The sequence below is a fragment of the Pseudomonas sp. MWU12-2037 genome, assembly GCF_023242345.1.
GTDB classification, from domain to species: Bacteria; Pseudomonadota; Gammaproteobacteria; order Pseudomonadales; family Pseudomonadaceae; genus Aquipseudomonas; species Aquipseudomonas gingeri_D.
Map to the genome: position 1 here is coordinate 287,870 of NZ_JALLIZ010000004.1, position 55,444 is coordinate 343,313.

The following is a 55,444-nucleotide window of genomic DNA, read 5'->3' on the forward strand; positions in this document are numbered from 1 at the left end:
GAAAAAAGGGAGATTTATTTATCTCGAAATATCGCTGTACGCCTCTCTATGGCGGGCTTTGCGGATAATCGAGGGAAGGTTTGCCTCTGGCTCACCTTGCCGGGCGGGCCTGGCGACTTAAACGGTTCACTCGTCGGGAATATGTCCGCCAGGATTGCTCAAGCGTTCGGCGATCTCCAGAACACGGCAAAACCTGTAGGAGCCGGGCTTGCCCGCGAAGGCGTCCTTGAGGGCGCCAAAAGCTTCGCGGGCAAGCCCTGCTCCTACAGGTCGGTGTCGTTCTTCAGATTTTCGCGGCAAACAGCGCCTGATGCGCACGACACTGCTCGGCGGTCAGCATGAACACGCCATGCCCGCCCCGCTCGAAGTCCAGCCAGGCAAAGTCCACCTCGGGGTACAACGTCTCGACATGCACCTGGCTGTTGCCGACCTCGACAATTAGCAGGCCCTTCTCGGTCAGATGATCCGCCGCCTCGGCCAGCATCCGTCGCACCAGGTTCAGGCCGTCTTCGCCGCAGGCCAGGCCCAGCTCGGGCTCGTGCTGGTATTCCTCCGGCATGTCGGCAAAGTCCTCGGCATCCACATAAGGAGGATTGGAGACGATCAGGTCGAAACGCTGACCGGGCAGACCATCGAAGCCATCGCCCTGGACCGTGAACACCCGCTCATCGACACCATGGCGCTCGATATTCTGGTTGGCCACTTCCAGCGCTTCGAAAGACAGGTCGGCCAACACCACTTCCGCCTGCTGGAACTCATAGGCACAGGCGATGCCGATGCAGCCGGAGCCGGTGCACAGGTCGAGAATCCGCGCCGGCTCATTCGCCAGCCAGGGAGCGAAGTGGCCTTCGATCAACTCGCCGATCGGCGAACGCGGAATCAACACCCGCTCATCGACGATAAACGACATGCCGCAGAACCACGCCTCACCCAACAGGTAAGCAGTGGGCACACGGTCTTCGATGCGGCGCTTGAGCAAGTGCTGCAAACGGCTCAGTTCGTCGTCTTCCAGGCGGCAGTCGAGATAGCTGTCGGCAATTTCCCAAGGCAGGTGCAAGGCCCCCAGCACCAATTGACGCGCCTCGTCCCAGGCATTGTCGGTGCCATGGCCGAAAAACAGATCCGCGCCATGAAAGCGGCTGACAGCCCAACGAATATGGTCGCGCAGCGTGCGCAGGCGGGAATTGATCACGGGGAGGCTCCTGAAAAAAACGACGGGGGATTCTAACAGTCAAACCAGCACCGGGTGAAAATAAGGCAAAAAGACATCATCGAGCGCCGTTTCGCACGCCGGCAAACAACCCTTGACACGGCTACAGCCCAATAACCACGCCGCCTGCACGGGTTGCGATTCACATACGCGCTCAGCCGGAGGACAATGCGGTAAAAGCCCCACTCAAAGGAGCCCCGAATGTCCGTTCCAAAGACGATGTTTCAACTCAGCGGTCGTGGTTATGCAGCCGCCAATCTGAGCCATGCCAGCCTGTTGATCATCGACGCCCAGAAAGAATATCTCAGTGGCCCGCTGGCCTTGTCCGGCATGGACGCTGCCGTCGACAATATCAAGCAGCTGGTTGCCGCCGCCCGCCAGGCCGGACGGCCTATCGTGCATATCCGTCACCTGGGCACCGTGGGCGGTCTGTTCGATCCCCAGGGCGAGCGCGGTGAGTTCATTCCGGGGCTGGAACCCCAGGGCGACGAAACCCTGATCGGCAAGCTGCTGCCCAGCGCCTTTCACGGCACGGGCCTGGAGAAGCACCTGCAGGAACTCGGCTCCCTGGACCTGATCGTCTGCGGCTTCATGAGCCACTCCAGCGTCAGCACCACGGTGCGCGCGGCCAAGAACCTGGGCTTCCGCTGCACCCTGGTGGAAGATGCCTGCGCGACCCGCGACCTGCCCTACAAGGATGAAATCATCAGCGCCGCCCAGGTCCAGCGCACCGAGATGGCGATCATGGCGGACAATTTCGCCACCCTGGCGCAGACCAAAGACCTGATCGGCTAGCGGCGGCGATGGGTTGTCCTGGCGACCGCCCATCCATTAGTCCTGTCAATTGCGTCTCATTTTCCGATTTCCCGGACACATCAGGAACAAGCCGACCATCTCCCGGTCGAAGGGCCGATACTCATAGAGGAAATCGGAATGAAGATATCCGATGGTTTTGACGCTCGCCGCCTGCGTCCCCGGGGCCAGAGCACCTGGGGCTCGCGTTTGAGCGCTGCCATTGCGGCGCTGTTGGCCACCTTCGGGGTGTTGCTGGTGATGGCCGGGGCGGCCAGCCTGCTCGGCCATGCGCCGGCACTCGGGGATTTGAATGCCACGCCGACCGGTTCGGCGGTGGCCTTGGGCGTGGGCGTGCTGACGCTCTGGTTCGGGGTCTGGCTGTGGCGCCGCAGCCGTCGTCGGATGCGCAGCCGCCATGGACTGAACATCGCCCCCCACCTGATGAAAAAGCACGACTGATCAAGCACCTGCGCGCAATCGACTGTGACGACACCCGGGGGACTTGGGTAAACTGCCAGGCCCTGCGGAGGCTGACATGCAAGACGACGACTTTTCCCTGTTCAAAAGCGAGATCCGTGGCGTCAAGCCGATCAAGCATGACCGTGCCGACACCGGCAAGCCCAAGTCCGACCGTGCGCAACTGGCCAAGCTGCGCCAGGCGGCCACGGTGCGGGTGCAGGACACCGCGGTGGACGGGCTGTCCGACCAGTTCGTCATCGACGTCGGTCCCGAAGACGACCTGCACTGGGCCCGTGACGGGGTCCAGGAAAGCCAGATGCGCAAGCTCAAGATCGGCCAGATCCCCTTCGAAGGCAGTCTCGACCTGCACGGCATGAGTGTGGAAAAAGCCCGGGAAACCCTCTGGGCGTTTCTTGCCGAGGCGACCAAATTCGAAATCCGCTGCGTGCGCGTCACCCACGGCAAGGCCGTACGCCTGGACGGCAAGCGCCCGATGATCAAGAGCCACGTCAACACCTGGCTCCGTCAGCACGCCCAGGTCCTGGGGTTCACCTCCTGCCAGCCCAAGCATGGCGGCGCGGGCGCGGTGTATGTGATGCTGAAACGAACCATGATGGAAGGTCGCGACGAGTAACCGAACCGTCATCGAATTTGCAGGCGGCTGCCAGCCGCCGTATCCTTGCTCTTTGCGTAAACTCCCACAGGTAGCTTCATGTCCCTGGAACAGAATTACACCGCGATCCTCGGCCAACTCGGCGAGGACGTCTCCCGCGAGGGTCTGCTCGACACGCCCAAGCGCGCCGCCAAAGCCATGCAGTACCTTTGCCGCGGTTACGAACAGACCCTGGAAGAAGTCACCAACGGTGCCTTGTTCAGCTCCGACAACAGCGAAATGGTGCTGGTCAAGGACATCGAGCTCTACTCGTTGTGCGAACACCACCTGCTGCCCTTTATCGGCAAGGCCCACGTGGCCTACATCCCGAGCGGCAAGGTGCTGGGCCTGTCCAAGGTCGCGCGTATCGTCGACATGTACGCCCGGCGCCTGCAGATCCAGGAAAACCTCAGCCGCCAGATCGCCGACGCGGTCCAGCAGGTGACCGGGGCCCTGGGTGTCGCGGTGGTGATCGAAGCCAAGCACATGTGCATGATGATGCGCGGTGTGGAGAAACAGAATTCGTCGATGATCACCTCGGTGATGCTCGGCGAGTTCCGCGAAAACGCCGCGACCCGCAGCGAGTTCCTGGCGCTGATCAAGTAAGATCGGGCGACATGAAAAAACCGGCACTCATCGCCGGTTTTTTTTCGCCTGAAGAAAATCAGGTAAGCTGCGCTCCTTCTCCACCGCCCGCGAGGCTATCCCGTGTTCGTCAAAGCACTTCGAGTCGGCCTGGGCCAACTCATCATCTTCATCGATTTCCTCACCCGCCCCAGCAAGCAAAAGCGTTCCGCGCCAGACCAGGCTAAGGTCGATGCCGCGGCCAGGGACCTGACCCTGTATCAGTTCCACGCCTGCCCGTTCTGCGTGAAGACCCGTCGTACCCTGCGCCGCCTCAACGTGCCGGTGGAGCTGCGTGATGCGAAGAACAACGAACAGGATCGCCAGACCCTGCTCGAGCAAGGCGGCAAGATCAAGGTGCCGTGCCTGCGTATCGAAGAAAACGGCCAGACCACCTGGATGTACGAGTCCAAGGTGATCATCGATTACCTGGACAAGCGCTTTGCCGCGGCCTGAGTACAGTCGCCGTCAGTTGCGGCAGCCGTTGGTTTCATCGCGACACTCGGTATAAGCCTTCAACTGCGCCGCCCGCTGCCTGGTCAACTCGGTCTTGCACTGCAGATCCAGCAGTGGCCAGATCGAACCACCGTCCGCCGGTTTGCCATTCTGATACAGGCAATCGGCGTCGCGGAAAGCCAGCCACTTGCGCTGGGCATCCTGGAGCGCGGCCTTGTTGGCCGGGTTCTTCAGGTAATCCATCTGGATCTTGTAGTAGGTGTTCAGGTCGTTGTCGGCCTGCTTGAACGCCTTGCCCGCACATTCATTCATCGACGCCTGGTTGGCATCGCAGTTATCGGCCGCTTGTGCGCCCGTGGCCAGGCCGAGAACACCCAGCGCAAAAAAAGCCAACATGGGATAACTCATGCGGTATTCCTTATTCGGTGAATAAACAGATGACATACCTCCTGTAGGAGCCGGCTTGCTGGCGATTGCGGTTTGTCAGACGACAGAGATGTCGACTGTCAGAATGCAATCGCCAGCAAGCCGGCTCCTACAGGGAGGGTTTTCGTCATCCAGAAACTCGCGCGATACGCCAGATCGTCAGTCGAGCATACCGACATGCTTCGGATGACTGGCCACCCGCAGCAACCAGGCCTGGATGCCCGGGTAGTCGTTCAGGTCGAAGCCGCCCTGATGGGCCACATGGGTATAGGCATACAGCGCGATATCAGCAATCGAATAGTGCTCGCCCACCAGGTACGGGGTTTGCTGAAGCTGCTTTTCCATCACTTTCAACGCCTTGTGCCCGCGTTTCTGCAGCTTGAGGTATTCCTCGCGACGCTCTTCCGGCAAGCCCAGGTAGAACTCGATAAACCGCGCTACCGCGATATAGGGTTCGTGGCTGTACTGCTCGAAGAACTGCCATTGCAGCACCTGGGTACGCAGACGCGGCTCGGTGGGCAGGAATTCGCTGCCATCGGCCAGGAAGTTGAGAATCGCATTGGACTCCCACAGGCAGGTGCCGTCTTCCAGCTCCAGCACCGGCACCTTGCCGTTGGGGTTCTTCGCCAGGAATTCCGGGGTCTCGGTGTCACCCTTGAGGATGTCCACCGGGTGCCAGCGATATTCCTGCCCCAGCAGGTGCAGCATCAGCTTGATCTTGTAGCAATTGCCCGACTGGTAATCGCCATAAACCTTGTACATGGCCCTCCCCTTAAGCCGCTTGTGCAGCCTGTGCGTGACGGATGACAGCAGCCAGGCGCTTGAGACCTTCGTCCAGACGCTCCGGTGCGATGTGACTGAAATTGAGACGAAGATTACCCGGATTACGCTCCGGTTCGGCAAAAAAAGGTTCGCCGGGCATGAATGCGACATCCCGACTCAACGCGTCGGCGAGCAAGGTGCGGGTATCCAGCGGCTGTTTGAGGGTCAGCCAGAAGAACAAACCGCCCTGCGGCACCTGCCAATCGGCCAGGTCAGCGAAGTGGCGCTCCAATGCCTGTTGAAAGGCATCCCGTCGGACCCGGTAAAAGTCCCGGAGTTGCACCAGGTGCTGGCGATATTTTTCCGTACCGATCCACTGCAACGCCTGCCACTGGCCGACGCGGTTGGTGTGCAGGTCCGCCGACTGCTTGAGCTTGAGCAGATGGGGGAACAGGTCCGGGCTGGCAATCAGGTAACCGACCCGCAACCCGGGGGCCAGGGTCTTGGACACCGTGCCGGTATAGATCCAGCTGCTGCGCTTCAAACGGCTGACAATCGGCCGGGCGCTGCCGCCGTCATAGGTCAGCTCGCGATAGGGTTCGTCTTCGATCAGGGTTACGCCGAATTCGTCGAGCAAGGCGGCGACGGCCTCGCGCTTGGCTTCGCTGTAGCGCACGGCGGACGGGTTCTGGAACGTCGGAATCAGATAGACGAAGGCCGGCTGGTGGTTTTCCAGGCGCGCACGCAGTTGGAGCAGGTCGGGGCCGTCCTGTTCCTGGGGGATCGTCAGGCAATCGGCGCCGAACAGCTGGAAGATCTGCAAGGCGGCGAGGTAGGTCGGCCCTTCGAGGAGGATCTCGGTGCCCTTGTCGATATGCAGCTTGGCCACCAGGTCCAGGGTCTGCTGGGAACCGCTGACCACCAGCACCTGGCTGGCCTGGCAGTCGATCCCCAGCGCCCGCGCCTCGGCGGCCAGCACCTCGCGCAGCGCCGGTTCGCCCTCACTCATGCCGTATTGGCCGAAGGCGACCGGCAGGCCCTCCCAGTCCAGCGTCGGCAACATGGCTTCGGATGGCAGTCCGCCGGCAAAGGACATCACTTCCGGGCGTTGAGCGGCGGCGAGGATTTCGCGAATCAGAGAGCTTTTCAGACGGGTCACGCGTTCGGAGAAGGCCATGGCAGGTCACCGGTAGCTAAGTAAGCGGAAAGTACGTCAAACTGCTTGACCGAAATTACGCCGCCACGAGCCGATACGTCAATATGCTTGACCTTAAAAATTCAAACGCGCAGCAAGACGCCATGCAGGCCTTCTTTTTCGGCTACCAGGCGTTCACCGCCAAGGCCGACGAAATGCTCGAGCGTCGTGGCTTGAGCCGGGTGCACCAGCGCATTGTGTTTTTTATCGCCCGTTATCCGGACGTGAGCGTCAAGGAGTTGCTGACCTTGCTCGGCGTCAGCAAGCAGGCGCTGAACATGCCGTTGCGCCAGTTGACCGAGATGGACCTGGTGCGCAGCGTTGCGTCCGAGGCCGACAAGCGCAAGCGCCTGCTGCGCCTGACGGCGGACGGGGCGAGCCTGGAAGAGTCGTTGCGCCGTGAGCAGGTCAAGTTGTTGCAGAAGGCTTTCGCCCAGGCTGGTGAGGCCGCGGTGGAGGGCTGGCTGGCGGTGAACCTCGCGCTGGGAGAAAACCGCCCTTCCTGATACGCCCCCTTGTAGGCGCCGGCTTGCTGGCGATAGCGGTTTAACAGGCGATACAGATGTCGATCTGCCAGATTGCAATCGCCAGCAAGCCGGCCCCTACAGGTTTCGCGACTACTCCCGCCAACAAGATCCTACCTTCCGACGTATCGCACACAAATCCAAAAACATTATTTGCTTTATTTGTATACAAAAGCATAATTCGCTTCGTGCGAGTTCCTGACTTTACAGTCAACAAACCCGTGCTGCCTCAAAGAGCCGTTGCCCGCCCCTGCGCCCGGCTCTGGAAATAACAATAAAACTCTTGAGGAGTACTCGCTGTGGAAAGCCGCAAATCCGAAGCCCCCCTGCTGGACCTGTCGCCACCGTCAAGTTCCGGCCTGCTGGAACGCCTGTTCAAGCTCAGGTTGCATGGCACCACGGTGAAAACCGAACTGATCGCCGGGGTAACCACCTTCATCACCATGGCCTACATCATCTTCGTCAACCCGAACATCATGGCCGACGCCGGCATCGACCATGGCGCCGCCTTTGTCGCCACCTGCATCGCCGCCGCCCTCGGCTGCCTGCTGATGGGCCTCTACGCCAACTGGCCGGTGGGCCTCGCACCGGGCATGGGCCTGAACGCGTTCTTCACCTACACCGTGGTCGGCACCATGGGCTACCACTGGGAAACCGCCCTCGGTGCGGTCTTCATCTCCGGCGTGCTGTTCATGGCCCTGACCCTGTCGAGGATCCGCGAATGGCTGCTCAACAGCATTCCCGTCAGCCTGCGCCATGCGATGGGTGCCGGCGTCGGGCTGTTTCTCGGGGTGATCGGCCTGAAAACCGCCGGGATCATCGTTGCCAGCCCCGCCACCCTGATCAGGCTCGGCGCCCTGCATGAACCCGGCCCATTGCTGGCCGCCATCTGTTTCCTGATGATCGCAATCCTCAGCTACCACCGGGTCTTCGGCGCCATCCTCATCAGCATCATCACCGTGACCCTGGCCGGCTGGGGCCTGGGCCTGGTGGAATACCACGGCATCTTCTCCACCCCACCGAGCCTGGCCCCGACCTGGATGGCCATGGACCTGAAGGGCGCATTCAACGTCAGCATGATCAGCGTGGTCCTGGCCTTTCTCTTCGTGCACATGTTCGACACCGCCGGCACCCTGATGGGCGTCGCCCAGCGCGCCGGCCTGGTCAACCCCGACGGCCGTATCGAGAACCTGTCCCGGGCAATGAAAGCCGACAGCGTCTCCAGCGTATTCGGTGCCGTGGTCGGTGTGCCACCCGTTACCAGCTACGTGGAAAGTGCCGCGGGTGTTGCCGCTGGTGGTCGGACTGGTCTGACCGCTGTTACTGTAGGTATCCTGTTTGTGGCGGCCATGTTCTTTGCCCCGCTGGCTGGCATGATCCCTGCGTACGCGACCGCCGGCGCGCTGATTTATGTAGCGATGCTGATGATGAGTGGCATGGCGCATATCGAGTGGGACGACGCGACGGACAGTATTCCGGCGATTGTGACCGCGATCATGATGCCGCTGACTTTTTCGGTCGCCGACGGCATCGCCCTGGGTTTTATCACCTATGTGGCACTGAAGGCCGGGACCGGCAAGTTCAAGGATATTTCCGTCAGCCTGTGGGTGCTGTGCGCCATTTTTATCGCCAAGTTCATCTTCCTGTAAGAGAGCCCATGCGGTAGTAACCAGCCTCACTTCGGTGGGGCTTTTGTACGAAGGGAGAAACCTGATGAGTCTGGAAACCTGGTTGTTGTTCAGCAGTGCCGCCCTGGTGGTGATCCTGATCCCCGGGCCGCTGTCGCTGCTGATGATCAGCAACAGCCTGAATTATGGATTGCGTCGTTCATACCCGGCCTTTCTCGGCGGTGTCAGCGCCTCGATCTGCTTGTTGAGCGCTTCGGCCCTGGGCCTGGGTGCGTTGCTGCTGGCCTCGGAGCAGTTGTTCAGCGCCCTGAAGATTGTCGGCGCGCTGTACCTGTTCTATCTCGCCTGGCAGAGCTGGCAGCAATCGCGACAGCCGGCACGGGCGGCGAATGTGCCCGAAACCGCGCCGGCCCCACGCTTTCGTGCCCTGTTTGGGCGCGCCTTTGTGCTCGGTGCCAGCAACCCGAAGGACATCCTGTTCTTCGCGGCCTTCCTGCCGCAGTTTCTCAAGGCCGACCAAGCGTTTCTCGGCCAGTTGCTGGTGATGATCGCCACCTGGACCGTGCTGGACCTGCTGTGCAAGCTGGCCTATGGCCTTGGCGCCCATGGCGCGGCGAGTTATCTGCGAAGCGGTAAAGGGCAGAGCTGGTTCAACCGGATCAGCGCCGGGTTGTTTGGTGGGGCGGGGGCGATATCTTTGTTGAGCCGTTAGATATGCAGTGCCAGTACTGGCCTCTTCGCGGGCAAGCTCTGCTCCCACAATGTCCGAGTCAACCTCGGTATTGTGTACAGACACAAAACTGTGGGAGCGGAGCTTGCCCGCGAAGAGGCCCTCACATTCACCATCACAACCTCTGCCAACCCAATCGCCAGACATAAAAAAAGCCCGCAGTGAACGCGGGCAAATAACCAAGGAAGCTTTGGCGCAGATGCTTGGGGAATCTAGCTGCCTCGGTAGGTCGAATAGCTGTAGGGCGAAATCAGCAACGGCACGTGGTAGTGCTCCTGCTCGGCACTGATCCCGAAACGCAGCACCACCACGTCGAGGAACGCCGGCTCCGGCAGCGCCACGCCACGAGCCCGATAGTAGTCACCGGCATGGAACTGCAACTGATAGACCCCGGAGCGGTAGTCGGTCCCTTGCAGCAACGGTGCATCGCAGCGCCCGTCGCTGTTGGTCAGGGCGCTGGCGACCAGCTCCAACTGTGCGCCTTCGAGCCGATACAGCTCGACCTTGATCGAACTGCCGGGGCAGCCATGCGCGGCATCCAAAACATGCGTAGTCAAACGTCCCATTGCTTCTGCGGGCCGCCCTGCCCTTCAGGCAGATCAGGCCTCGCGCCTCCCGGAGTCAGTGGATAAAGGAGAGGCCATGCCCCAGAGGGGCGGCCCGGAAATAATTAAGACACTTTTACAAAAAATTGTACACAATAAATTCAAGCTTTTTTCTGACAACCCCGGCTCGGCCCAGCCAGCCACGAATAGAGCGCAATCACTTGCCCGCAGAAGACCTCAGAACCACTAGCTGACCGATCAGGCAGGTTTCTTGCAGTGTTCCCCGAGGTGAAACCTGCGGTCATCAAACGGAAAGAAATGCAAAAATACGGGCTTACAAAATGATTATAAAGTTGTATACAATCATTCCATCGCCGTGACGCCATCCGGTTTTGACGGGGCACCACGCAACCGTCACCACGAACAAGAAGGAAGACTGCAGTGAGCGCCGACTACCCACGCGACCTGATCGGTTACGGCAGCAACCCGCCTCACCCCCACTGGCCGGGCAATGCCCGCATCGCCTTGTCCTTCGTGCTCAACTACGAAGAAGGCGGCGAACGCAACATCCTCCATGGCGACCCGGAATCCGAGTCCTTCCTCTCGGAGATGGTCGCGGCGCAGCCTCTGCAGGGCGCGCGCAACATGAGCATGGAGTCGCTCTACGAGTATGGCAGCCGTGCCGGCGTGTGGCGGATTCTCAAGCTGTTCAAGCGTTTCGATATTCCCCTGACCGTGTTCGCCGTGGCCATGGCCGCCCAGCGCCACCCGGACGTGATCCGCGCCATGGTCGCGGCCGGCCACGAGATCTGCAGCCACGGCTACCGCTGGATCGACTACCAGTACATGGACGAAGCCCAGGAGCGCGAGCACCTGCTCGAAGCCATCCGCATCCTCACCGAAATCAGCGGCGAACGCCCATTGGGCTGGTACACCGGACGCACCGGGCCGAACACCCGCAAGCTGGTGATGGAGGAAGGCGGCTTCCTCTACGACTCGGACACCTACGACGACGACCTGCCCTACTGGGAACCCGACAGCCCCACCGGCAAGCCGCACCTGGTAATTCCCTACACCCTCGATACCAACGACATGCGCTTCACCCAGGTGCAAGGCTTCAACAAGGGCGACGATTTCTACCAGTACCTCAAGGACGCCTTCGACGTGCTCTACGCTGAAGGCGACGAAGCGCCGAAGATGCTCTCCATCGGTTTGCACTGTCGCCTGATCGGCCGCCCGGCACGCCTGGCCGCCCTCCAGCGCTTTATCGAATATGTCAAAGGCCATGACCGGGTCTGGTTCAGTCGCCGGGTCGATATCGCTCGCCACTGGCACGCCACCCACCCGTTCCAGGGAGTCGCGAAATGACGGCCTTCAAGACCCTCAAGCCCTCGACCTTGAGCCGCGAAGCCTTTATCCAGGCCTTCGCCGATATCTACGAACATTCACCCTGGGTCGCCGAAAAGGCTTTCGACCTGGGCCAGGACGCCGACCTCGACGAGATCGAGCCCCTGCACCAGCGTATGAGCGACATCCTCTTGAGCGCCGATCACTCCAGCCAGCTGGCCCTGATCAACGCCCACCCGGACCTGGCCGGCAAAGCCGCCGTGCAGGGCCAACTCACCGAAGCCAGCACCAACGAACAGGCCGGCGCCGGCATTCACCAATGCTCGAACGAAGAGTTCCAACGCTTCACCGAGCTGAACGACGCCTATAAAGCCAAGTTCAAGTTCCCCTTCATCATGGCGGTAAAAGGCAGCAACCGGCATCAGATCCTCGCCGCGTTCGAAGTGCGCATCCATAACCCGGTGGACACCGAGTTCCAGTGCGCGCTGGCCGAGATCAACAAGATCGCCCTGTTCCGCCTACTGACCCTTTAGCGAGCCGTACCTGAACCCGGCAAGCCTCCCCAGCCACTTATTAAAAGGCAGACAAAAAGCATGAAAGCCTACGCCGTACCTTTCGAGAAGTTCGTCAACCTGGCCGACGCCCGCCTGGGCACCAGGATCCTCTCGGTCACCGACGACTGGTTCGCCGACGCCAACCGCCTGTTCCAGCCGACCCCGGCCGTCTGGAAAGAAGGCGTGTTCGATGACAACGGCAAGTGGATGGACGGCTGGGAGTCGCGCCGCAAGCGTTTCGAAGGCTACGACAGCGCGGTGATCCGCCTCGGCGTCGCCGGCTTGATCAAGGGCGTGGACATCGATACCTCGTTCTTCACTGGCAACTATCCGCCGTCGGCCTCCCTGGAAGCCTGCTTCCTGAGCAGCGGCGAGCCGGACGAAAACACCCAGTGGGTCGAAGTGCTGTCCGCCGTCGAGCTGCAAGGCAACAGCCACCACTACCACGAGATCAGCAACGACCAGGCCTTCAGCCACCTGCGTTTCAACATCTATCCGGACGGCGGCGTGGCGCGCCTGCGGGTCTACGGTATTCCATTCCGTGACTGGTCGGCGGTGGGCGACAACGAACAGGTCGACCTGGCTTCCGCCCTCAACGGCGGCCGCGCCCTGGCCTGCTCCGACGAGCATTTCGGCCGCATGAGCAACATCCTCAACCCGGGCCGTGGCGTCAACATGGGCGACGGCTGGGAAACCGCGCGCCGGCGTACCCCGGGCAATGACTGGGTGATCGTGGCTTTGGGTCATCCGGGCGAGATCGAACAGATCATCGTCGACACCCTGCACTTCAAGGGCAACTACCCGGACAGCTGCTCGATCCAGGGCGCCTTCGTCAAGGGCGGCACCGACAGCCAGATCGAGACCCAGAGCCTGTTCTGGCGTGAACTGCTGCCGAGCCAGAAGCTGGAAATGCACCAGGAACACAGCTTCGCCGAACAGATCAAGGCGCTGGGACCTATCACCCATATCCGCCTGAACGTGTTCCCGGACGGTGGCGTAAGTCGCCTGCGGGTGCTGGGCAAAGTCGCGAAGTAACCCCATGGGTGGTTCTCGCGCCTCGCGCGGGAACCACCGATACACAGAATTCGAGAACAGAAGAACCGCATGCGCACACTGACGATTGAACCGCTGAGCAAAGAAGCCTTCGCCCCCTTCGGTGACGTGATCGAAACCGACGGCAGCGACCACTTCATGATCAACAACGGTTCGACCCAGCGCTTCCATCGCCTGGCGACGGTGCAAACCGCCAAGCCGGACGACCAGGCGATCATCAGCATCTTCCGCGCCGACGCGCTGGACATGCCCTTGACCGTGCGCATGCTCGAGCGCCATCCGCTGGGCAGCCAGGCTTTTATCCCGCTGCTCGGCAACCCCTTTCTGATCGTGGTCGCGCCCCTTGGCGATGCACCGGTATCAGGCTTGGTCCGCGCCTTTGTCAGCAATGGCAGGCAGGGCATCAATTACCATCGCGGCGTCTGGCACCACCCGGTGCTGACGATCGAAAAGCGGGATGACTTCCTGGTGGTTGATCGCAGTGGCTCCGGCAACAACTGCGATGAGCATTTCTTCAAAGAGGATGAGTACCTGATCCTCGCCCCCCACCAATAAGAGAAGGTCTGATCACTCCCGAAAAAGAGTGACAGGCGAGAGGTAAAGACTGTGCAAGCACATCTGATGGAATGGCTGAACCTGAGCGTGCGCTGGATTCACATGATCACGGGCGTGGCCTGGATCGGTGCATCGTTCTACTTCGTCTGGCTGGAGAACAACCTCAACCGGGTCAACCCCAGGGACGGCCTGGCGGGCGATCTGTGGGCGATCCACGGCGGCGGTATCTACCACCTGGAAAAATACAAGCTGGCCCCGCCGACCATGCCGGACAACCTGCACTGGTTCAAATGGGAAGCCTATTTCACCTGGATGTCGGGGATCGCGCTGCTCTGCGTGGTGTTCTACTCCAACCCGGTGCTCTACCTCGTGGCCCCCGGCAGCGGCCTGAGCGGCCCCGAGGGCGTGGCCATCGGTATCGGCGCACTGATCGCCGGCTGGTTCGTCTACGACTTTCTCTGTGACTCGGCCCTGGGCAAGCGCCCGGCCCTGCTCGGCTTTATCCTGTTCGTGCTGCTGATTGCCGCCGCCTACGGGTTCAGCAAGGTATTCAGCGGTCGCGGCGCCTACCTGCATGTCGGCGCGATCATCGGCACCATCATGGTCGGCAACGTGTTCCGCATCATCATGCCGGCCCAGCGCGCGCTGGTGGCGGCCATCGCCGAGAACCGCACGCCGGACCCGAGCCTGCCGGCCAAGGGCCTGCTGCGTTCGCGGCACAACAACTACTTCACCCTGCCGGTGCTGTTCATCATGATCAGCAACCACTTCCCGAGCACCTATGGCAGCCCGTACAACTGGCTGATCCTGGCCGGGATCGCGGTGCTGGCGGTGATGGTGCGGCACTATTTCAACACTCGGCACAACAGTCACAAATTTGCCTGGACCTTGCCGGTCGCGGCCCTTGGGATGATCTGCCTGGCCTATGTCACCGGCCCGTCGCCGGTCCCGAGCGCACCGCAAGTGGCCAAGGCCCCGGCGAAGATCGAGTACCAGCCGTTGCCGGAAACCGCGTTGGGCGGCAAGCCGGCCCAAGCCACGCCAGCGGTACCAGAGACGCCAGCCGTTACCGCCGCACCAGCCGCCGCCGCAGCTCCGGATTCGGTTCCTGCGCCAACGACCACAGCGAGTGCCGCCGACGTCAGCTTCGACAAGGTTCACCGTGTGATCCAGGAGCGCTGCGCGGTGTGCCATTCGGCCCAACCCACCAGCCCGCTGTTCAGTTCGGCGCCGGCGGGGGTGATCTTCGATACCGCGCAACAGATCCAGCAATTGGCTCCACGTATCCAGGCCCAGGCCATTACCACCCAGATCATGCCGTTGGGCAACATCACCCAGATGACCCAGCAGGAACGTGACCTGATCGCGGCCTGGATCAACCAGGGGGCACGCACCAACTGAATGTCGCTGTTAGCCAGCTGATTTGGAGACACCGCGTTACCTGTAGGAGCGTGGCTTGCCCGCGAAGCTTTTAGCGATCTTGAAAGCCTCTTCGCGGGCAAGCCCTGCTCCTACAGGTTCGAGATCAACCGTGAAGCGGTTGCGTTGCCCCGGCTACAAAAAACGCTGTCCGCAACCACACAGCGCTAAAACCACAAGAATAAAAAAATCCGAGGTGTTGCATGTCCGAGTTATCCGAACCGCGCATCCCCGCCGCACCCGCTCTCCAGCGTCTGCCTCTGTTGCAGCTGATCCTGGTGGGCCTGCAACACGTTCTGCTGATGTATGGCGGCGCCGTCGCCGTACCGCTGATCATCGGACAGGCCGCCGGCCTGGGTCGTGAGGAAATCGCTTTTCTGATCAACGCCGACCTGCTGGTGGCCGGTATCGCCACCGTGGTGCAATCCCTCGGCATCGGCCCCATGGGCATCCGCATGCCGGTGATGATGGGCGCCAGTTTCGCCGCCGTCGGCAGCATGGTGGCCATGGCCGGCATGCCCGGTATCGGCATGACCGGGATCTTCGGCGCCACCATCGCCGCCGGTTTTTTCGGCCTGCTGATCGCCCCGTTCATGTCCCGGATCGTGCGTTTCTTCCCGCCCCTGGTCACCGGCACCGTGATCACCGCCATCGGCCTCTCGCTGTTTCCGGTGGCGGTCAACTGGGCCGGCGGCGGCAGTGCCGCGACACAATTCGGCTCGCCGATCTACCTCACGGTGGCCGCGCTGGTGCTGGCCACCATCCTGCTGATCAACCGCTTCATGCGCGGCTTCTGGGTGAATATCTCGGTGCTGATCGGCATGCTCCTGGGCTATGTGCTGTCCGGCGTCATCGGCATGGTCGACCTCAGCGGCCTGGCCCAGGCGCCCTGGCTGAAAGTGGTCACCCCGCTGCATTTCGGCCTGCCGCAGTTTCACCTGGCACCGATCCTGTCCATGTGCCTGGTGGTGGTGATCATCTTCGTCGAGTCCACCGGGATGTTCCTCGCCCTGGGCAAGATCACTGGCCAGGACGTCACCCCACGCATGCTCCGGCGCGGCTTGCTGTGCGACGCCGGCGCGTCGTTCCTCGCCGGTTTCTTCAACACCTTCACCCACTCCTCCTTCGCCCAGAACATCGGCCTGGTGCAGATGACCGGTGTGCGCTGCCGTTCGGTGACCATCGTCGCCGGGCTCTTCCTGATCGTCCTCAGCCTGCTGCCCAAGGCCGCGTTCCTGGTCGCCTCGATTCCGCCGGCGGTACTGGGCGGCGCGGCCATCGCCATGTTCGGCATGGTCGCGGCCACCGGGATCAAGATCCTCCAGGAAGCGGACATCTCCGATCGGCGCAACCAGTTGCTGGTGGCGGTAAGCATCGGCATGGGCCTGATCCCCGTTGTGCGACCGGAGTTCTTCGCCCACCTGCCGCTGTGGATGGGTCCGATCACCCACAGTGGTATCGCCATGGCGACCTTGAGCGCCGTGTCCCTGAACCTGCTGTTCAACGTGCTGGGGGGCGCCGAACGGGCGGCACTCAGCGGGCATGTTCACCCCCACTGATACCTTTGCCGGCGGACGCGAGCGCTCTGGCACGGGCGCTTGAGCCCTCGGGCGCGAATCAGTATGCTGCGCGCCCGCTGGAATCCGCTCGAACAAGCCATCGCCACCGACACCTGACCCAAGCGCCTCTCTATCCCGGCGCGGGACAACCCCAAGGCCTATAGAAGCCCGCACCACTCGACTGTCCCACGGACAGCCGAACGCAGGGTCTTTGGCTGTTTTTTGCCTTGAACCGGCCCTTGCCAGAAGCAGGCAGGCCGCTGAACCGGCGATGGCCGACAGAAAAAAAGCGCCGAACCCAGAGCGCTGAACGACGGAAGCCTTGAACCACTGACCTTAGGGAGCAACCCAATGAAGCGCACTTCTACGAGCCTGATATTGTCCGCCACCTTGCTGAGCGCAGGATCCGCCTGCGCGGGCGACCTGCTGCAATGGCAGAACAACAGCCTGACCTACCTGTACGGCAAGAATTTCACCGTCAATCCGCAGATCCAGCAGACCGTCACCTTCGAACACGCCGACGCCTGGAAGTACGGCGACAACTTCTTCTTCCTCGACCGGATCTTCTACAACGGCAAGGCCGATACCCGCCTCGGCCCGAACACCTACTACGGCGAGTTCACCCCGCGCCTGTCCATGGGCAAGATCTTCGACCGTTCGTTCGCCTTCGGCCCGGTCAAGGATGTGCTGCTGGCCATGACCTACGAGTTCGGCGAAGGCGACACCAACGCCTACCTGTTCGGCCCCGGCTTCGACCTGGACGTACCCGGCTTCGACTACTTCCAGCTGAACTTCTACCAGCGCCATACCGACAGCAACCGTCCGGGCAGCAATATCTGGCAGATCACCCCGGTCTGGTCCTACACCATCCCAGTGGGCCATTCCAACGTGCTGATCGACGGCTATATGGACTGGGTGGTGGACAACGACCGCAATGCCCAAGGAACCTACCACGCCAACCTGCACTTCAACCCGCAGATCAAATACGACCTGGGCAAGGCCCTGCATTGGGGTGAGAAGCAGTTGTACGTGGGTATCGAGTACGACTACTGGAAGAACAAGTACGGCCTCCAGAGCAGCAGCGACTTCAGGACCAACCAGGACACCGCGAGCCTGTTGATCAAGTATCACTTCTGAGGGTGCCAGGCGCTTGAACGCACCGTGAATCCTGCAGGAGCCGGCAAGTCCTGCCGCTCCTGCAGTTTGCTCATTCAGACGTGTGGGAGGGGCATTCTTGAGCCTTGCGCAAACCCGGTGCTACCATGCCCAACCGCCCGGGCCGGCAAGGAAAAACCTGGTTTATGAGCACCATCCGCGAACGCAACCGTGAACTGATCCTGCGCGCCGCCAGCGAAGAGTTCGCCGACAAGGGCTTCGCCGCCACCAAGACCAGCGATATCGCGGCCAAGGCCGGCCTACCCAAGCCCAACGTCTACTACTACTTCAAATCCAAGGACAACCTCTACCGCGAGGTGCTGGAAAGCATCATCGAGCCGATCCTCCAGGCCTCGACCCCCTTCAACCCCGCGGGCGTGCCCGCCGAGGTACTGGCCGGTTATATCCGTTCGAAGATCCGTATCTCCCGCGACCTGCCGTTCGCCTCCAAGGTCTTCGCCAGCGAAATCATGCACGGCGCGCCGCACCTGAGCCCCGAGCAGGTGGAGCAGCTCAATGCCCAGGCCCGACACAATATCGCCTGCATCCAGACCTGGATCGACCGCGGCCTGATCGCCCCGCTCGATCCCCATCACCTGATGTTCAGCATCTGGGCCGCGACCCAGACCTATGCCGATTTCGACTGGCAGATCTCCTCGATCACCGGCAAGGCCAAGCTGGAAGACGTCGACTATGAAGCGGCGGCGCAGACCATCGTGCGGTTGGTGCTCAAGGGCTGCGAGCCGGATCGATAGTCAGACAGACACCCCGGCATCCGCCACCAGCCCCAACGCCTCGATTGCACTGATCGCACACTGCTCATCGATATCCGAAGTATCCCCGCTGATCCCGATGGCCCCGATCACCTTCCCCTCCTGATCGCGAATCAACACCCCGCCCGGCGCCGGCACCACGCTGCCCTGCCCCAGGCTGTTCAATGCCGCCACAAACGCTGGTCGCTGCTGCGCATCCAACGCCAGCAAGCGCGAGCCCTTGCCCAGGGCGATCGCGCCCCAGGCCTTGCCGATGGCGATCTGCGGACGCAACAGGCTCGCCCCATCCTCGCGTTGCAGTGTCACCAGGTGACCACCGCCATCCAGCACCGCAATGGTCAGCGGTGCTGCCGAAATGGCCCGGCCGGCGGCAATCGCCTCGCTGGCCAGACTGACTGCGACGTTCAAGGTTAAAGCGCTCATGGTGCCGTCCTTATCGAGTGAGGAGAGAGCTGTCGCTGCTCCTTTTAAGAAGCAGTTCGGCCAAACAAATAGAACACAATGTTAAATATTTTTGTATACAAAAATGTAGAAACACTCATCAAACCTTTGAGAAACGGCCCCAGAACGAATCCACCAATCATTTTAGAAAAGGCATTGACCAGCGCCGCCTTGCGTGAATACACTCGCCACACAGCAACTTGTATACAATTACAAAACGCAAGAGGCACAAAACAATGAGCAAAATGAGAGCAATCGAAGCCGCCGTCCTGGTGATGCGTCGCGAAGGCGTGGACACTGCCTTCGGCATTCCCGGTGCCGCGATCAACCCGCTGTACAGCGCGTTGCAAAAGCTCGGCGGTATCGATCACGTCCTTGCTCGCCACGTCGAAGGCGCCTCGCACATGGCCGAGGGTTACACCCGCACCAAGGCCGGCAATATCGGCGTGTGCATCGGCACCTCGGGCCCGGCCGGCACCGATATGGTCACCGGCCTGTACAGCGCCAGCGCCGACTCGATCCCGATCCTCTGCATCACCGGCCAGGCACCGCGGGCACGCTTGCACAAGGAAGACTTCCAGGCCGTGGACATCACCAGCATCGTCAAGCCGGTGACCAAGTGGGCGACCACCGTGCTCGAACCCGGCCAGGTGCCCTACGCCTTCCAGAAAGCCTTTTATGAAATGCGCTCCGGCCGCCCCGGCCCGGTGCTGATCGACCTGCCGTTCGATGTGCAGATGGCGCAAATCGAATTTGATATCGACGCCTACCAACCACTGCCCCTGGCCAAGCCAGGCGCCACACGGATTCAGGTCGAGAAGGCCCTGGCCTTGCTCGACCAGGCCGAACGCCCGCTGCTGGTGGCCGGTGGCGGCATCATCAATGCCGATGCCAGCGAACTGCTGGTGGAGTTCGCCGAACTGACCGGCATTCCGGTGATCCCGACCCTGATGGGCTGGGGCACGATCCCTGACGATCACCCGCTGATGGTCGGCATGGTCGGGCTGCAAACCTCCCACCGCTACGGCAACGCCACGCTGCTCAAGTCCGATGTGGTGCTGGGTATCGGCAACCGCTGGGCCAACCGTCACACCGGTTCCGTGGAGGTCTACACCGAAGGACGCACCTTCATTCACGTGGACATCGAGCCGACCCAGATCAGCCGCGTATTCACCCCGGACCTGGGCATCGTGTCCGACGCCGCCGCGGCCCTGACGGTATTTATCGAAGTGGCCCGTGAATGGCAGGCCGCCGGCAAGCTGAAGGACCGCAGTGCCTGGCTTGCCGATTGCCAGCAGCGCAAGGCCAGCCTGCAGCGCAAGACCCACTTCGACAACGTGCCGGTCAAACCCCAGCGCGTCTATGAAGAGATGAACCAGGTGTTCGGCAAGGACACCTGCTACGTCAGCACCATCGGTCTGTCGCAGATTGCCGGCGCGCAGTTCCTCCATGTCTACAAACCACGGCACTGGATCAACTGCGGCCAGGCCGGGCCTCTGGGCTGGACCATTCCGGCCGCGCTGGGGGTGGTCAAGGCCGACCCATCGCGCAAGGTCGTGGCACTGTCCGGCGACTATGACTTCCAGTTCATGATCGAGGAACTGGCGGTGGGCGCGCAGTTCAAGCTGCCGTATATCCACGTGGTGGTGAACAACTCCTACCTGGGGCTGATTCGCCAGGCCCAGCGCGGCTTCGACATGGACTACTGCGTGCAATTGTCTTTCGACAACCTCAACGCACCGGAGCTCAACGGTTATGGCGTGGACCACGTCGCCGTCGCCGAGGGCCTCGGTTGCAAGGCCCTGCGGGTGTTCGAACCGGACCGGATCCAGGGCGCGCTGCGCCAGGCCCAGGCGATGATCGAGGAATTCAGGGTCCCGGTGATTGTCGAGATCATCCTGGAGCGGGTGACCAATATTTCCATGGGCACCGAGATCAACGCCATCAACGAGTTCGAAGACCTGGCGCTGGTCGGCAACGATGCGCCGACGGCGATTGCCTTGCTCGACTGATCCCACACCCGCGTTTGGACGGGCTTGCCAGCGCAGTCGATATCACCTTCACTGCCGCTATCGCTGCGCCCGCAGCCCGTCCAAATGCTTTGTATCGATTCGCCAGGAGATTCCCATGCCACGCTTTGCCGCCAACCTGTCCATGCTGTTCACCGAAGAGGATTTCCTGGCCCGTTTCAAGGCCGCCGTCGAGGCCGGTTTCAGCGGTGTGGAATACCTGTTCCCCTACGACTTCAGCTCCGCCGAGATCAAGGCGCAACTGGATGCCCACGGCCTGACCCAGGTGCTGTTCAACCTGCCGGCCGGCGACTGGGCCAAGGGCGAACGCGGGATTGCCTGCCACCCGGACCGGGTCGAGGAGTTCCGTGCCGGGGTCGACCTGGCCATCGCCTATGCGCAGGTGCTGGGCAATACCCAGATCAACTGCCTGGCCGGCATCCGCCCCCTGGGTGTCGACGACGCCGTGCTGGAAAAGACCTTCGTCGACAACCTCAAGTACGCCGCCGGCAAGCTTGAAGCCGTCGGCATCCGTCTGGTGATGGAAGCCATCAACACCCGCGACATCCCCGGTTTCTACCTGAACACCACGGCCCAGGCCCTGTCGATCCGCCATCAGGTGGGCAGCGCCAACCTGTTCCTGCAATACGACATCTACCACATGCAGATCATGGAAGGTGACCTGGCGCGGACCCTGTCCGACCACCTGGCCGAGATCAACCATGTGCAGCTGGCCGACAACCCCGGGCGGCATGAGCCGGGGACCGGAGAGATCAACTATCGATTCCTGTTCGAGCACCTGGACCGCATCGGTTATCAGGGCTGGGTCGGCTGCGAATACAAACCGCTGACCAGCACCGAAGCCGGGCTGGGCTGGTTGAAAACCCATAACGCGACATAAGAAAAAGAGGACGTTGTCATGGCTAAAATCGGTTTTATCGGCACCGGCATCATGGGGCATCCCATGGCCGCCAATCTGCAAAAGGCAGGTCACAGCCTGTTCCTGTCCAACCACCACGACGCCGCGCCGGTCGACCTGATCAGCGCCGGCGCGGTGGCCCTGGCCAGCCCGAAGGAAGTCGCCCAGGAAGCCGAGTTCATCATTGTCATGGTGCCGGATACCCCGCAGGTCGAGGATGTGCTGTTCCGTGCCGACGGGATTGCCGCCGGCGTCGGTCCGGGCAAGATCGTCATCGACATGAGCTCGATCTCGCCCACCGCGACCAAGGCGTTCGCGGCCAGGATCAACGAGAAAGGCGCGCAGTACCTCGACGCCCCGGTGTCCGGCGGTGAAGTCGGTGCCAAGGCCGCGACCCTGAGCATCATGGTCGGCGGCGACGCCCAGGCCTTCGCTCGCGCCCTGCCGCTGTTCCAGAACATCGGCAAGAACATCACCCTGGTGGGCGGCAACGGCGACGGTCAGACCGCCAAGGTGGCGAACCAGATCATCGTCGCCCTGAATATCCAGGCGGTGGCCGAGGCGCTGTTGTTCGCCGCGAAAAACGGTGCCGACCCGGCCAAGGTACGTGAAGCACTGATGGGCGGCTTTGCCTCGTCGAAAATCCTCGAAGTGCATGGCGAACGCATGATCAAGGGCACCTTCGACCCGGGCTTCCGCATCAGCCTGCACCAGAAGGACCTGAACCTGGCGCTGGCCGGTGCCCGCGAGCTGAATATCAACCTGCCCAATACCGCCAATGCCCAGCAGGTATTCAACACTTGCGCGGCCATCGGCGGCAGCCAGTGGGACCATTCGGCACTGATCAAGGGCCTGGAGCATATGGCGAACTTCTCGATTCGCGAGCGCTAGGCCCCTCCCGGCTCAACGCAGTCAACTGTAGGAGCCAGCTTGCCGGCGATGAGGCCCATGAGCCTTGCATCGCCTGATCAGCCGCCGTCGCCAGCAAGCTGGCTCCCACAATGTAGCGTCGAGCACAGATCCTGTAGGAGCAGAGCTTGCTCGCGAAAGCGGTCTTGCGCCCCCAAAGAATCCCCCTGACACCCCACCATGCCGAAGATCCCCAGCATACCCCACTGCCCCGACTGGGCAACCGCCCTGCTCAACGGCTTCAGCCAGATCTTCCTCCAGCGCCATCCGCTCTGCGGCCTGTGCTGCCTGCTGGCAATACTTCTGGCGGCACCGAGCCTGGTTGGCGGCGCGTTACTCGGCGGCCTTGCCGGCCTGCTCACCGCCCAGCGTCGCAGCTACCCCAAGGCCGAGCGCCAGGCCGGTCTCTACAGCTATAACGGCGTACTGCTGGGCCTACTGATCAGCCTGCAGTTTCCCTGGTCGATACTGATCCCGCCACTGATCATCGCCGCCTCCGGCCTGAGCGCGATCCTGGTCCGGCAGTGGCTCAAACACACGGGCGACGTTCAAAGCCTGCCCGCCTACACCGCGCCCTTTGTCGGCCTGAGCTGGTTGCTGCTGGCGTTCACAACCCATAATCCGACAAGCAGCTCGCCACTCCCCCTCGCAGACACCTTCGCCTACGCCAACGCCGCCTTCATGGGCCTGGGCCAGATCGTATTCCTCGACCAGCCCCTGGCGGCCTTGTCGATCTTCATTGGACTGCTGATCGCCAATCGCCGCGCAGCCGTCTGGGCGGTCCTCGGCAGCACCGTCGGGCTGGCCTTCGCCCTCCTGCATGATCCTGCGTCACCCGCCCAGCTCGGCCTCGCCGGCTACAACCCGGCGCTGGTCGCGCTCGCCCTGAGCCAGCAACAGCGCACCCCCTGGCCCGCGCTGATCGGCATGCTCCTGGCGAGCGTGCTGACACCCGGCTTTGCCGCCCTCGGCCTGGCCCCGCTGACCGCCCCCTTTATCCTCGCCTGCTGGCTGATCCGGGCCGGAGCCCGCGTGCTACGCCAGGCCAGCGACGACAACGGCCAAGACCGCCGGCTTGCGCATTGATCGGCAATCCCCCACGCTTCCCACATCCATAAGCTTGGGCAACACCTCATGAATAGCAACAACGACTGGCGCCAGCGGCTCTACGTCATGGTTTTCCAATCCGACACCGTCGCCGGCAGGCGTTTCGACAAAACCCTGCTGCTGATCATCCTCGCCAGCCTGGTGATCGTGATCCTCGACAGTATCGAGAGCTTTCACCAGACCTTCGCCACCCCCCTGGCCTATATCGAATGGGGCTTCACCTTCATCTTCGCGGTCGAGTACCTGCTGCGCCTGTACTGCTCGCCACGGCCGCTGCGCTACGCCTTCAGCTTCTACGGGCTGGTGGACCTGCTGGCCATTGTGCCGGGGATCCTCGCCCTCTACTACAGCGACGCCCAGTACCTGCTGATCATCCGTATCATCCGCATGCTGCGGATCTTCCGGGTCCTCAAGCTCGGCCCGTACCTGAAACAGGCGCACTACCTGCTTGACGCCCTGCGCGGCAGCAAGCAGAAGATCCTGGTGTTCCTGCTCAGCGTCTGCACCCTGGTGATCGTGTTCGGCACCCTGATGTACGTGGTCGAAGGCCCGGAGCATGGCTTTACCAGCATTCCCAAGGGCATCTACTGGGCTATCGTTACCCTCACCACCGTGGGTTATGGCGATATCGTGCCCAAGACTGTGTTGGGCCAGGTGATTTCCTCCCTGGTGATGATCACCGGTTACTCGATCATCGCCGTGCCCACCGGGATCTTCACCGCCGAACTGGCCAGCGCCATGCGCGGCGATTCCCACAAGCACGACTGCCCGGTTTGCGGGAAAAACAGCCACGAGCCGGAAGCCTCTTTCTGCTCTCGCTGTGGGAATCCGCTATACAAGAAAATAGAATAAGCAAAGCATTTTTTAATCTTTAAGTGACTATGTCAGCGCCGTTATAGTTGCTGGCAAATTGCCCCTCTCTCAGCTGAAACAAGGACTGCGCAGTGAAAAAACTCTTTGGCGCTTCACTTCTGGCCGCTGGCCTGGCCTTTGGCAGCCTGGCCCAGGCCGCACCGACCTTGCTGAACGTTTCCTACGACGTGATGCGTGACTTCTACAAGGACTACAACGCGGCGTTCCAGAAACACTGGCAGGCCGAGCACAATGAAAACATCACCTTGCAGATGTCCTTCGGCGGCTCCAGCAAACAGGCGCGTTCGGTTATCGACGGCCTGCCGGCGGACGTGATCACCATGAACATGGCCACCGACATCAATGCCCTGGTGGACAACGGCAAGCTGGTGCCGGACAACTGGGTCACCCGCCTGCCGAACAACAGTGCGCCGTTCACCTCCGCCACCGTGTTTATCGTGCGCAAGGGCAACCCCAAGGCCCTGAAAGACTGGCCGGACCTGCTCAAGGACGGTGTCCAGGTGATCGTCCCGAACCCCAAGACCTCGGGTAACGGCCGCTACACCTACCTGTCGGCCTGGGGTTATGTGCTGAAGAATGGCGGTGACGAGAACAAGGCCAAGGAGTTTGTCGGCAAGCTGTTCAAGCAGGCTCCGGTGCTCGATACCGGCGGCCGCGCAGCGACCACCACCTTTATGACCAACCAGATCGGCGATGTGCTGGTGACCTTCGAGAACGAAGCGGAAATGATTGCCCGCGAGTTCGGTCGCGATCAGTTCGAAGTGGTCTACCCAAGCGTGTCAGCCGAGGCCGAGCCGCCGGTGAGCGTGGTGGACAAGGTGGTCGACAAGAAGGGCAGCCGCGCGGCGGCTGAAGAATACCTGAAGTACCTGTGGTCGCCGGAAGGCCAGGAAATCGCCGCCAACAACTACCTGCGCCCACGTGATCCGCAGGTGCTGGCCAAGTTCACCGACCGCTTCCCGAAAGTCGACTTCCTCTCGGTGGAGAAGACCTTCGGCGACTGGCGCACGGTGCAGAAGACCCACTTCAATGATGGTGGTGTGTTCGATCAGATCTATAACGGCAAGTAACTGATACCACCCGGCACTGAAAACACCACGAAAACTGTAGGAGCTGGCTCCTACAGATCGAGGGTGTTTTCAAGATAACGCCTTCCTTACATCGGCGGTTTGACCCCATCCTTACCCGCTGAAATCCCCGCCGCCGTCAGCTTGCCATCCGCCCCCTGCTGGGCAAACAGCACCACCTTCACCCCCGGCTTGAGCAGGCTGCGATCGCCTGGCACCAGGTTGACCACAGGCACGCCCTCCGGCACCACGATCTTCTTCTCCCCGCCTTTGTAGCTCAGGGTCAGGGTCCGCCCATTGGCGACCTTCAGCTCACCCACCCGGCCATTGGTCATGGTGCTGCCCTGGGCCAGATCGAAAGGACGGTGACCGTCTCCGGTACCGGCCATCTCCGGTGGGAATACATGAACTTCCATCGCCGTCAGCGTGCCATCCGGGCCAGGCATCGCCGCCGTGCCGATGTAGCTGCCGGGCTTGATATCCGAGAGAGTCGCGAGGGTCACACCGCGGACCTGGGTGTCCTTGGTCAGGCCGACCGTGACATCCTCATTAGCGATGGTATGCACCTTGAGCGCATCGCCGTCGAGCGCAGTGATTTCACCGCGCACCGCCACCCGCTGGGCCGGGGCATCAGCAGCCTGGGCAAGACCAACAGACATCAATACCGCCAGGCTCATCGCCGAGGCCAACGCACTGCGGCGTGCCAATTTGCCGAAAATCGAATTCATGGGACGTCAGGTTCCTTGGGTGGGGAGATAAACAGTTCTCAATTCAACAGGACTGTTATAGCGCTGATAACGGGATTCGGGGGATGAAAATATCGCCTTTGCGGTTTGAGCCTTCTAACGAAGGGTAAGTTTTCAGGCATTGCATTACAGATGAATTTCGTTTATTGCGTTTTTCGTTTATTTCGAATAAATTTCCATCATTGATTCTACGCACTCGGAGCCAGCCATGACTCAATCTGCCCTCACCATCAACTTGCCCCTCGAACGCGAAGTCCAGCTCGCCATCGAAGGTCAACGCGCCCTGGCGGCCTTTCTGGCCACAAGGTTCGACACGCAGCACATCCAGATTTTCGACGAACGCAACGAGGCCCATAGCGTTGAACTACCCACCACCGCACTGAGGCTGTTGGTGGAGATTCTGGCCGAGCTTGCCGCCGGTAACGCCGTCCAGGTGGTCCCCGTCCACGCCGAGCTGACCACACAAGAAGCTGCCGACATGCTCAATGTCTCTCGTCCACACCTGATCAAGCTTCTGGAGTCAGGTGAATTGCCGTTTCACAAAACCGGCAAGCACCGCCGCGTACGGTTTGCCGATCTGATGGCCTATAAAACCCAACGCTCACTGGATAGCGAACAGGCCATGGCCGAACTCGCCGAGCAGGCACAGCAACAGAGGATGGGCTACGAGTGAGATACACCAGCCGACGATATCTGAAATAGTCTCAAAAAAACGGCGACCTCTGAAGATCGCCGTTTTTCACTCACTGCCCGAACTGCTTGCCCAGCCCCGGCGGCACGCCATGGATATCGGTGTCTTCCCATGGCCCGTTGGGGCTGATGGAGCGGCTCCAGCCGTTGTTCCAGCGATAGTAGGTGCGCTGGCGATAGAAGGTGTTGGTCTGGTTGTCGAGGACATAGACGCCCATCTGCCCGTCCCAATGACTGCTACCACCCGGCGGCGGGGCAAACGTCGGCGAGAAGCTCGGACGTGGTTTGCCCGGTGGGATCGGTTTACCCGGCGTGCCCGATGGATAAGGTTGGGTCGTCGGGCCGGAAGGCGGGATCGTCGGCCCCTCCGGCGGCGGGCGATGGACCGCACAAGCGCTCAACCCCAGGACCAGCGTTAACAGGGTGAGGCGAGCGATGGCGGTCATGGCGAATTCTCTATTTATCCGGGCTGTCGATGGTCAGGTTCTGTTGCGCGGCGGTGCTGCTGGCCAACGGCTGGCTGCGCCCGATCCACTCGCCCGCCGTCGGTTGGCCGGCGCGGGATACCCGTGCAACCAGTTGGACTTCAGGAAAGTTCGACAGTTTCAATTGCGGCATCATCGCGTCCGCATCACCCAACTCGACGGTGGCCGGCAGGTCGGCGACCGTCAGGCGCTTGGCCGCTAGCGGCGCAGGCGGGCCCTGGGTGGCACGAGCGAAGATAAAGACGCTGTCGCCCGGCCGGACCTTGGCTTTCAGCTCCGCCGCCAGATCGACCCGCACTTTCAACAGCGCGCCCTTGACCACAGGCCGCTCGACGACCGCGACCTTGCCACCGCTCGCCACCAACTTCTCACTGGCACGGTCGATACCGCCCTGCAACGCGGCACGGGAATTGTCGTCCGGCGGCAATTGCGCCAGCAGGCGTTTCCAATAGTCGATGGCCTCCTGGTAACGCTGCCCTTCAAACGCCGCGATCCCCAGCAGACCCAGGCTGGTAACTTCCTTCGGATCGATCTTGAGGGCTTCGTCGGTCAGCGCCTGGACCTGCGGCGACCACTGCTTGCCATCGGCGAAGTATTGCGCCTGGGCCCACTGCCCGAGCAACTCCGGCTGGCGCCCAGCCACCTTGACCGTACGTTCGAAGACCTTCGCCGCATCGGCCGCACGGTCCTGGGCCATATAGGCACGCCCGAGGAAATACAGGCCCTCGGCCGAATCCGGCTGGGCCGCCACCGCCCGTTCCAGACGCCGGGTCATCTCTTCCACGGACTGCGGTGCCTGGGCGAATTCGCGGGTCAGTTCGACCTTGTCACTGGCGCCGAAATGCAGGTACAGCGCCAAGCCCAGCACCGGTACCAGCAGCGCCGCCAGCAACGGCAATGGCTTGCCCAGCCGTGAGACACGGGCCGGTGCCACACCTTCGGTATCGGCCAGCAACTCGCGGGCGGCTTCCGCCCGACCGCTGTCCATCTGTTCGGCGCTGAGCACGCCTTCAACCTGCTGCGCCCGCAACTCGGCGACACGCTCCTGGTAGAGGGCGACGTTCAACGCGGTGCGGTCTTCCTCGCGCTGCACGCGGCGTTCACGCAAAATCGGAATCAACAGAAAACTCAGGGCAATCAGTAACAACAGACCTGTAGCGAGCCAGAAATCAATCATTCGGTTTTCTTATCCAGCAGGTGGTCGAGGCGCTGGCGCTCCTCGGCGGAAAGCGCGTCCGGGGCGGCAGCGCCCTCGGCACGACGACGGCGGACGATCACCGCGATCACGACAAAGCCCCCCAGCAGCAGGCCGGCCGGGCCGAACCAGAGCAAGGCGGTCTTGCCGCTCAGGGCCGGCTTGTAGCGCACAAAGTCGCCATAACGGTCGACCATGAAGTCGATGATCTGCTGATTGTCCTTGCCCTCGCCGAGCATGCGGAAAATCTCCCGGCGCAGGTCGGCGGCAATCGGCGCGTTGGAATCGGCGATGTCCTGGTTCTGGCACTTGGGGCAGCGCAGTTCCTTGGTCAGGTCGCGAAAGCGTTCACGCTCGGCGTCGTTGGCGAACTCATAGGTGTCGATGGCGGCATGGGCCACGCCAACCAGACTCAGGCCCAGGAGGACCGCCGCTAACCAGCGCTTCATGGCCGGCCCTCGTCCACCAGCGACTGATACACCGTCGCCAGTTGTTCACGCCAGACCGTCTCGTCGATCACCCCGACGTGCTTGTAGCGAATCACGCCCTTGCCGTCGATAAAGAAGGTCTCCGGCGCGCCGTACACCCCCAGGTCCAGGCCCAGGGTGCCCTGCTCGTCGCGGATATTCAGCTGGTAGGGGTTATGGAATTCCTTCAGCCACTTCAGCGCCTCGGCATTGTCATCCTTGTAGTTGATGCCGTAGATCAGCACGCCCTGCTGGGCCAGTTTGTTCAGCACCGGATGCTCGACCCGGCAGGAAATGCACCAGGTCCCCCAGACATTCACCAGCGCCGGCTTGCCTTGCAGGTCGGCCACGGTCAGCTTCTTGTCACCCTGCACGTCGGGCAACGCGAACGCCGGGAACGGCTTGCCGATCATCGCCGACGGCAGCTCGGACGGATCGAGGTACAAGCCGCGATAGAGGAACACCGCCATCACCAGGAACGCCGCCAGCGGCAATACCATCAACCAACGCTTCATGCAGTCGCTCCACTCATGCCCAGCGCTTCACGCACTCGGCTTTTCACCTTGACCCGATAACGCCGGTCCAGGGCCGCCAGCGCACCGCCCAAACCGGTCAGCAGACCGCCGAACCAGATCCAGCGCACGAACGGCTTGACGTGTACCCGTACCGCCCAGGCGCCGTTTTCCAGTGGTTCGCCGAGGGCGACATAGAGGTCACGGGTGAAACCGGCGTCGATCCCGGCTTCGGTCATCATCGATTGCTGCACGGTGTACAGGCGTTTCTCCGGGTGCAGCAGCGCCACTTCCTTGCCGTTTTCAATCACCCGGATCGTGCCTCTGTCCGAGGTGAAGTTCGGCCCTTCGACATGCTTGGCGCCTTCGAAGATGAAGTGATAGCCGCCCAGTTCCATGGACTCGCCCGGCGCCATGCGCAGGTCACGCTCGGCGCTTTCCTGGCTCGACAGCACCACACCCAGGGCGCAGACCGCGATGCCCAGGTGCGCCAACTGCATGCCCCAATAGCTGCGGGTCAGGCTCGGCAGCCCCTTGATCAGGCCTTTGTTGCGTGTCTTGTCGAGGATGTCGCGTACCCCGGCCAGCAGCACCCAGGCCGCCAGCAGGAAGGTCGCCAGCACCGCCCAGTTGAAATCGCCATAGACCAGCCCGGCCACCACCGCCAGGGCAACGCTGCCCAACAGCACCGGGGTCAGCATGCCCACCAGCCATTTCACCGGGGTGTCTTTCCAGCGCACCAGCACGCCGATCGCCATCACCACCATCAGCAAGGCCATCAACGGAATGAACAAGGCATTGAAGTACGGCGGGCCGACCGACAGCTTGGCGCCACTGAGGGCATCGAGCACCAACGGATACAAGGTGCCCAGCAGGATCATCGAGGCCGCCACCACCAGCACCAGGTTGTTGCCCAGCAGCAGGGTTTCCCGCGACCACAGGTTGAAGCCCACATGGCTTTTCACCACCGGCGCGCGCAGGGCGAACAGGGTCAGCGAACCGCCGACCACGAACAGCAGGAAGATCAGGATAAACACACCTCGTGCCGGGTCGGAGGCGAAGGCGTGTACCGAAGTCAGCACGCCGGAACGCACCAGGAAGGTCCCCAGCAAGCTCAGGGAAAACGCCGCAATCGCCAGGAGCACGGTCCAGCTCTTGAACACCCCGCGCTTTTCCGTGACCGCCAGGGAGTGGATCAGCGCCGTGCCCACCAACCAGGGCATGAACGAAGCGTTTTCCACCGGATCCCAGAACCACCAGCCACCCCAGCCGAGTTCATAGTAGGCCCACCAGGAACCGAGGGTGATACCCACCCCCAGGAACGCCCAGGCGACGATGGTCCAAGGCCGCGACCAGCGCGCCCAGGCCGCGTCGAGACGCCCGCCAAGCAAGGCGGCGATGGCAAAGGCGAAGGCCACCGAGAAACCGACATACCCCATATAGAGCATCGGTGGATGGACGATCAGGCCGACGTCCTGCAACAACGGGTTGAGGTCGCGACCGTCCGCCGGAATCTGCGGCAGGATCCGTGAGAACGGGTTGGACGTCAGGATCAGGAACAGCAGGAAGCCGGTGCTGATCATGCCCATCACCGCCAATACCCGGGCCAGCATCACCTGGGGTAACTGCCGGGAGAAGACCGACACGGCAAAGGTCCAGCCGCCGAGAATCAAGGCCCAGAGCAGCAACGAACCTTCGTGGGCACCCCACACGGCGCTGAACTTGAAGTACCAGGGCAAGGCGCTGTTGGAGTTGTTGGCGACATAGCTAACGGAGAAGTCGTCGGTCATGAAGGCGTAGGTCAGTACCCCGAAGGCGAACACCAGGAAGGAAAACTGCCCCCAGGCCGCCGGCCGCGCCAGGCTCATCCACAGGCGATCACCGCGCCAGGCGCCGAACAGCGGGACGATGGCCTGCACCAGGGCAAAACACAGCGCGAGGATCATGGCCAGATGGCCCAACTCAGGAATCATCGATCAACCCTCCTTGGCTTGCGTCGGGGCGGATTGACCGCTGTCTTTCAACGCCTTGGTGACTTCCGGTGGCATGTATTTCTCATCGTGCTTGGCCAGCACTTCATCGGCCACCACCACGCCATCGGCGTTCAACTTGCCGAGGGCAACAATGCCCTGCCCTTCGCGGAACAGGTCCGGAAGGATGCCGCGATAGGTAATGGTGACGGACTTGTTGAAATCGGTGACCACGAACTTCACGTCCAGCGAATCGCCGGAACGTTGCAGCGAGCCCTTCTCCACCATGCCGCCGGCGCGAATCCGCGTGCCATGGGGGGCGTCGCCATTGGCGATCTGGGTCGGAGTGTAGAACAGGTTGATATTTTCCTGCAGCGCACTCAAGGCCAGGCCCACGGCGGCGCCGACGCCGACCAGAATGGCGAGGATAATGATCAGGCGCTTTTTGCGCAGCGGGTTCACTTGGCATTCTCCCGGCGCAGACGACGCGCCTCTTGTTGCAGGTAACGCCGCCGAGCCAGGATCGGCGCCGCGACGTTCAAGGCCAGTACAGCCAGGCAGATACCGTAGGCCGACCAGACATACAGGCCGTGATGGCCCATGGCGAGAAAATCGCCGAAGGTGGCAAAACTCATCGAGCCACCCCCAGCTCGTTCAGGACTTCAGCCTTGACCCAACTGGCCCGGGCCTCGCGCTTGAGTACTTCAAGGCGCATGCGCAGCAGCACCACGGCGCCGAAGAAACAGTAGAACCCCAGCACCGTCAGCAACAGCGGCAGCCACATTTCAGCGGGCATGGCGGGTTTTTCGGTCAGGCTGAAGGTCGAGCCCTGGTGCAGGGTGCTCCACCACTCCACCGAGTATTTGATGATCGGGATATTGATCACCCCGACAATCGCCAGCACCGCGCAGGCCTTGGCGGCGCTGTCGCGATTGGTGATGGCGTTGCCCAGGGCGATCAGGCCGAAATAGAGGAACAGCAGGATCAGCATCGACGTCAGCCGCGCATCCCAGACCCACCACGCGCCCCAGGTCGGCTTGCCCCAGATGGCCCCGGTAATCAGGGCCACGGCGGTCATCCAGGCACCGATAGGCGCGGCGCATTGCAACGCGACGTCGGCCAGCTTCATCTTCCACACCAGCCCCACCACACCGCAGACCGCCAGCATCACATAGCAGGACTGGGCCAGCATGGCCGTCGGCACGTGGATGTAGATGATGCGAAAGCTGTTGCCCTGCTGGTAGTCCGGCGGCGCGAAGGCCAGGCCCCAGACCACGCCGGTGCCGATCAGCAGCACGGCGGCCACGCTCAGCCAGGGCAGCAGGCGCCCACTGATGCCATAGAACCATTTGGGCGAGCCCAGCTTATGAAACCAAGTCCAGTTCATCACGGTACATCCAGGGTCTTCGCTGGTCATCAACGGACCAGACCTCATTATTCGCCGACGCTGATCTTCAGGCCAGCCGCTATTGCAAAAGGTGTCAGGGTCACCGCCAGGGCGGCCAGGCTGCCCAGCCAAAGCAGGTAACCGGTGGCCGGCATGCCCTGCAACGCGGCCTGCAAGGCCCCGCTGCCAAGAATCAGTACCGGGATATACAAAGGCAGGATCAGCAGGGCCAGTAACAGGCCACCACGCTTCAATCCCACCGTCAGGGCCGCCCCCACCGCACCGAGCAGACTCAGTACCGGCGTACCCAAGAGTAGCGATAACAACAGCACCGGCAAGCAGGCAGTGGGCAATCCGAGCATCAGCGCCAGCAAAGGCGCGAGCAGAACCAGGGCCAGGCCGGAAAAAATCCAGTGTGCCAGTACCTTGGCCAAAACCAGAAGGGCCAGGGGGTGCGACGAAAGGACCCACTGTTCCAGGGATCCGTCCTCGAAATCGCTGCGAAACAGCCCGTCCAGCGAGAGCAGGACGGACAACAGGGCCGCCACCCAGACCAGCCCTGGAGACAAGGTTTGCAACATATTTGTCTCGGGACCGACCGCCAACGGGAACAGCGCAATCACAATGGCGAAGAACACCAGGGGATTGGCCAGTTCCGCCGGACGGCGAAACAGCAGACGCGCTTCACGGGCGAACAACAGGCCGAAGACACTCATGCGGCCCACCGTCCCAGGTCGAGATCACGGTAACCGGCCGGCACCCGGGTCAGCGTGTGGTGGGTGGTCAGCACGACCATGCCACCGCGTTCGCAATGGCCGGCCAGGTGTTCTTCGAGTTGGGCGACCCCCTGCTTGTCCAGGGCGGTGAAGGGTTCATCGAGAATCCACAGCGGCGGGCTGTCCAGGTACAACCGGGCCAGGGCCACACGGCGCTGCTGGCCGGCGGACAGGGTATGGCAGGAGACATCCTCGAAACCCCGCAGCCCGACCGCCGCCAGGGCCCGCCAGATCGCCTCGCGCCCGGCCGGCTGATGCAGGGCACAGAGCCAACTGAGGTTCTCTTCGGCGGTCAGCAGGTCCTTGATCCCGGCGGCATGGCCGATCCACAACAAGGTGCGGGCCAGCTCGCTACGCCGGGCATTCAGCGGCTGCCCGTCAAGCTGTACTTCCCCGGCGGTCGGCTGCATCAGACCGGCCAGCAGGCGCAACAGACTGGTCTTGCCACTGCCGTTGGGGCCGCTGATCTGCAAGAGGTCGCCGGGGCGCAGCTGCAACTCGAGGTGCTCGAAGAGCATCCGCCCGTCCCGTTCACAGGCGAGCGCCAAGGCTTCTAGAAGAGGGCTGGTCAAATAATCGAGGCCTTTTTACAGTTCAAGTCGGCACGGGCGCAGCCGTTAAAGTGAAGCAGAATAAATGCTTTTGCAGCTCGACCTACAGAGCTGTGTCAATTTTTGCGCTATTTTGGACACACTTTCGGAGATGGGCGGCATTATACATGCGATGCCCTACTCCAAAGAGGGCTATTTCGACAGGCTGCGACCCGATGACAGGCGAAATCAACATCCTCCCCCTGCCCCAGTTGATCCCGGCCAACAGCCGTCCGATGCTGCTGGCCAGCGAACTGCTGCAGTTGACACCGCCGCTGGAAGGCCTGATCGCCCCCGGGCAGACTGCCGAGGCCGAAGTCCTCTCGCTCAAGCAAACCGACCAGACCTTCCAGATGCTGCTCAAGGTCACCACCGACAGCGGTCGCCAGACCACCGTGCAGGTCAACAGCAACCTGCCGCTGCCGCAAGGCACCAGTGTCGCCGTGACCCAACCGACGCCCGGAAACCTGGCGATCACCGTGCAACAGGCCCTGAGTGCCAGCATCGCCGCCCTGACCCGCCTGGATACCACGCAACTGCCGGTTGGCACCTTGCTGCAAGGCAAGGTCATGACCGCCCAGCTACTGCCACAGACACCCGGACAACCGGCGGTCTATCGCTCGCTGGTGACCCTGCTCAACACGGTCCTGAGCGGCACCACCCTGACCCTCGACAGCCCGCAGCCGCTGCGTATCGGCAGCCTGCTGAGCGCCCTGGTGCAGGACGCGCAAAGCCTGAGCCTGGTGCCGTTGGCCGCCCGTCAGGACCAATTGGCGGTGGCCCGGCAGTTGGTCACCCAGCAAGGTCGGCAAGGTTCACTCGACAGCCTGGTCAGTACGCTGCAGAACCTGTCCCAAAACGCCGACCTGCCCGAAGACCTGCGCGCGGCCATCAACACCCTGCTGGCGGACCTGCCTGACGTCAATCAGTTGAGCAACCCCAAAGGGCTCGCCCAGGCCCTGCAAAATAGCGGGCTGTTTCTCGAAGCCAATCTGTTGCAAGGGCAGAATCCGGCGCTGACCCCCGACCTCAAGAGCAACCTGCTGCGCCTGATCGCCCAGATCATGCCGCAGTTGCCCGGCAGCCCGAACTTCGACCCCGGAGCCGCCGCCGCGCTGCTCGCCCGCACGCTCCCGGGCTTTGTCCGCAGCGCCCTGGGTACCCTCGGCCAGGTCGGCGAGCCGACCCAGCCGATCAGCTTTCCGCTGCCCTCGCGCCTGCTGCAAAGCCTCACCGACGATGGCGACCTGGAAGGCCTCCTGCGCCTGGCCGCGGCCGCCGTTTCGCGCCTGCAAAGCCATCAGCTTTCCAGCCTGGAACAGACCGGGCGCACCCCCGAGGGCAATCTGCAGACCACCTGGCAGCTGGAAATCCCCATGCGAAACCTGCAGGACATCGTGCCTTTGCAGATCAAGATCCAGCATGAGGAAAAGGAGCCGCCACCCGAGCAGGAAAAACGCGAAAAGCGCGAGCAGAAGGAACAACTGTGGCGAGTGGAGCTGGCCTTTGACCTGGAACCTCTGGGGCCGCTGCAAGTCCAGGCACAGTTGGTGCGGGGCAGCCTGTCCAGCCAGTTATGGGCCGAACGTCCCTACACCGCCAGCCTGATCGCCAGCCAGCTGGGCGAGTTGCGTGAACGCCTGCGGGCCTCGGGCCTGAATGTCAGCGACCTCGATTGCCATCAGGGCACGCCCCCCCAGGGCAAGCAAACCCGACTGGACCAACGCTGGGTCGACGAAACCGCATGAAGAATCCCAACACCCCACGCCAGGCCATTGCCCTCAAGTACGACGGCCAACAAGCCCCGACCCTCACCGCCAAGGGCGACGAGGAGCTGGCCGAAGCCATCCTGAAGCTGGCCCGCGACTATGAAGTACCGATCTACGAGAATGCCGAGCTGGTGAAACTGCTGGCCCGGATGGAGTTGGGCGACAGTATTCCGGAGGAGTTGTACCGGACCATCGCCGAGATCATCGCCTTTGCCTGGAACCTCAAGGGAAAATTTCCGGTCGGCCAGGATCCCAATGCGCCGCCAGTAGAGAAGGATATTACCGAGCGCGGGGAGGATTACTGATCCGGCGTCCTGCAAGACCGATTCCATTCCCCCTACGTCGCCCTACAGCTCTCAAACATAGGGCGCTGTAGCCCGATTCTGATTTTGTTTTCCTGCGTTCAACACTACCACCGACGGGTCCACACTTCGTGCATTCCCCCTGCAGGAGGCACAACGGATGTTCACCTCGGCACCTCGCTTTACCTTCACTCTTCCGGACTTCGAACAGGGATTGGAAGTCCTGGCGTTCAAGGGTACGGAAGCTATCAGCCAACCCTACCGCTTCGAACTGGAGTTGGTCAGCCGGCAGCCGGACCTCAACCTCGACGAACTGTTGCATCGGCAGGGATTTCTCGCCTTCAACAGCGACGGCGCTGGCGTTCACGGCCAGGTCTACGGCATCGGCCAGGGCGATACCGGCCAGCGCTGGACACACTATCAACTCACGCTGGTGCCGCAACTGGCCTATCTGGCCCATCGCTTCAACCAGCGAATATTCCAGAACCGGAGCGTGCCGCAGATCATCGCCCAAGTGCTCAAGGACCATGGCATCCTCAGCAATGCCTTCAGCTTCAATCTCGCCAATCCCTTCCCCGCTCGCGAATACTGCGTGCAATACAACGAGTCCGACCTGGACTTCATCCAGCGGCTGTGTGAAGAGGACGGCCTGCACTATCACTTCCAGCACAGTGCACACGGCCATCACCTGGCCTTTGGCGACGACCAGACCTATTTCCGTCAACTGCCCGACAGCGTGCCATACCGACCGGACAGCGGGATGGTCGCGCAACGGCCCTGCATCCAGTCCTTCGACCTGCACCTGGAAACCCGCAGCACCCGGGCAACCTTGCGCGACTACAACTTCAAACAACCCGGTGCCCGGCTGGAAAACAGCGCCTGCGTGCTCCACTCCCTGCCGCAGCCGGACCTTGAAGATTACCGTTATCCCGGTCGCTACCACCGCGACGAACACGGCCGGCAGCTCAATCGTCGCCAGTTGGAAAGCCATAGAAGCGACAGCCGACGGGCGTCGGGCAAGAGCAATGAACCCCAACTGGCCAGTGGGCACTTCCTGCTCCTGGCCGAACATCCACAGCCAGACTGGAACACCCTCTGGCTACTGACCCAACTGACCCACGAAGGCAAGCAGCCGCAGGTGCTGGAGGAGTTGGCAGCGAACCAAAGCCGTACCGACAGTGATTTCCGCCAGGGCTACCGTAATACCTTTCTCGCCACCCCCTGGGAGGTGTTCTTCCGTCCACCGCTGCAAGCGCGCAAATCCCGTCGGCTCAATACCCAGAGCGCCATCGTCACCGGCCCGCCCGGCGAAGAAATCCACTGCGACGAATATGGCCGGGTGAAGGTGAAGTTCCACTGGGACCGCTCGGACGAAACCGATGCCCAAAGCAGTTGCTGGCTACGGGTAGCCTCCAGCTGGGCCGGGCCCGGTCATGGCGCCGTGACCTTGCCCCGCGTCGGCATGGAAGTGCTGGTGACCTTTCTCGAAGGTGACCCCGACCAACCGCTGATCACCGGCTGCCTGCCCAATCAGCGCCATCCGCCGACCTACCCGTTGCCGGCGCACAAGACCCGCAGCGTGTTCAAGAGCCGCAGCAGTCCTGGCGGTGGTGGCAGCAATGAGCTGCGTATCGAAGACCGCAAGGGCGAAGAGCAGATCTACCTGCATGCCCAGCGCGATTGGCAACAACACATCGAGCGCAATCTCTCGGTCACGGTCGGCCATGAACGGCATGAGTGCGTGGAAGCCAACAGCTACTGCGAGCTCAAGGCCGAGGAACACCACACCGTTCACCTGGACCGCCGCGTCGAGGTAAAAGGCGATGACAGCCTGCTGGTCGGTGGCAGCCAACAGGTAAAGGCCGGGCTGGGTTACTTCATCGAGGCCGGGCAGGAGATCCACCTGCGGGCCGGGGACAAGGTGGTGATCGACGCGGGAGAGCAACTCACCCTCAAGGTCGGCGCGCACTTCATCAAGCTCGACGCCAACGGCATCACCTTGAACGGACCCGAGGCGAACGAGGACGCGGGTATAGGCTCGGGGCCGCGGATCAAGGGGCCATTGCTGCCGGGAGCGGTGGAACAGGCGCCGCCGTTGCGCCTTGAAACAGCCGTCGTCGACGGAGTGCCGGAACAACGCCAGAAAGAACTGGCGCTCGATACGGGCTTCTCCAACTGAACCATCGCCGCGCAACGGCCGCTGACTCAGGTCGCCGGCCGAATCTCACCGATCAAGGTCTGCAACGAATAACCCAGGCGCGGCGCCAGCTCATCGGCCCGGCTCTGCAACCCACGCTGATCCAGTTCCTGGTCCAGGTCCGCCGGCACGATCAGGATGACATTGCCCTCCTTCACCGGCAGCTCCCAGTAGTGTCGGTGATAAAGCCCGCGCAACAACGCCGCGCCCAAGGGTTTGCCGTCATCGGTGGCCCATTGGTTGATCACCAGCCAGCCGCCAGGATTGAGTTTCTTCTGGCAGTTTTCCAGAAAGCTCCAGGCCAGATGGCCGACACCGGGACCGACATCGGTATACAGGTCGACAAAAATCAGGTCCGCCGACTCCGCGCTCTCCAGCAGTTCCAGCGCATCACCGACGCGGATATACAGGCGCGGATCGTCGTCCAGCCCCAGGTACTCGATGGCCAGGCGCGGCACGTCCGGGCGCAACTCGATGGCCTCGACATCCTCCAGCGGCAGGAACCGCAGGCACGCCTGGGTCAAGGTCCCGGCCCCAAGCCCCAGGAACAGCGCGCTTTCCGGCTCTTCGTGGCACAAGGCACCGATCAGCATGGCCCGGGTGTAGTCGTATTCCAGCCAACTGGGATCGGCGGTGAACACGCAACTCTGCTCAATGGCATCGCCAAATTCGAGAAAGCGGTAATCGTCCACTTCAAGGACTCGAATCATGCCGAAGGCATCGTGCACTTCGGCGAGCAGACGCTCCACGCGCTCCTCAGCCATTTCATATCCTTGCAAGCGGGAAAAGCGCAATTGTCAGCCAAGCCGACAGAGCAGGTCACGCACTAATTACTGCTAACATGGGCCTCCCACCGTCAAACCTCGAGTTCATGATGAGCCAACCCTGGAGCCCCGACAGCTGGCGCGCCCTGCCGATCCAGCAACAACCCCAGTACCCGGACGCCGCGCACCTGCTGCGAGTCGAGCAAAGCCTGGCCAGTTATCCGCCACTGGTGTTCGCCGGGGAAGCCCGTGAACTGCGCCGTCAGTTCGCCGAAGTCACCCAGGGCCGCGCCTTCCTGCTCCAAGGCGGCGATTGCGCCGAGAGCTTCGCCGAGTTCTCGGCGGCGAAGATTCGCGATACCTTCAAGGTGCTGCTGCAAATGGCCATTGTCATGACCTTTGCCGCCGGCTGCCCGGTGGTCAAGGTCGGGCGCATGGCCGGCCAGTTCGCCAAACCCCGTTCGGCCAACGACGAAACCATCAACGGCGTGACCCTGCCGGCCTACCGTGGCGATATCGTCAATGGCATCGGCTTCGATGAAAAAAGCCGCGTGCCGGACCCGGACCGCCTGTTGCAGTCCTACCATCAGGCCACGGCGACCCTGAACCTGCTGCGGGCCTTCGCCCAGGGCGGCTTTGCCGACCTGCACCAAGTGCACAAGTGGAACCTGGACTTCATCGCCAACTCGGCCCTGGCCGAGAAGTACAGCCAATTGGCCGACCGTATCGATGAAACCCTGGCGTTCATGCGTGCCTGCGGCATGGACAGCTCGCCGCAATTGCGCGAAACCAGCTTTTTCACCGCCCACGAGGCACTGCTGCTGAATTACGAAGAAGCCTTCGTGCGCCGCGACAGCCTGACCAACGATTATTACGATTGCTCGGCCCATATGCTCTGGATCGGCGACCGCACCCGCCAGCTCGATGGTGCCCACGTCGAGTTCCTGCGCGGGGTGAACAACCCGATCGGGGTCAAGGTCGGCCCGAGCATGAACACCGACGACCTGATCCGCCTGATCGATATCCTCAACCCGGACAATGATCCCGGTCGCCTGAACCTGATCGTGCGCATGGGGGCGAACAAGGTCGGCGATCACTTGCCGCAACTGATCCGCGCCGTGGAAAGCGAAGGCAAGAAGGTGCTGTGGAGCTCCGACCCGATGCACGGCAACACCATCAAGGCCAGCAGCGGCTACAAGACCCGGGATTTCGCGCAGATCCTCAGCGAGGTGAAGCAGTTCTTCCAGGTGCACCAGGCCGAAGGCAGCTACGCGGGCGGGATTCATATCGAGATGACCGGGCAGAACGTCACCGAGTGCATCGGTGGCGCGCGCCCTATTACCGAGGATGGGTTGTCGGATCGTTATCACACCCATTGCGATCCGCGGATGAACGCCGATCAGTCGCTGGAACTGGCGTTTTTGATTGCCGAGACCTTGAAGCAGGTGCGGCGTTGAGTCAGTAGGTTTTTTGTTGTCTGGAAGGGCCTCTTCGCGGCGGTGCGGCGATCCGACAAGCCCAGCTCCTACAGTCCGGCGTCGGATACATATTTTGCGTACGACACCAGACTGTAGGAGCAGGGCTTGCCCGCGAAGGCGGCCTCACAGGCACCGCCATATCCAGCGTTCATAGCAACCCACGCAACCGCTGCGCACTGACCCGCTGGCAATTGAGCTGAATATCCGCCAACCCCAGCCAATCGGCCAACTGCCGCAAATTGACGGCCAACGCCGCCATCCCCGCCTCATCCAACCCCTGCTCTTCCTCATGCACGGCATGCACCGCCAACCGCCCAAGCGCCCGCTCCGCACGCAGGTCAACCCGCGCGGCAATCCGTTCGTTGTGCAAAAACGGCAACACGTAATAGCCATACACTCGCTTGTGCTGCGGCGTGTAGATCTCCAGCCGATAACGGAAATCAAACAACCGCTCGGTGCGGCTGCGCTCCCAGATCAACGAATCGAACGGCGACAACAACGCACTGGCCTCGACCCGGCGCGGCACCTTGATATCCGGCAGGCAGTACACCGGCTGGCGCCAGCCCTGCACCTCCCCCACCTGCAATTCACCGGCCTCGACCAACTCCGCCAGGCGTGCACGGCTATCGCCCGGGTCCAGGCGAAAGTAGTCACGCAGATCCTTTTCCGTCGCCACCCCAAGAGCCGCCGCGGCCTGGCGTAACAAGCCGCGCTGGGCCTCGGCTTCGTCGATCAGCGGTTGCCCGAGCACCGCCGAGGGAATCACCCGCTCCGGCAGATCGTAGAGCCGTTCAAAGCCCCGGCGCCCGGCCACCGTCACTTCACCGGCGGCGAACAACCATTCCAACGCATGCTTCTCGGCACTCCAATCCCACCAGGGTCCGGCTTTTTCCTCACGACTCGACAGGCTGCCCGCGCCCAACGCGCCGCGCTCCTCGACCAAAGCCAGTACCCGGCGAATGGTCGCCTGCTCATCGCGACCGAAACGCGCCATCTGCTGGTAGATCCCTTCGCCACGGGACGCTCGCTGCATGCGCCAGCGCATCAGCGGATACAGCGACATCGGCAGCAACGACGCTTCGTGCCCCCAGTATTCGAACAAGGTGCGCCGTCGCCCCTGGCTCCAGGCGGCCTGGTCGAGCAAGTCGGAGGAGTAGTTGCCCAATCGCGAGAACAACGGCAGATAGTGCGAACGCACCAAGGCGTTGACCGAATCGATCTGCACCACACCCAGGCGCTCGATCAGCCGATTGACCTGCATCGGCTTGATCGATGTCGAGGCTCTACGCCCCTGGAACCCCTGGGCCACGAGCGCCAGGCGGCGGGCTTGTTTCAATGAAAACGACAGGTCTGCGGGCATGCACGCCTCCTTGTGAACCCGCAAACTACCGCAGTCGCCCCCTGCTTGTGTAGCGCTATCAACGGCCCTTGCCCAGCGGATCATTCCAGAAATGCCGATGGGTTTCCTGCTCGACATCGGCGCGACTGAGGCCCATGTCCTTGAGCGCGTCGTCATTCAATGCCGCCAGTACCTGACGCTCGCGCGACACCTCATGCCAACGGACAACCCGCCGCCACAAGGCCCGCAGTGACAGCACCGAATGCGTGTCACCATCGATCAACAGATAACCTTTTTGACCTTTCATCATCCTGCCCTCCAGTTGGGGATGACTAAAGTCTGTACCTGGCGCTAAGATCAATCCAACGAATGTTTCTTATGCAATACATCTCGGAGATTGATGAATTGTCCAGCTACCCGAGCATCGACACCGACGTTCTGCGCACCTTTGTCGCGATTGCCGATCAAGGCGGCTTTACCAAGGCCGGCGAGTTGGTCAACCGCACGCAATCAGCCGTCAGCATGCAGATGAAACGCCTGGAAGAGGATGTGCTCAAGCGCCAGTTGTTCGAGCGCGACGGACGCCAGGTGCGACTGACCGCCGAAGGCCAGGTGCTGCTCGGGTATGCCCGGCGCATCCTGAAACTGCACAGCGAAGTGTTCAACACCCTGCGCGAGCCGCATATGGTCGGCATGGTGCGGATCGGCGTACCGGATGACTACGTGATGCGTTTCCTGCCAGGCATCCTCTCGCATTTCGCGCAGTTCTATCCTCTGGTCAAGATCGAAGTGAACTGCGAATCCTCCACGCAGTTGCTGCAACGCCACGACCTGGACCTGACCATCGTCACCCGCAAACCGGGCAATGAACTCGGCCAGTTGCTGCGCCAGGAACGACTGGTCTGGGCCGAAGCCCAATGTTCCGCCAATCACGAACAAACGCCCTTGCCACTGGCCATGGACGGTATCGATTGCTTCTGCACCCAATGGGCCTGCAATGCACTGGACGCCCGTGGCCGCGACTATCGCCTGGCCTACAACTGCCCGAGCCTGTCGACGATCATGGCGGTGGTCAACGCCGGCCTGGCCATGACCGCCCAGTTGGAAAGCCTGATTCCCCAGGACTGGCGGATTCTGGGCGAAGCCGAAGACTTGCCCCAGTTGCCCCTGCTCAACATCATGCTGGTGCGCAACCTGAACAAGCCGTCGCCGATCACCGAATGCCTCGCCGAGCACATCGTCGAAGGTTTCAAACTTTGAAGCTGAGCAGCAGCGCGCCGAGCCCCAGGTAAGCGCAAAACAGGCCGCGTAAGACTTTCTCGGGCAAGGCGTAGGCCACTTTCACGCCCCAACTGATGCTCATCAGGCCGCCGATGGCCATGGGGATGCCCATGCGCCAGTCCACCTCGTTATGCACCGCGTAAGTCACCAGGGTGACGCTGGTGCTCGGCAATGCCAAGGCCAACGACAGGCCCTGGGCCACCACCTGCGAAGTACCAAAGACGCTGGTCAGAACCGGCGTCGCCACCACCGCCCCGCCGACCCCGAACAACCCGCCCATGGTGCCGGATGCCGCGCCCAAGACACCGAGCCAGGGCCAAGGGTGACGCATCTGCGCCGACACCGGGGACTGCGCCATGAACAGGCGCACCAGGTAGAACAGCGCCAGTGCCAGCAGAAAGCCGACAAAACCCAGGCGCATACTGCGCGGATCCAGGCCCACCGCCCACAGGGCGCCGAACCAGGCAAAACAGAAACTCATCAGTACCAGCGGCAGCGCGTGGCGCAGTTGGATGCGATTGCGCTGGTTATAACGATGCAAGGCCAGCACCACGTTGGGTACCACCATCACCAGTGCCGTGCCCTGGGCCAACTGCTGGTCGAGGCCGAACAGGATACCCAGCACTGGAATCGCGATCATCCCGCCGCCAATGCCGAACACCCCACCCACTCCGCCCATCACGACGCCCAGCAGCAAGTACTCAATCAATTCGATCACAGCCGTCTCCCCACTCAATGGCCTTCATGCTACGCAGTCCGCTCTAGCGCGGAAACGCACAGCAACGCACAATGGCTATGCCAACTTCGCACAAGCAACCATTTATGAATCCCACGGCACTGACCGATCAGCTCGGCCTGTTTCTTGATGTCCTGGAAACCGGCAGTTTTTCCGCCGCCTCCCGCCTCCATCCGCTGACCCCATCCGCCGTGGCGCGACGGATCGACAGCCTGGAAAACTCGGTCGGCAGCCGCCTGTTTATCCGCAGCACCCATGCGGTCCGGGCCACGCCCGCCGGCCTGGCGTTCGCCGAACGGGCCCGGCGGATCGTTGCCGAACTGCGCCTGGCCCGGGCCGAGGCCGTGTCCCTGAGCAACGCCCCCGAGGGGCTGATCCGGGTCGATGCGCCCGCGGCTTTCGGTCGCCGCCACCTGGCACCGGCGATTGCCGACTTCCTTACCGGTTACCCGGGCCTGGATGTGCAGTTGCACCTGATCGACAGTTTCGTCGACATGCAGGGCTCCAACCTGGGCAAGGTCGACCTGGTGCTGCGCGCCGGGCAAATGGCCGATACCCGGCTGGTGGCGACGCCCTTGGCGAGCATCGTGCGGATCGCCTGTGCCAGCCCCGCCTACCTGAAAAATCGCGGCACGCCGACTCATCCGGGCGCGTTGAGCGAACATGACGGCCTGGACTGGGATGCCCTGGCCCCGTTCATGGCCTGGCGCTTTGTGCAGGACGGACAGATGCAACTGCACCGCCCGGCGCGTGTGCGCATGACCTCAAACAACGCCGAGGCGCTGCTGTCCGGAGCCCTGGCCGGCCTGGGCATCGCTCATTTGCCGACCTGGCTGGTCAGCGAATACCTGCTGCGCGGCGAACTGCTGCCGCTGTTCTGCGAAAACGGCCTGCCGGCGCCAGAGAGCTCCGGGGTCTATGCCCTGCGCCTGGAACAACCGGCCAACTCCCGCAGCCGCTTGCTGCTGGAGTTCCTCAAGGGCCGCTTCAGCCCCGTACCGCCTTGGGACCTGGCCCTGCAAAGCGGCCTGGGACGACACTAGGCTGGGAAAATTCTCTGGCGCATTAAAGATTCGACCGCTAGATTCATCGAACGTAACGCACAAGGCTTTAGTGATGACCAGCAACCGCGACAACTGTGACGACCTGCTCCTCGACAACCAGGTGTGCTTTGCCCTGCACTCCACCTCGTTGTTGATGACCAAGGTCTACAAACCCCTGCTCCAGGCCCTCAACCTGACCTACCCGCAATACCTGGCAATGATGGTGCTCTGGGAAAAGGACGGCCTGACCGTGGGCGAGATCAGCACGCGCCTGCTGACCGACCCGGGCTCCCTGACCCCCCTGCTCAAGCGCCTCGAAAGCGAGGGGCTGTTGAGCCGGACCCGGAGCAAGGAGGACGAGCGCGTGGTGATCGTCGAGTTGACCGAACAGGGCCGAGCCTTGCGCGAGCAGGCCCGGGGTATCCCGCAGTGCATTCTCGCCGCCAGCGGCGATTCCCTGGAACGCCTGCGCGCCCTTCAGGCCGAGTTGGTGGCCTTGCGCGGGCACCTGCAAGACAGCCTCTGACCCCGCCCCTTTTCAGCGCTTCGCGCTGATCGCCGGCAAGCCGGCTCCTACAAAAAAGCCGGATCGCTCCTAGCCACAGGAGCGATCCGGCTCGCCGAACCCCCTCGCGGTTACCGTTAGTCTCCCTCCCTGATCCAGCCCCAAAAAATCGAACCCTGTCTTTTTTGAAAATTTATCTTGCGCGCAAGATATTTGCGATATACATTTACCTCGCACTTAATTAACGCGCAAACAATTAGCGCACAACACACAACCCTGAAACGACGAGGCTCATCATGCAAACGCTCTATACCGCAATCGCAACCTCCACCGGTGGCCGTGACGGCCGTGCTGTTTCCAGCGACCAGATCCTCGACGTCAAGCTCGCCACCCCGAAAGAACTCGGCGGTGCCGGCGGCGCGGCGACCAACCCGGAACAACTGTTCGCCGCCGGTTACTCGGCCTGCTTCATCGGCGCCCTGAAATTCGTCGCCAGCCAGAGCAAGCGCCAGATCCCGGCCGATGCCGCGATCACCGCCCATGTCGGCATCGGCCAGATCCCCGGTGGTTTCGGCCTGGACATCGACCTGCACATCAGCCTGCCCGGCCTGGAACAAGCCGAAGCCCAGAGCCTGGTCGATGCCGCCCACCAGGTCTGCCCGTACTCCAACGCCACCCGTGGCAACGTCGACGTCCGCCTGCACGTCACCGTCTAACCACTTCGCCACTCAAGGATCCGAACATGAACACTTTCAGCAAAGTCCTGACCGGTACCCTGCTCGCGCTGTCCGTCCAGGGCGCCTTCGCCGGTGATGTCGAGCACAACACCCAGGCGTTTCTCAATGCCTTGAACAGCGGCGGCGGCAAGCCGATGGAACAGATGACGCCGACGGAAGCACGCGCCGTGCTGTCCGGGGCACAGTCGGGGGTCAAGCTGAACCTGCCCCGCGCCGATGTCAGCCAGAAGACCATCCAGGTCGACGGCAAGCCGCTGGAGCTGACCATCGTCCGCCCGGCCGGGGTCAAGGGCACGCTGCCGGTGTTCATGTTCTTCCACGGTGGCGGCTGGGTCCTGGGGGATTTCCCGACCCACGAGCGGCTGGTCCGTGACCTGGTGGTCGGCTCGGGTGCGGCGGCGGTGTTCGTCAACTACACGCCGTCCCCGGAAGCCCACTACCCGGTGGCGATCAACCAGGCCTACGCCGCGACGAAATGGGTGGCGGAACACGGCAAGGAGATCAATGTCGACGGCAAGCGTCTGGCCGTGGCCGGCAACAGCGTCGGCGGCAATATGGCGGCGGTGGTCAGCCTGATGGCCAAGGACAAGGGCACCCCGGCGATCAAGTTCCAGCTGCTGCTGTGGCCGGTGACCGATGCCAATTTCGAGACCGCGTCCTACAACCAGTACGCCGAGGGGCACTTCCTCAGCAAGAACATGATGGAATGGTTCTGGGACAACTACACCACCGATGCCAAGCAACGCGGCGAGATCTATGCCTCACCGCTGCGCGCGACCACGGACCAGCTCAAGGGCCTGCCGCCCGCGCTGATCCAGACCGCCGGCGCCGATGTGCTGCGGGACGAGGGCGAAGCCTACGGGCGCAAGCTGGATGAAGCCGGCGTAGCGGTGACCAGCGTGCGCTACAACGGCATGATCCACGACTTCGGCTTGCTCAATGTGGTCAGCCAGGTGCCGGAGGTACGTTCGGCCATGCTGCAGGCTTCGCAGGAACTGAAGGAACACCTGAAATAAGCCCCACCCTAGAAACAAGTAGACACAAAAAAGCCCGGCGCATGTCCGGGCTTTTTTGTTCGTGCGGCGAAAAGCAGTGCTTATTTAGCACGGCCTTTGTAGGAACCGCCTTCACGGGTATCGATCTCGATCATGTCGCCGATTTCGATGAAGTCAGCTACCGACAGTTCGGTACCGTTCTTCAGTTTGGCAGGCTTCATCACCTTGCCGGAAGTGTCACCGCGAGCGGAACCTTCGGTGTAGTCGACCTGACGCACGATGGTGGTCGGCAGTTCTACGGAAACCAGGCGGTCTTCGAAGAACACGGCTTCGCAGACGTCGGTCATGCCTTCTTCCACGAATGGCAGAACAGCCTCGATGTCTTCGGCGTTCAGCTCGTACATGGTGTAGTCGGAGGTGTCCATGAACGTGTAGGAGTCGCCGCTGATGAAGGACAGGGTCGCTTCTTTGCGGTCGAGGATCACGTCGTCCAGTTTGTCATCGGCGCTGTAGACGATCTCGGTCTTGTAACCGGTCAGCAGGTTCTTCAGCTTGGTCTTCATGATTGCGCTGTTACGACCGGATTTGGTGAATTCAGCTTTCTGAACCAGCCAAGGATCGTTTTCGAGACGGATCACGGTCCCGGGTTTCAGTTCTTTACCAGTTTTCATTGCGAATATCCGAATTTGGATGGGATGTACATAAATCTAGGCCGCGTATCATATCCAATTTAGGTAAAGCTTCACCAGCGCCGTGGCAAGATCGGGCCGCGAAGCCTGTTCCAGACACCAGCGCTCGGCGTGCTCGGCCAGCTCCCGCTCGTTTTCCAGCAGCGTTTTCCAGGCCGACGCCATGTCGCCCGGTGTATTCCAGGCCCGCCACCAGCCCTCGAACGCCGCTTTGGCCGGTGCTGACAAGCCCTGGGTGTACAACCCGAGAAAGGCCTCCAGCTTGTCCAGGTGAACGTCATCCTCCTGGCGATAGATGTGCCAGAGCAACGGCCGCCCCGCCCATTGCGCCCGCACGAACGAGTCTTCGCCGCGCACCGCGTTGAAATCGCAACTCCACAGCAGGCGGTCGTAATCCTCCTGGGGGACGAACGGCAACACCTGCACCGTCAGTTGGCCACGGGCTTCCCGGGCCCCCACCACCAGGCCCTCGGTCCCCAGCCAACGCTGGACATCGGCCAGGATACGTCCCACCGGCACCAGCAACTGCGTCGGCCGGGTATCCGCCGCCAGGGCATCGAGCCAACTGGCCAGGCTCGCGTTTTCATAGGCGAACAGCGAGATAAGCCGTGCACCGTCTGTCGGTTCGACACCGAGCCCTCGGAGGAAATCGCCACGTGCCCGCGGATCCTGGACAAAAGCCCGACGCTGCTCCAGCAAACCGGCTTCGCGCAGCAGGCCACCCGTTCCGGCCTGGAAGCCCGGGAAGAAGAAGAATTTCTGCACCTGCTTGAACTTGACCGACGGCAGTCCGTGGCAGCCGACGATCCAGTCCTCGGCGCTCAGGTAGTCGAGATTGAGCCATAACGGCACCTTGTCCCGGGCCGCCATGGCTTCCATGTATTCATGGGGCAAGGCGCAGGCAAAGGCGCCGATCACCACATCGGCCGCCGGCACGGGCAACCAGGGCGCCGACCAACGGCAGACCTCGACCCCACGCTGCGACTGCCGCTCGAGCCCGACATCGATCGCCGGGCACAGATGCTCGAAGGCTCGCAGATCATCGACCCACAGCCGCACGGCACAGTCGTGTTCGGCAGCCAACTGCCGGGCCAGACGCCAGGTCACCCCGATATCGCCGAAGTTATCCACAACCGTGCAGAAAATATCCCAGGTGGCCTTCATTCCGGGCTCCATTTGGCAAAAGCGCCGATTGTCCGCATAAATCCGTGCGCGCAGAAGAGCCGATGTCGATTAATCTTCATATGCGACAATGATCCTTTGCTCCGAATCGCCCTGCCAGGAGGTCACCATGCCTTACCGCCGACAAGCGCGCCGCCCCCTTTATGTCACCCTCAACCCACTGCAATTGACCGCCAGTATCGCCCTGGGCATCTGGCTGGGCGTCATGGCCCTGGCCCTGACGGCCTGGGTGGTGGCACGGATCTTTGTCCCGCAGCCCCTGGCGCCGCTGGCCGAGGCCGCCCGCCAACTGAACAACCCGGCTCCTGCTGTCAGCACCACCCCGGCGCCACAAAGCGGCGGCGATTCGACGCAGATGTTCGAGCAGTACAAGCAGAACCTCTCCAAGAATGAAGAACAGCAGCGCCTGGAACAGGCCCGCAGCAGCTACCGCAACCTGTCCAACCCCAAGTGCCAGTTCTGGCTGCAACAGGACCAGACCGCGCCCACTGACAAGAGCCGCGCCAACGTGCTGCAGTTCTGCAATTGAGTGACGTCACCGTGATGGACAAGCACGCCGTGCATCAACGGCTCCTGGATCTGCTGGACATCGACCTCGACGTCTTGCAGCGCGCGGCACAAACCGCCTACGAAACCGCGACCCACGAAGAAAACGTCGCCGAGAACAAGTACGACACCCTGGGCCTGGAAGCCTCATACCTGGCCACCGGACAAGCCCGGCGCATGAAGGAAATCCGCCTGGCCCTCAAGCGCTGCCGGGAATTGATCCCGCGCCCGTATGACCCGCAAACCGGTATCCAGCTCGGCACCCTGCTGGCACTCGAGGCCGAGAACGGCAGCGAACAATGGCTGTTCCTGGCACCCGATGCCGCCGGTCTCAAGGTCGAGGAAGCCGGCCAGTTGATCACCGTGATCAGCCCGCGCTCGCCCTTGGGCGGCGCCCTGCTGGGCAAGCAGGACGGCGACGAGGTGACGATCAAGGTCGGCGGTGTGACCCAGCGCTACAGCATCATCCGAGTGGAGTGAGGCCTGCGTTTACTTGGCCGCCGCCATCAGGCGATTGACCTCACTGCGGACCATGCTGGTGTATTCCGGCGGCGACAGGGTGTCGAGTTCCGAACGTACCCACTCCGCCCACTTGCCCTTGCGCTTGGCGCGCTCGCCGAACAGGCGCGCGGCCTCGCCCTTGGCCTTGCCCAGGTTGCTCTGCCAGAGATCGAACAGCCGGGACTTTTCGTCCTCGAGGGCGGCACGCTCAGCCAGGGACTTGTTAGCCAGATTGAAGCTCATTGGAAAATCCTGCGGTGTAAATAGAGGCATATCTTACACCGTCGATGGAAATATCCTGCCGTGGATTTTGTTTCGCCCCAGGGCCACGGTTGAAAAATTTGCAACTTTCACCGGCACAATCGACTCACAGGGTGAGTCCCATCATTCTCTTGAAAGGAAGATCATCATGGCCCGCAAATCCACCGTACAAGCCGCCGAAGACCAGATCAAGGACCAGGCCTTCAGCGAGCTGCAAGCGCTGATCCAGGACTCGGAAAAACTGCTGAAGGAAAGCGCCTCGCTGGTGGGCGAGGAAGGCGAGAACCTGCGTACCCAGATCAGCCACAAGCTCAAGCAGGCGCTGGACTCCGTGAGCCATGTGCGTGACAGCACCAAGCCGGTGGTCGAGGCGACCGAAACCTACATCGGCGGGCACCCATGGCAGACCGTGGCGATTTCCGCCGGCTTCGGCCTGGTGGTCGGCCTGCTGCTGGGCCGTCGTCACTGATCGGTCGCTGTTTGAACGCGCCCTTGCCGCCCGGCAAGGGACGCGGGCCCCGAAGCACTATCTACCACCCCAGCCTCCCGCCACCCGATAGCGTTTTTGCCATTCTCCGCGAAGCCTGGCCTGCCAGCGCCCCGCGGTTCGTCAGTACGTACGAAGGCAAACGCCATGACCCTCGATTCATATCCCTACGAGTTCTCCGAAGCCCTGGAAGCACGCGACGCCCCCAATCAGCGGGAAATCGCGCGCAACATCACCCAGGCTGACCGAACCTGGTTAAGGAACATCCTGCTTCCCAACCAGGACGCCCGCCAGGCACTCGATACACCGATGTCCGTCGATAAACTCTTCATCGTCGCCCAAGGCTCTCCCGCGACCGAGCTGGCCGGCACTTTCCTGGTCAGCGGCCCGCCGGGGCAGCGGGTGTTCCTCTGTACCCCGGGGTTCGGCCTGGAGCCTTTCGACCATCGCGAGCTGGCGCTGAAAAAACTGCTCGAACGCCTGAGCCTGGCCCCGCAGCGCGACGAACTGCTACGCTTCGTCGCACTCAGGATCAAGGCGGCCATTCGCTTCGAGCCGCCGCCCATCCTGGTCTCGGAACCGATCCGGGGTGTCGTACTGGTCGATCGACGCCAGTCCATCGAAACCTGCCTCGACTACAGCCTGAAGAATCTGCATGACGAATTGCTCAGGTTGCCGACACTCAAGTCCCTGCTCAACCGACTGTTCGAGAACCATCTGGGCCGGCACTTCCCCCACGTCAACCTGACGGCCCTGAGGGTGATCAGCTACGCCACCCCCCTCTCCGGCGACGGCACGGCGACGCTCCCCCTCCAACAGCTCTCCACACGACAGCTCAGCGAAACCTTGCTGGAACACTACAACCGGGGTGTCTGGCCCGAAGGGCAAAGCCGCGAATTCGTCGCCCCCGGCTACTCCTCCTCGGCGACGGATACCGTCGTTTGGGAAGCAGCACTGGCGAGTCTCTCCGGCCAGTTGTACAGCCATCTGGAAAGCACACTGCGAGACTTCTGGAAAGAGCCCCTCGACAACGGGCAACCACGCCAGGAACTGTTTACCGATGCCATGGGTACGCGCTTTCGGGCCGAGCTGCTCCAGCAGGAACAGGACTGGAATATCCTCAGTCCCGAGGACTACTACCCGCTGTGCGGGTTCTACCCCCTGGAGGCTTCAAGACTGCACGAACTGACGCCCTACACCCTGAGCGTGAAAACCAGCCGGCTCACCGGCGCATTGGCCAATGCCTTTGTCGTACGCAGCGACCGCCAGCAACACCCGGCTTTTTTCTGTTATGCCGCCGGTCGACTGTTGGCCTTCGAAAGCGAGAGTTCACTGCTGGCCTCGGTCAAGCCCCTGCTTCAAGACCCGGACCACGGCAATGACCTGCGTCATGGCCTGTCACTGCGCGAACGCGCCGACCTGAAGGATTCGCAGCCCCTCGATATCGCACTGACAGTGGGCAACCCGGAGGTCTTCGAGGCGCTGTTCAATAGCGTCGTCGCCAAACAACTGGATAACGTGGCGTATGTGCTCGCACGCTATCGCAGCAGCAACGGCGCGCTGGCCCTCGCCGCGGCGTTTGAACGGGCACTGGATGTCCGCGCCTTGATCGACCCGCGATTGGTTGCGCTCGCCCCCCTGGGTCGATGGAGCCATCGCCTGGATCTCTCTCCCAGCGAGAGGTTCGTCACACCGGGCTCGCGACGGGTATTGACGCCCGTGCTGGACACCGTCAGATACCAGCTGAAAACCCTGAGCGAACTCAAGGAGAGCATCGCCGAAGCCCTGAACAAGCGTCCGTCCCTCAAGGACTTCATCCAAAGCGAGCTGTCCAGGGAACTGAACCTCGTCCATCGAGGTAACCTGTCACCCGGCAATCTCTACATCAATCAGTATACGTCCGCCCTTCCGGCCCTCGGCGATACGACGCTGCTGCCGAGTAGCTCACAAAGCCTGGTGGAACACTTTCTCGAACGTCTGACCCAGCACTCCGGCGCGCTAGTAAAGACCGCCCACGGCGGACTGTTCAGCAAGGATAGCGAGGGTCACTGGGCACGGGTTTCAGACCTGGACATCACGCGGCTCAACACGATCGTCGAGAAGGTCCTGCCGGATTTTCTCGGGCACTATCTGCGCCAGCAGCGCTCGGTGTACAGCGAGCTGTCCGAACGCTTGAGCGAGGCCGTCACCAGTGGGTTGCGCCGCGAAGCGCAGTTCAAGGCGCTGCAGAATACCTTGAGAGAAACCGACCTGGAGGTGCTCGACAACCTGCTCGACAGCCATCGAAGGGACCAGCGTCCGGGCTTGCGCGGCTTCATTCCGGATGCCTTCGAGCTGACGCTCAAGACTGACGGGGCGGCCGCGCCGATCAAACTGCGCAACTGCTACCTGCTGACCGAACGCGGCGGCCTGGACAACGAGCATTCCGGGGCGGTGCAGCTATGGACCCCGGTTCAGGGGGCAGAAACCTTTCACTCCTTTCACGCCGCCGAAGTCGAACTGCAACGGCGCCTGCATGACCCCGTGGAACGTCTGTCCCTGCTGGAGAATATCGCCCGCAGCGAACAACCGGCCCATTTGCCCCTGCCCCAGAACCACCACACCAATCACCGGGCTTATCCGGCCCTGGGCTTTGAACTCATTCACAACGGTTTCCGCGGCAATCGACAAAACTCGCTGGTGGACAAGGCGATGGGCGATCTCGCGCATGCCGTGGCATCCCCTTACTCGGGCGAGCACTTTCACCAGCACCTGCAGTCCTGCCTTGATGCCCGCTCGACGGTTCCGACTCTTGAGAAGGCCATCCAGGCCGCGCAGAACGCCACCCTGCACCTGGCGCTGCCAACCTGGTTGGCGGACGCCAGCGACAGCCGGCAGTTCGCCCTGGCGAGCCTGCTCGACCGCTATCGCCAGGATGCCGCGACGACGGGGGACTACCACCAGGACATTCCCGATATCCGCGACAATGCCAGGACCAAGGTCATGAGCCTGCTGTCCCGGGACTTTCCGGCGGCCCGCCTCGACCCCGACAAGATCAACGTCTCGCTGACGCTGCGCAATGCGACCGAGATCATCCGTGAATCGCTGACCGACTTCGCCCTGCGGCACTTCGACCACATCGACCAAAGCTCGATCGTCGCCAGCACTCCGACGGGCTGGCTGCCCGAGGGCCTGACCAGCGACCGCCTCAAGAGCCTGGTGAAAGAGGCCGCCGTGGGCAGCCACTATGCAAACCTGCTCGACTCCTATCTGTCGGCCAGCGAAAGTGGCAGCGCACAACGCCAGCGCGCTTTTCAAAAACACTTTTTCTGGCAAAGCCTGCTGCACGCCTTCACCCAGGTCATCGGCAACAGCCTGTCCGCCACCGCCCACGGCTACATCAAGCACCTGCTGGCGATGCCGGACGGTCTTGCCAGGAAACCCCTGAACGGACAGAGCATCGACGTTCGCCCGCTGGAATTGATCAGCGGCGCCCAGGCGAAAGCCGACCCCGTGCCCGGTTTCTATCTGATCGGTCCCAAATCCGCCGAACGCGGCCCGCGAATTCTGCTCAGCCCACAGGGGCCGCTGCCGATTTTCCAGGAATACACCGATGAAGCCGCCTTGCTGGCCGACCTCAAGGACTCGGACAGCCTGCAACAGCGAGTCCTTGAAAGACTGGCCCATGAGCGGCGCGCCCATTACGCGCAACAGGTGTTCGGCGCACAGCTTAGGCCCCTGGGGATCAGCGACAATCCGCTGCGCGGCAATTTCTTCCAGCGGCTCTATCAGGACACCACCGCGCTACTCAAGAACATGCTCGGCAGGCAGAACGTACAAGACCAGCACTCGGCCTGGAGCAATGTCCTGTCCTGGCTCAAGGCGGGGCTTTACCAGGGCGCGATGTTCATGCTCGGGCGGTTGCGCTTGCCACTGCTTATCTGGCAAACCCTCCCGCAGCTCAAGGATGCGACGCAAAAGGCCTGGCAGGGCCGCTGGGGCGAGGCGATCGAGGAGTTCGTCATCGGCCTGGCGCAACTGGCAGTGGCACGCCGCGGCTGGAGCCGATCGAGCCTGACCGGCCCCATG

The 55,444-nt window shown here is 62.2% G+C and carries 60 protein-coding genes (1 of these 60 only partly in view); 36 read left to right on the forward strand and 24 right to left on the reverse strand.

Annotation, left to right across the window (positions count from 1 at the left end):
* Positions 1-283 precede the first annotated feature (283 nt).
* A complete protein-coding gene (gene prmB / locus M5B42_RS09295; protein WP_248745630.1) occupies positions 284-1,192 on the reverse strand; it encodes a 50S ribosomal protein L3 N(5)-glutamine methyltransferase in 909 nt (302 codons plus the stop codon).
* 219 nt (positions 1,193-1,411) lie between these two features.
* Between prmB and M5B42_RS09300 the strand changes: the two genes are divergently transcribed.
* From M5B42_RS09300 to M5B42_RS09320, 5 genes are all read left to right on the forward strand, one after another.
* Positions 1,412-2,005 (forward strand): cysteine hydrolase family protein, encoded by a 594-nt coding sequence (locus tag M5B42_RS09300; protein WP_103498208.1) that lies wholly within the window; start codon positions 1,412-1,414, stop codon positions 2,003-2,005.
* Between the two features lie 138 nt (positions 2,006-2,143).
* Positions 2,144-2,464, forward strand: coding sequence for a hypothetical protein (locus M5B42_RS09305; RefSeq protein ID WP_103498209.1), 321 nt, complete (start codon positions 2,144-2,146; stop codon positions 2,462-2,464).
* Positions 2,465-2,540: 76 nt separating this feature from the next.
* Positions 2,541-3,098 (forward strand): Smr/MutS family protein, encoded by a 558-nt coding sequence (locus M5B42_RS09310; RefSeq protein WP_103498210.1) that lies wholly within the window; start codon positions 2,541-2,543, stop codon positions 3,096-3,098.
* Positions 3,099-3,176: 78 nt separating this feature from the next.
* Positions 3,177-3,722 carry a GTP cyclohydrolase I FolE gene (gene folE, locus M5B42_RS09315; protein ID WP_017129709.1) on the forward strand — a complete coding sequence of 182 codons (546 nt, stop codon included), beginning with the start codon at positions 3,177-3,179 and terminating at the stop codon, positions 3,720-3,722.
* A gap of 102 nt (positions 3,723-3,824) precedes the next feature.
* The gene (locus tag M5B42_RS09320; RefSeq protein ID WP_248745631.1) at positions 3,825-4,196 is read left to right on the forward strand and encodes a glutathione S-transferase N-terminal domain-containing protein; all 372 of its coding nucleotides are present in this window, start codon (positions 3,825-3,827) and stop codon (positions 4,194-4,196) included.
* Positions 4,197-4,208: 12 nt separating this feature from the next.
* On the opposite strand, the gene M5B42_RS09325 is transcribed toward M5B42_RS09320, so the two are convergent.
* The 3 genes from M5B42_RS09325 to M5B42_RS09335 form a co-directional block, all read right to left on the reverse strand.
* Positions 4,209-4,604 carry a lysozyme inhibitor LprI family protein gene (locus tag M5B42_RS09325; protein ID WP_248745632.1) on the reverse strand — a complete coding sequence of 132 codons (396 nt, stop codon included), beginning with the start codon at positions 4,602-4,604 and terminating at the stop codon, positions 4,209-4,211.
* A gap of 177 nt (positions 4,605-4,781) precedes the next feature.
* A complete protein-coding gene (locus M5B42_RS09330) occupies positions 4,782-5,384 on the reverse strand; it encodes a glutathione S-transferase family protein (RefSeq protein ID WP_248745633.1) in 603 nt (200 codons plus the stop codon).
* A 10-nt stretch (positions 5,385-5,394) separates the two neighbouring features.
* A complete protein-coding gene (locus M5B42_RS09335) occupies positions 5,395-6,561 on the reverse strand; it encodes a PLP-dependent aminotransferase family protein (RefSeq protein WP_103498213.1) in 1,167 nt (388 codons plus the stop codon).
* Positions 6,562-6,644: 83 nt separating this feature from the next.
* Here M5B42_RS09335 and M5B42_RS09340 point away from each other — a divergent pair, with 83 nt between their 5' ends.
* The 3 genes from M5B42_RS09340 to M5B42_RS09350 all read left to right on the forward strand — a co-directional run bounded on the left by M5B42_RS09340 (position 6,645) and on the right by M5B42_RS09350 (position 9,443).
* Positions 6,645-7,085, forward strand: a complete 441-nt coding sequence (locus tag M5B42_RS09340; protein ID WP_177101518.1) for a MarR family transcriptional regulator — start codon at positions 6,645-6,647, stop codon at positions 7,083-7,085.
* A gap of 317 nt (positions 7,086-7,402) precedes the next feature.
* A complete protein-coding gene (locus M5B42_RS09345; protein ID WP_248745634.1) occupies positions 7,403-8,752 on the forward strand; it encodes an NCS2 family permease in 1,350 nt (449 codons plus the stop codon).
* 64 nt (positions 8,753-8,816) lie between these two features.
* On the forward strand, positions 8,817-9,443 hold the full coding sequence (locus M5B42_RS09350) for a LysE family translocator (RefSeq protein WP_177101522.1): 627 nt from the start codon (positions 8,817-8,819) through the stop codon (positions 9,441-9,443).
* A gap of 230 nt (positions 9,444-9,673) precedes the next feature.
* On the opposite strand, the gene uraH is transcribed toward M5B42_RS09350, so the two are convergent.
* Complete coding sequence (gene uraH, locus M5B42_RS09355) at positions 9,674-10,027, reverse strand: hydroxyisourate hydrolase (protein ID WP_248745635.1); 354 nt, start codon at positions 10,025-10,027, stop codon at positions 9,674-9,676.
* A 420-nt stretch (positions 10,028-10,447) separates the two neighbouring features.
* On the opposite strand from uraH, the gene puuE reads away from it, so the two are divergent.
* The 8 genes from puuE to M5B42_RS09395 all read left to right on the forward strand — a co-directional run bounded on the left by puuE (position 10,448) and on the right by M5B42_RS09395 (position 18,403).
* Positions 10,448-11,374, forward strand: a complete 927-nt coding sequence (gene puuE / locus M5B42_RS09360; protein ID WP_178129730.1) for an allantoinase PuuE — start codon at positions 10,448-10,450, stop codon at positions 11,372-11,374.
* Positions 11,371-11,886: a 2-oxo-4-hydroxy-4-carboxy-5-ureidoimidazoline decarboxylase gene (gene uraD, locus M5B42_RS09365; RefSeq protein ID WP_248745636.1), complete on the forward strand. Its 516-nt coding sequence runs from the start codon at positions 11,371-11,373 to the stop codon at positions 11,884-11,886. Before puuE ends, uraD begins: the two co-directional genes overlap by 4 nt.
* A 60-nt stretch (positions 11,887-11,946) precedes the next feature.
* Entirely contained in the window at positions 11,947-12,942 is a 996-nt protein-coding gene (gene alc, locus M5B42_RS09370; protein ID WP_248745637.1) for an allantoicase, read from the forward strand.
* Between the two features lie 69 nt (positions 12,943-13,011).
* On the forward strand, positions 13,012-13,515 hold the full coding sequence (locus tag M5B42_RS09375; RefSeq protein WP_103496217.1) for an ureidoglycolate lyase: 504 nt from the start codon (positions 13,012-13,014) through the stop codon (positions 13,513-13,515).
* A gap of 51 nt (positions 13,516-13,566) precedes the next feature.
* Entirely contained in the window at positions 13,567-14,916 is a 1,350-nt protein-coding gene (locus M5B42_RS09380) for a urate hydroxylase PuuD (protein ID WP_103496218.1), read from the forward strand.
* Between the two features lie 221 nt (positions 14,917-15,137).
* The gene (locus M5B42_RS09385; protein WP_103496219.1) at positions 15,138-16,493 is read left to right on the forward strand and encodes a nucleobase:cation symporter-2 family protein; all 1,356 of its coding nucleotides are present in this window, start codon (positions 15,138-15,140) and stop codon (positions 16,491-16,493) included.
* 351 nt (positions 16,494-16,844) lie between these two features.
* Positions 16,845-17,630 carry an outer membrane protein OmpK gene (locus M5B42_RS09390; protein ID WP_248745638.1) on the forward strand — a complete coding sequence of 262 codons (786 nt, stop codon included), beginning with the start codon at positions 16,845-16,847 and terminating at the stop codon, positions 17,628-17,630.
* Positions 17,631-17,794: 164 nt separating this feature from the next.
* Positions 17,795-18,403 (forward strand): TetR/AcrR family transcriptional regulator, encoded by a 609-nt coding sequence (locus M5B42_RS09395; RefSeq protein ID WP_100940637.1) that lies wholly within the window; start codon positions 17,795-17,797, stop codon positions 18,401-18,403.
* On the opposite strand, the gene M5B42_RS09400 is transcribed toward M5B42_RS09395, so the two are convergent.
* A complete protein-coding gene (locus tag M5B42_RS09400) occupies positions 18,404-18,844 on the reverse strand; it encodes a heme-binding protein (protein WP_248745639.1) in 441 nt (146 codons plus the stop codon).
* Positions 18,845-19,098: 254 nt separating this feature from the next.
* On the opposite strand from M5B42_RS09400, the gene gcl reads away from it, so the two are divergent.
* The 6 genes from gcl (at position 19,099) to M5B42_RS09430 (ending at position 25,749) form a co-directional block, all read left to right on the forward strand.
* Positions 19,099-20,874 carry a glyoxylate carboligase gene (gene gcl, locus M5B42_RS09405; protein WP_248745640.1) on the forward strand — a complete coding sequence of 592 codons (1,776 nt, stop codon included), beginning with the start codon at positions 19,099-19,101 and terminating at the stop codon, positions 20,872-20,874.
* 115 nt (positions 20,875-20,989) lie between these two features.
* Positions 20,990-21,772 carry a hydroxypyruvate isomerase gene (gene hyi / locus M5B42_RS09410; protein WP_248745641.1) on the forward strand — a complete coding sequence of 261 codons (783 nt, stop codon included), beginning with the start codon at positions 20,990-20,992 and terminating at the stop codon, positions 21,770-21,772.
* A gap of 18 nt (positions 21,773-21,790) precedes the next feature.
* Positions 21,791-22,681, forward strand: a complete 891-nt coding sequence (locus M5B42_RS09415; protein ID WP_103496224.1) for a 2-hydroxy-3-oxopropionate reductase — start codon at positions 21,791-21,793, stop codon at positions 22,679-22,681.
* 198 nt (positions 22,682-22,879) lie between these two features.
* On the forward strand, positions 22,880-23,785 hold the full coding sequence (locus M5B42_RS09420) for an urea transporter (protein WP_248745642.1): 906 nt from the start codon (positions 22,880-22,882) through the stop codon (positions 23,783-23,785).
* A gap of 48 nt (positions 23,786-23,833) precedes the next feature.
* Positions 23,834-24,658 carry an ion transporter gene (locus M5B42_RS09425; protein WP_103496225.1) on the forward strand — a complete coding sequence of 275 codons (825 nt, stop codon included), beginning with the start codon at positions 23,834-23,836 and terminating at the stop codon, positions 24,656-24,658.
* 92 nt (positions 24,659-24,750) lie between these two features.
* The gene (locus M5B42_RS09430) at positions 24,751-25,749 is read left to right on the forward strand and encodes a sulfate ABC transporter substrate-binding protein (RefSeq protein WP_103496226.1); all 999 of its coding nucleotides are present in this window, start codon (positions 24,751-24,753) and stop codon (positions 25,747-25,749) included.
* A gap of 86 nt (positions 25,750-25,835) precedes the next feature.
* Here M5B42_RS09430 and M5B42_RS09435 read toward each other — a convergent pair whose 3' ends face one another.
* Positions 25,836-26,474, reverse strand: coding sequence for a DUF5666 domain-containing protein (locus tag M5B42_RS09435; RefSeq protein WP_177101544.1), 639 nt, complete (start codon positions 26,472-26,474; stop codon positions 25,836-25,838).
* Between the two features lie 226 nt (positions 26,475-26,700).
* On the opposite strand from M5B42_RS09435, the gene M5B42_RS09440 reads away from it, so the two are divergent.
* Positions 26,701-27,165, forward strand: coding sequence for a helix-turn-helix domain-containing protein (locus M5B42_RS09440; RefSeq protein WP_103499460.1), 465 nt, complete (start codon positions 26,701-26,703; stop codon positions 27,163-27,165).
* A gap of 70 nt (positions 27,166-27,235) precedes the next feature.
* Here the strand turns inward: M5B42_RS09440 and M5B42_RS09445 are convergent, their stop codons facing one another.
* The 10 genes from M5B42_RS09445 to ccmA are packed head-to-tail and all read right to left on the reverse strand — an operon-like array spanning position 27,236 to position 34,492.
* Positions 27,236-27,628, reverse strand: coding sequence for a hypothetical protein (locus tag M5B42_RS09445; RefSeq protein WP_103499459.1), 393 nt, complete (start codon positions 27,626-27,628; stop codon positions 27,236-27,238).
* Between the two features lie 10 nt (positions 27,629-27,638).
* Positions 27,639-28,844: a c-type cytochrome biogenesis protein CcmI gene (ccmI, locus tag M5B42_RS09450; RefSeq protein ID WP_248745643.1), complete on the reverse strand. Its 1,206-nt coding sequence runs from the start codon at positions 28,842-28,844 to the stop codon at positions 27,639-27,641.
* On the reverse strand, positions 28,841-29,311 hold the full coding sequence (locus tag M5B42_RS09455) for a cytochrome c-type biogenesis protein (protein ID WP_177101550.1): 471 nt from the start codon (positions 29,309-29,311) through the stop codon (positions 28,841-28,843). The genes ccmI and M5B42_RS09455 overlap by 4 nt, the downstream gene beginning before the upstream one ends.
* Positions 29,308-29,844 (reverse strand): DsbE family thiol:disulfide interchange protein, encoded by a 537-nt coding sequence (locus tag M5B42_RS09460; protein ID WP_177101552.1) that lies wholly within the window; start codon positions 29,842-29,844, stop codon positions 29,308-29,310. The genes M5B42_RS09455 and M5B42_RS09460 overlap by 4 nt, the downstream gene beginning before the upstream one ends.
* Positions 29,841-31,814: a heme lyase CcmF/NrfE family subunit gene (locus tag M5B42_RS09465; protein WP_152737036.1), complete on the reverse strand. Its 1,974-nt coding sequence runs from the start codon at positions 31,812-31,814 to the stop codon at positions 29,841-29,843. Before M5B42_RS09465 ends, M5B42_RS09460 begins: the two co-directional genes overlap by 4 nt.
* A gap of 3 nt (positions 31,815-31,817) precedes the next feature.
* Positions 31,818-32,273, reverse strand: a complete 456-nt coding sequence (gene ccmE, locus M5B42_RS09470; protein WP_100940651.1) for a cytochrome c maturation protein CcmE — start codon at positions 32,271-32,273, stop codon at positions 31,818-31,820.
* Entirely contained in the window at positions 32,270-32,446 is a 177-nt protein-coding gene (gene ccmD, locus M5B42_RS09475; protein WP_103499454.1) for a heme exporter protein CcmD, read from the reverse strand. The genes ccmE and ccmD overlap by 4 nt, the downstream gene beginning before the upstream one ends.
* Complete coding sequence (locus M5B42_RS09480) at positions 32,443-33,201, reverse strand: heme ABC transporter permease (protein ID WP_248745644.1); 759 nt, start codon at positions 33,199-33,201, stop codon at positions 32,443-32,445. The genes ccmD and M5B42_RS09480 overlap by 4 nt, the downstream gene beginning before the upstream one ends.
* A 44-nt stretch (positions 33,202-33,245) precedes the next feature.
* On the reverse strand, positions 33,246-33,914 hold the full coding sequence (gene ccmB, locus M5B42_RS09485; RefSeq protein ID WP_103499452.1) for a heme exporter protein CcmB: 669 nt from the start codon (positions 33,912-33,914) through the stop codon (positions 33,246-33,248).
* Positions 33,911-34,492 carry a cytochrome c biogenesis heme-transporting ATPase CcmA gene (gene ccmA, locus M5B42_RS09490; RefSeq protein WP_248745645.1) on the reverse strand — a complete coding sequence of 194 codons (582 nt, stop codon included), beginning with the start codon at positions 34,490-34,492 and terminating at the stop codon, positions 33,911-33,913. The genes ccmB and ccmA overlap by 4 nt, the downstream gene beginning before the upstream one ends.
* Before the next feature lie 248 nt (positions 34,493-34,740).
* On the opposite strand from ccmA, the gene M5B42_RS09495 reads away from it, so the two are divergent.
* The 3 genes from M5B42_RS09495 (at position 34,741) to M5B42_RS09505 (ending at position 38,814) form a co-directional block, all read left to right on the forward strand.
* Positions 34,741-36,312 (forward strand): flagellar hook-length control protein FliK, encoded by a 1,572-nt coding sequence (locus tag M5B42_RS09495; RefSeq protein WP_248745646.1) that lies wholly within the window; start codon positions 34,741-34,743, stop codon positions 36,310-36,312.
* Entirely contained in the window at positions 36,309-36,638 is a 330-nt protein-coding gene (locus M5B42_RS09500; RefSeq protein WP_103499449.1) for an EscU/YscU/HrcU family type III secretion system export apparatus switch protein, read from the forward strand. The genes M5B42_RS09495 and M5B42_RS09500 overlap by 4 nt, the downstream gene beginning before the upstream one ends.
* Positions 36,639-36,795: 157 nt before the next feature.
* Positions 36,796-38,814, forward strand: coding sequence for a type VI secretion system tip protein VgrG (locus M5B42_RS09505; RefSeq protein WP_248745647.1), 2,019 nt, complete (start codon positions 36,796-36,798; stop codon positions 38,812-38,814).
* Positions 38,815-38,840: 26 nt separating this feature from the next.
* On the opposite strand, the gene M5B42_RS09510 is transcribed toward M5B42_RS09505, so the two are convergent.
* Positions 38,841-39,596: a spermidine synthase gene (locus tag M5B42_RS09510; protein WP_248745648.1), complete on the reverse strand. Its 756-nt coding sequence runs from the start codon at positions 39,594-39,596 to the stop codon at positions 38,841-38,843.
* A 110-nt stretch (positions 39,597-39,706) separates the two neighbouring features.
* Between M5B42_RS09510 and M5B42_RS09515 the strand changes: the two genes are divergently transcribed.
* On the forward strand, positions 39,707-41,053 hold the full coding sequence (locus M5B42_RS09515; protein ID WP_100940659.1) for a class II 3-deoxy-7-phosphoheptulonate synthase: 1,347 nt from the start codon (positions 39,707-39,709) through the stop codon (positions 41,051-41,053).
* A 169-nt stretch (positions 41,054-41,222) separates the two neighbouring features.
* On the opposite strand, the gene M5B42_RS09520 is transcribed toward M5B42_RS09515, so the two are convergent.
* A complete protein-coding gene (locus M5B42_RS09520; RefSeq protein ID WP_248745649.1) occupies positions 41,223-42,434 on the reverse strand; it encodes a winged helix-turn-helix domain-containing protein in 1,212 nt (403 codons plus the stop codon).
* Positions 42,435-42,492: 58 nt separating this feature from the next.
* On the reverse strand, positions 42,493-42,720 hold the full coding sequence (locus M5B42_RS09525; RefSeq protein ID WP_103499670.1) for a DUF1127 domain-containing protein: 228 nt from the start codon (positions 42,718-42,720) through the stop codon (positions 42,493-42,495).
* Positions 42,721-42,818: 98 nt separating this feature from the next.
* Between M5B42_RS09525 and M5B42_RS09530 the strand changes: the two genes are divergently transcribed.
* Positions 42,819-43,673: a LysR family transcriptional regulator gene (locus M5B42_RS09530; RefSeq protein WP_177101648.1), complete on the forward strand. Its 855-nt coding sequence runs from the start codon at positions 42,819-42,821 to the stop codon at positions 43,671-43,673.
* Here M5B42_RS09530 and M5B42_RS09535 read toward each other — a convergent pair.
* The gene (locus tag M5B42_RS09535; protein ID WP_248745650.1) at positions 43,663-44,412 is read right to left on the reverse strand and encodes a sulfite exporter TauE/SafE family protein; all 750 of its coding nucleotides are present in this window, start codon (positions 44,410-44,412) and stop codon (positions 43,663-43,665) included. The genes M5B42_RS09530 and M5B42_RS09535 overlap by 11 nt on opposite strands.
* 104 nt (positions 44,413-44,516) lie before the next feature.
* Between M5B42_RS09535 and M5B42_RS09540 the strand changes: the two genes are divergently transcribed.
* The 4 genes from M5B42_RS09540 to M5B42_RS09555 all read left to right on the forward strand — a co-directional run bounded on the left by M5B42_RS09540 (position 44,517) and on the right by M5B42_RS09555 (position 47,731).
* A complete protein-coding gene (locus M5B42_RS09540; protein WP_248745651.1) occupies positions 44,517-45,473 on the forward strand; it encodes a LysR family transcriptional regulator in 957 nt (318 codons plus the stop codon).
* A gap of 73 nt (positions 45,474-45,546) precedes the next feature.
* Positions 45,547-45,999, forward strand: coding sequence for a MarR family transcriptional regulator (locus M5B42_RS09545; protein WP_103499664.1), 453 nt, complete (start codon positions 45,547-45,549; stop codon positions 45,997-45,999).
* Between the two features lie 275 nt (positions 46,000-46,274).
* Positions 46,275-46,694 (forward strand): organic hydroperoxide resistance protein, encoded by a 420-nt coding sequence (locus M5B42_RS09550; RefSeq protein ID WP_103499663.1) that lies wholly within the window; start codon positions 46,275-46,277, stop codon positions 46,692-46,694.
* Positions 46,695-46,720: 26 nt separating this feature from the next.
* The gene (locus tag M5B42_RS09555) at positions 46,721-47,731 is read left to right on the forward strand and encodes an alpha/beta hydrolase (protein ID WP_248745652.1); all 1,011 of its coding nucleotides are present in this window, start codon (positions 46,721-46,723) and stop codon (positions 47,729-47,731) included.
* Positions 47,732-47,811: 80 nt separating this feature from the next.
* Here M5B42_RS09555 and M5B42_RS09560 read toward each other — a convergent pair whose 3' ends face one another.
* Positions 47,812-48,381 carry an elongation factor P gene (locus tag M5B42_RS09560; protein ID WP_100940667.1) on the reverse strand — a complete coding sequence of 190 codons (570 nt, stop codon included), beginning with the start codon at positions 48,379-48,381 and terminating at the stop codon, positions 47,812-47,814.
* A gap of 48 nt (positions 48,382-48,429) precedes the next feature.
* Complete coding sequence (gene earP / locus M5B42_RS09565) at positions 48,430-49,563, reverse strand: elongation factor P maturation arginine rhamnosyltransferase EarP (RefSeq protein WP_248745653.1); 1,134 nt, start codon at positions 49,561-49,563, stop codon at positions 48,430-48,432.
* 127 nt (positions 49,564-49,690) lie between these two features.
* Between earP and M5B42_RS09570 the strand changes: the two genes are divergently transcribed.
* Entirely contained in the window at positions 49,691-50,110 is a 420-nt protein-coding gene (locus M5B42_RS09570) for a hypothetical protein (protein ID WP_248745654.1), read from the forward strand.
* 14 nt (positions 50,111-50,124) lie between these two features.
* Positions 50,125-50,607: a GreA/GreB family elongation factor gene (locus M5B42_RS09575; protein WP_248745732.1), complete on the forward strand. Its 483-nt coding sequence runs from the start codon at positions 50,125-50,127 to the stop codon at positions 50,605-50,607.
* Positions 50,608-50,616: 9 nt separating this feature from the next.
* Here the strand turns inward: M5B42_RS09575 and M5B42_RS09580 are convergent, their stop codons facing one another.
* Positions 50,617-50,871, reverse strand: coding sequence for a hypothetical protein (locus tag M5B42_RS09580; RefSeq protein WP_100940670.1), 255 nt, complete (start codon positions 50,869-50,871; stop codon positions 50,617-50,619).
* Positions 50,872-51,037: 166 nt separating this feature from the next.
* Here M5B42_RS09580 and M5B42_RS09585 point away from each other — a divergent pair, with 166 nt between their 5' ends.
* Positions 51,038-51,358 carry a DUF883 family protein gene (locus tag M5B42_RS09585; protein ID WP_177101587.1) on the forward strand — a complete coding sequence of 107 codons (321 nt, stop codon included), beginning with the start codon at positions 51,038-51,040 and terminating at the stop codon, positions 51,356-51,358.
* 165 nt (positions 51,359-51,523) lie between these two features.
* Positions 51,524-55,444, forward strand: partial view of a DUF6543 domain-containing protein gene (locus M5B42_RS09590; protein ID WP_248745655.1) — the 5' portion only. Its footprint extends 339 nt past the window's final position; only the first 3,921 of its 4,260 coding nucleotides appear in the window; the start codon lies at positions 51,524-51,526; the stop codon falls past the right edge of the window.

Coding starts and splice junctions, on each gene's coding strand:
- uraH (WP_248745635.1), bottom strand. CDS start 10,027: ATGGGACGTTTGACTACGCATGTTTTGGATGCCGCGCATGGCTGCCCC.
- M5B42_RS09460 (WP_177101552.1), bottom strand. CDS start 29,844: ATGAAGCGTTGGTTGATGGTATTGCCGCTGGCGGCGTTCCTGGTGATG.
- M5B42_RS09425 (WP_103496225.1), top strand. CDS start 23,834: ATGAATAGCAACAACGACTGGCGCCAGCGGCTCTACGTCATGGTTTTC.
- M5B42_RS09520 (WP_248745649.1), bottom strand. CDS start 42,434: ATGCCCGCAGACCTGTCGTTTTCATTGAAACAAGCCCGCCGCCTGGCG.
- alc (WP_248745637.1), top strand. CDS start 11,947: ATGAAAGCCTACGCCGTACCTTTCGAGAAGTTCGTCAACCTGGCCGAC.
- M5B42_RS09575 (WP_248745732.1), top strand. CDS start 50,125: ATGGACAAGCACGCCGTGCATCAACGGCTCCTGGATCTGCTGGACATC.
- M5B42_RS09330 (WP_248745633.1), bottom strand. CDS start 5,384: ATGTACAAGGTTTATGGCGATTACCAGTCGGGCAATTGCTACAAGATC.
- M5B42_RS09440 (WP_103499460.1), top strand. CDS start 26,701: ATGACTCAATCTGCCCTCACCATCAACTTGCCCCTCGAACGCGAAGTC.
- M5B42_RS09495 (WP_248745646.1), top strand. CDS start 34,741: ATGACAGGCGAAATCAACATCCTCCCCCTGCCCCAGTTGATCCCGGCC.
- M5B42_RS09545 (WP_103499664.1), top strand. CDS start 45,547: ATGACCAGCAACCGCGACAACTGTGACGACCTGCTCCTCGACAACCAG.
- M5B42_RS09455 (WP_177101550.1), bottom strand. CDS start 29,311: ATGAAGCGCTGGTTAGCGGCGGTCCTCCTGGGCCTGAGTCTGGTTGGC.
- M5B42_RS09375 (WP_103496217.1), top strand. CDS start 13,012: ATGCGCACACTGACGATTGAACCGCTGAGCAAAGAAGCCTTCGCCCCC.
- M5B42_RS09310 (WP_103498210.1), top strand. CDS start 2,541: ATGCAAGACGACGACTTTTCCCTGTTCAAAAGCGAGATCCGTGGCGTC.
- M5B42_RS09540 (WP_248745651.1), top strand. CDS start 44,517: ATGAATCCCACGGCACTGACCGATCAGCTCGGCCTGTTTCTTGATGTC.
- M5B42_RS09515 (WP_100940659.1), top strand. CDS start 39,707: ATGAGCCAACCCTGGAGCCCCGACAGCTGGCGCGCCCTGCCGATCCAG.
- M5B42_RS09395 (WP_100940637.1), top strand. CDS start 17,795: ATGAGCACCATCCGCGAACGCAACCGTGAACTGATCCTGCGCGCCGCC.
- M5B42_RS09300 (WP_103498208.1), top strand. CDS start 1,412: ATGTCCGTTCCAAAGACGATGTTTCAACTCAGCGGTCGTGGTTATGCA.
- M5B42_RS09435 (WP_177101544.1), bottom strand. CDS start 26,474: ATGAATTCGATTTTCGGCAAATTGGCACGCCGCAGTGCGTTGGCCTCG.
- ccmB (WP_103499452.1), bottom strand. CDS start 33,914: ATGAGTGTCTTCGGCCTGTTGTTCGCCCGTGAAGCGCGTCTGCTGTTT.
- M5B42_RS09580 (WP_100940670.1), bottom strand. CDS start 50,871: ATGAGCTTCAATCTGGCTAACAAGTCCCTGGCTGAGCGTGCCGCCCTC.
- M5B42_RS09465 (WP_152737036.1), bottom strand. CDS start 31,814: ATGATTCCTGAGTTGGGCCATCTGGCCATGATCCTCGCGCTGTGTTTT.
- M5B42_RS09350 (WP_177101522.1), top strand. CDS start 8,817: ATGAGTCTGGAAACCTGGTTGTTGTTCAGCAGTGCCGCCCTGGTGGTG.
- M5B42_RS09385 (WP_103496219.1), top strand. CDS start 15,138: ATGTCCGAGTTATCCGAACCGCGCATCCCCGCCGCACCCGCTCTCCAG.
- M5B42_RS09305 (WP_103498209.1), top strand. CDS start 2,144: ATGAAGATATCCGATGGTTTTGACGCTCGCCGCCTGCGTCCCCGGGGC.
- earP (WP_248745653.1), bottom strand. CDS start 49,563: ATGAAGGCCACCTGGGATATTTTCTGCACGGTTGTGGATAACTTCGGC.
- ccmI (WP_248745643.1), bottom strand. CDS start 28,844: ATGATTGATTTCTGGCTCGCTACAGGTCTGTTGTTACTGATTGCCCTG.
- hyi (WP_248745641.1), top strand. CDS start 20,990: ATGCCACGCTTTGCCGCCAACCTGTCCATGCTGTTCACCGAAGAGGAT.
- M5B42_RS09390 (WP_248745638.1), top strand. CDS start 16,845: ATGAAGCGCACTTCTACGAGCCTGATATTGTCCGCCACCTTGCTGAGC.
- ccmD (WP_103499454.1), bottom strand. CDS start 32,446: ATGAGTTTTGCCACCTTCGGCGATTTTCTCGCCATGGGCCATCACGGC.
- M5B42_RS09505 (WP_248745647.1), top strand. CDS start 36,796: ATGTTCACCTCGGCACCTCGCTTTACCTTCACTCTTCCGGACTTCGAA.
- M5B42_RS09560 (WP_100940667.1), bottom strand. CDS start 48,381: ATGAAAACTGGTAAAGAACTGAAACCCGGGACCGTGATCCGTCTCGAA.
- ccmA (WP_248745645.1), bottom strand. CDS start 34,492: ATGCTCTTCGAGCACCTCGAGTTGCAGCTGCGCCCCGGCGACCTCTTG.
- folE (WP_017129709.1), top strand. CDS start 3,177: ATGTCCCTGGAACAGAATTACACCGCGATCCTCGGCCAACTCGGCGAG.
- M5B42_RS09340 (WP_177101518.1), top strand. CDS start 6,645: ATGCTTGACCTTAAAAATTCAAACGCGCAGCAAGACGCCATGCAGGCC.
- M5B42_RS09500 (WP_103499449.1), top strand. CDS start 36,309: ATGAAGAATCCCAACACCCCACGCCAGGCCATTGCCCTCAAGTACGAC.
- uraD (WP_248745636.1), top strand. CDS start 11,371: ATGACGGCCTTCAAGACCCTCAAGCCCTCGACCTTGAGCCGCGAAGCC.
- M5B42_RS09400 (WP_248745639.1), bottom strand. CDS start 18,844: ATGAGCGCTTTAACCTTGAACGTCGCAGTCAGTCTGGCCAGCGAGGCG.
- M5B42_RS09445 (WP_103499459.1), bottom strand. CDS start 27,628: ATGACCGCCATCGCTCGCCTCACCCTGTTAACGCTGGTCCTGGGGTTG.
- M5B42_RS09420 (WP_248745642.1), top strand. CDS start 22,880: ATGCCGAAGATCCCCAGCATACCCCACTGCCCCGACTGGGCAACCGCC.
- M5B42_RS09510 (WP_248745648.1), bottom strand. CDS start 39,596: ATGGCTGAGGAGCGCGTGGAGCGTCTGCTCGCCGAAGTGCACGATGCC.
- M5B42_RS09570 (WP_248745654.1), top strand. CDS start 49,691: ATGCCTTACCGCCGACAAGCGCGCCGCCCCCTTTATGTCACCCTCAAC.
- M5B42_RS09555 (WP_248745652.1), top strand. CDS start 46,721: ATGAACACTTTCAGCAAAGTCCTGACCGGTACCCTGCTCGCGCTGTCC.
- M5B42_RS09525 (WP_103499670.1), bottom strand. CDS start 42,720: ATGAAAGGTCAAAAAGGTTATCTGTTGATCGATGGTGACACGCATTCG.
- M5B42_RS09550 (WP_103499663.1), top strand. CDS start 46,275: ATGCAAACGCTCTATACCGCAATCGCAACCTCCACCGGTGGCCGTGAC.
- M5B42_RS09335 (WP_103498213.1), bottom strand. CDS start 6,561: ATGGCCTTCTCCGAACGCGTGACCCGTCTGAAAAGCTCTCTGATTCGC.
- M5B42_RS09325 (WP_248745632.1), bottom strand. CDS start 4,604: ATGAGTTATCCCATGTTGGCTTTTTTTGCGCTGGGTGTTCTCGGCCTG.
- gcl (WP_248745640.1), top strand. CDS start 19,099: ATGAGCAAAATGAGAGCAATCGAAGCCGCCGTCCTGGTGATGCGTCGC.
- M5B42_RS09585 (WP_177101587.1), top strand. CDS start 51,038: ATGGCCCGCAAATCCACCGTACAAGCCGCCGAAGACCAGATCAAGGAC.
- M5B42_RS09415 (WP_103496224.1), top strand. CDS start 21,791: ATGGCTAAAATCGGTTTTATCGGCACCGGCATCATGGGGCATCCCATG.